This window comes from Arthrobacter sp. P1_D12, from assembly GCF_056406175.1.
Genome location: NZ_JBFUAR010000013.1, coordinates 57,672 through 114,769, shown reverse-complemented (window position 1 = coordinate 114,769; position 57,098 = coordinate 57,672). Strand labels below are relative to the sequence as shown.

Sequence of the window (57,098 nt, the reverse complement as noted above, 5' to 3'; positions counted from 1 at the left end):
CGTCTGCCCGGGGCGCGGGCTTGAAACATACCCCTGGGGGGTATATGTTGAGGGCATGAGCGAGTCAGAAGTCCCCGGCACGGCGCGTCTGGACACTGTTCCCCTTGACGCCCCGCCCCATGAACACGGCTACACGTCCAACAAGGACGCCTACCTTCGCCGTCTCAAGCGGATCGAAGGGCAGGTCCGCGGCATCGCCCGGATGGTTGACGAGGACAAATACTGCATCGACATCCTCACCCAGGTCGCCGCCGTCACCAAGGCCCTTCATGCCGTGAGCCTCGGGCTCGTCGAAGAGCACATCGGCCACTGCGTTGTCGGCGCCGCCGCCGAACCGGATCCGGAGCTTCGGGCGGAGGCCATCGATGTCAAAGTCAAGGAGGCCACCGATGCCATCGGACGCCTGCTCCGCTAGTACCCGTACCACCCACCACACCACCGGGCCGGGGAACCACACCCGGCCCAGCGACAAGGAGCACCCCATGGCCCCCGTTTCCACCACCGTCAACGTTTCCGGCATGACCTGCGGCCACTGCGTGTCCTCTGTCAGCGAAGAACTTGAGGCGCTCTCCGGCGTCGAAAAGATCGACGTCGACCTCAACGCCGGCGGCATCTCCACCGTCACGATCACCTCCAGCGAAGCACTGTCCTCCTCCGAAATCGGCGAGGCAATCGCCGAAGCCGGCTACCTCGTGGTCGCCAGCGAAGCCTGAGTGACAACAGCGCCGGGCGGGCGCAGACACCGGAACGGCAGAAAACCAATCGAGCGGGAAAAAGAAGGGCGCCGTGAGCAGCGAGCAGTTGTTGGACCAGGCCGGGAGCCGTGTCATTGACCTCGATATCGAGGGCATGACGTGCGCCTCCTGCGTCAACCGGGTCGAGCGCAGGCTCGGAAAGCTCGACGGCGTCGAGGCCAGCGTCAACCTGCCCCTCGAGTCCGCCCGAGTCAGCGTCCCGGCGGACATCACCGACGACCAGATCACCGCCACTGTCGCGGCCGCGGGCTACAAGGCCACGGTCCGGTCCGCCAGGTACCCGGGCGCGCCGGTGGAGGACGCAGGACTCCCGGCCGGCACCGAATTTCCGGCCGGCACAGCCGCACCCTCTCTTCGCCCGCGGCTGGTTGTGGCAGCCGTACTCACCGTCCCGGTCTTCGCGATCTCGATGATCCCGGCATTCCAGTTCCCGAACTGGGGCTGGGTGGCCGCGATCCTGGCCCTGCCGGTGGTTGCCTGGGCGGCGTGGCCGTTCCACCGCGCCGCGGCCATCAACGCGCGGCATCTGGCCTCGACCATGGACACCCTGGTATCCATCGGCGTGATTGCCGCCTACTCGTTTTCGGTTGGGCAACTCCTTGCCGACCCGGGCATGACCGAACATCCCGCAGCGGAGGGCATGGGCTCCGGCGGCCTGTACTTCGAGGTCGCATCCGTGGTCACCACGTTCCTGCTGCTCGGCCGCTACCTCGAGGCCAACGCCAAACGGAAGGCGGGCGACGCCCTCAAGGCCCTCCTGGACCTGGGGGCAAAAGACGCTACTGTCCTGCGCGGCGGCACCGAGCACAAGATCCCGGCCGACCAGCTGGCCCTCGGAGACGTGATCGTGGTCCGCCCCGGCGAGAAGATCGCCGCCGACGGCGTCGTCATCGACGGTACCTCTGCGGTGGACGCCTCCCTCGTGACCGGCGAATCCGTGCCCGTGGAAGTCGGCCCGGACAGCCAGGTCACCGGGGCCACCATCAACACCTCAGGCCGTCTCCTGGTCCGCGCCACCCGCGTCGGGTCCGAGACCACCCTGGCCCAGATGGGCAGGCTCGTCTCCGCGGCGCAGACCGGAAAAGCACCCATCGCCCGGCTCGCCGACCGCATCAGCGCCGTCTTCGTACCGGTCGTCCTGGTCATCGCCGCCCTCACCTTCGGGGCCTGGCTCATTGCGGCCGCACCGGCCGTCAGCGCCGACGACGTCCGGGCCGCCTTCACCGCCGCCGTCGCCGTGCTGGTCATTGCCTGCCCTTGCGCCCTCGGGCTGGCCACCCCCGTCGGACTGTTGACCGGGACCGGGCGGGGCGCCCAGCTGGGGATCCTGATCAAGGGTCCGCAAGTCCTCGAGGACACCCGGACGGTGGACACGATCCTGCTGGACAAGACCGGGACCGTCACCACCGGCCGCCTTGCCGTGGACGGCGTCCAAAGTTTCGGGCCGCACAGCGAAGCCGAGGTCCTGCGACTGGCGGGGGCAGTGGAAAACGCCTCCGAGCACCCGATCGCCCGGGCCATCGCCGCTGCGGCGTTGGGCGCGGCGGCGGGGCGTGTGAACCACGACGGCGCCGGCCTCCCCGCCGTCACCGGCTTCCGCTCCGCAGCCGGCGGCGGCGTCGATGGCACGGTCGACGGCCGGCGCGTGGTCGCGGGGCGCACCGGCTGGCTGTTGGAGTCCGGCGTCGCTCCGGCCCCGGCTCAGCGCGAGGCGCTGGGTACCGCCGAAGACTCCGGCGCCACGGCCGTCTGGGTTGCCGTGGACGGTGAAATCGCCGGAATCATCAGCCTGCGGGACACCGTCAAGCCCGGTTCCGCGGCCGCAGTTGTCCGGCTCCGGGAGCTCGGGCTCCGGCCGATCCTGCTGACCGGCGACAACGCCGCTGTGGCTGCCCAGGTGGCGGCCGCCGTCGGGATCAGCCCGCGCGACGTCTTAGCCGGTGTGCTCCCGGCGGGCAAGGTTGAGGCCGTGCGGAAGCTGCAGGCGGCCGGCGGCACTGTGGCCATGGCAGGGGACGGCGTCAACGACGCCGCGGCGCTGGCGCAGGCGGACCTGGGCATCGCCATGGGCTCCGGCACCGACGTCGCCATCGAGGCAGCCGATCTGACGGTGATGGGCAACGACCTCGGACAGGTGGCGCAGGCGATCGAGCTTTCCCGCCGGACGCTCGGCACCATCAAGACGAACCTCTTCTGGGCGTTCTTCTACAACGCCGTGGGCATCCCGGTGGCAGCCCTGGGCCTGCTCAACCCGATGATCGCCGGCGCCGCCATGGCCGTCAGCTCCGTGCTGGTGGTGGCCAACTCCCTGCGGCTGCGCAGCTTCGGGAAGTAGTCCGGCCTGAGGCCGGGCGCCCCGCCTCAGGCCGCGCCATAGCGGATGGCTGCCCTGGCTTTGGCTTTGGCCGCTTCCTCCCCGCGGTCCTTTGCCGGGGCGTGGGTTACCAGGGAGTCGAGGAGGTGCTGCGTCGCATGGGCAATCTCATGCACGGCCCGGTTGAAGGCCTCCTCGTTGGCCTTGGACGGCTTGGTGCTGCCGCTGATCTTGCGCACGTATTGCAACGCGGCGGCCTCCACCTCTGCGGTGGTGGCGTGGGGTTCAAAATTGTGGAGGGTCCGGATATTTCGGCACATATCTCCATGCTAAGGGCGGTCTGCCCTTCAGGTCATGGCTGATGCTCGAAAGAACTGACGATGTCATTCCACCGCTGCAGCTCGACAATGGGCGCCAGGTTGTCTTCCCGGACGCCGCACCGGTCTGCCCCGAAGAAGCCCGGCACTTGAAGGATCACGGCCTGGCGGGGCTTTTGATCAGCGAATGAAATATTCGCTGCACAAGGTCCTTGACAGTCCCGATTGAGATTCCTTCGGCCCTGGGAACGAGGTGCCCGGGCCCGAACGGACAACCGACTACGGCACGGGCTCGCAGTCGTTTGCGTGGTCCAGCACTGCCGCGCCGGTGCCGGACGGGGCCCGGAGTTCGTCCAGCCGGACCAGCACCACCCCGCCGACAATCAGCAGGCCGCCCAGGAGCTGGATGGGTCCGGGCAGTTCGCCGAGCAGCAGCCACGCCCAGATGACGGCGAACAGCACCTCGGTGAGCGAGACAAAGGACGCGACTTTCGACCCGAGCGCCCGCGCGGCGACAATTCCGGACACGTACGCCACCACCGTGGCCAGGACCACGAGGCCGCCCAGCGCCACCCACCACGGGGTGACCCAGGGCCCCAGGCGGGTGTCGGCCGTGCTGAAGGCCATCGGCAGCAGCCCGGTTGCCGCGGCGAGCCACATGACGATTGCGCCCACCATGAGCCCGCCGGAGGCCAGCAGGATGGGCGGCAGGGTGTCGTTTTCCTTGGCCGTGATGAAGAAATAGATGGCCAGGCACACCGCGGCCGCGATCCCCCACAGCACCCCGATGAGGTCGACCTTGACGGCTCCAGTGAGGTCCAGGACCAGGATCAGCCCGCCGAGGGATAGGAGCGTGCCAAAAATGGTCAGTGGCCGCGGCCGTTTCCGGCTGGCGGCCCACAGCCAGAGGACGATCAGCACCGGCGCCAGGTACTCCAGCAGCAGGGCGACGCCGACCGAGAGCCGGGATACGGCGTTGAAATAGAACAACTGGCAGGCGGCGACGCCGATGAATCCGAACAGCAGCACTGTCAGCCAGTTGTCCCGGAGCTGGTGCCAACGTCCGCGCAAGGAGGGCATGGCGAAGACGGCCAGAATCAGGGCCGCACCGGTAAGCCGGGCCGTGACGGCCGCCCCGGGAGTCCAGCCCGTTTCCAGGAGCGCCTTGGCGAATGATCCGGAGAGCCCAAACACCGCGGACGAAAACAGTGCGACACCCAGGCCCGATGCCATGAACCCGGATGGTGCGGCGGCCCGCGTGGTGCTCTGCCTGGCGGCCTGCTTGCCTCCCCGTTTGCCGTCGAGTTTGCTTCCCTGCGGGGTGCCGCCCGGTTCGGAGGCAGACCGCTGGGCGGCAAGGTCTCGGACCGGGGTGGCGACGGGGCGCTGGGGGGCAGACACGGGCATTCTCCTGTCAGGAGTAAAGTAGGGTTATGCTCATGACATTACGCCCGGGCAAGGTAAGGAGTCAAGATGGTTTTTGCCCCTGACACGGAAGTTGCCCTGCGTTCTGTGGTCAACCTCATCAACACCGCGGCCAACGGCGAGGAACATTTGGCCACGGTCAGGGATCTGGACGCCTTCCTGGAGGCCGAGGGCTTCACCGGTTCCCGCACCCGGGACGGGGCGGAGCTGGCCAGCGTGCGGCGGCTCCGCGGCGAGCTCGCCGAACTCTGGCAGGCCGAGGAGTCGGCGGCCGCGGAAACCGTGAACCGGCTGCTCCGGGAGGCCCGGGCGCTGCCCCAGCTGGTCAAGCACGAACCCTGGGACTGGCACCTGCACGCCACCACCCCGGAGGCGCCGCTGGCCGACCGGATAAGCACGGAGGCGGCCATGGCGATCGTGGACGTGATCCGCAGCAAGGAAATGGACCGCCTGCTGGTATGCGCCGCGGACGACTGCGACGCCGTCGTGCTGGACCTGAGCCGCAACCGTTCGAAGCGCTACTGCGACACGGGAAACTGCGCCAACCGCGCGCACGTGGCCGCGTACCGGGCCCGCAAAGCCGCGTCCTGACTCCGAAGGTGCCGGCGGGAGGGCCCGCGGTGTCGAGCCCCACTGTCAGGCCGGCCTGTCGGGCCTCACCGTGAGGCCACGCTGCTAGACTTGCGGGCCGCCGTCCCGGGAATCGCCGGGTCCGGACTCGGGACGGGGCTGCGCTGACGGGCCGCCATGGCCGGAGGGCGTGCGCTTGGAACTGAGGTTGACGCCGGAACCCTTCCCCAGGTCAGCGGGATTCTCCTTGTGGCTCATGGCCAGCATGGCGGCCACCACCAGGATCACAATAAACGCGATGCCGGCGCCGATGAGCGCCAGATCGAACCGGGGCGAGCGGGCGCTGCCGCCCGAGGCGAAGATCAGGACGCCGAAGAAAACCACCACGGCCCAGAACGCGGAGAACATGAGCGGTCCCTTGACCGAGGTCCGCAGGCTGCGGGGCGCTCCGGGTTTCTGCTGTGCCAAGGTGTTTTCCTCCTGCAGCCCGCGCAAATAGCGTGGCTGTCTTGTTACCGCCATTGTTCTACGCCGGGTAGAACCTGTCGGTACTAGTTTACGGCCTCCGCGGAATCACCCGGAGCATCATGGCGCAGGGTCAGTCCGGACAGCATCCACAGGACGCCACTGATGATAGCCCCGCCGCCGGCAACGCCGAGGAGGGCGTGCGGGCCGAGGCCGATGAAGAACGGCAGCGAGATCGCAGTGCCCAGTCCGATCACGCCGGAGGCGATCCAGTCACGGGCCAGCACGGACCGGCCGCGGCCACGAATGCCCGCGAACAGCTCCGCGGCGCCGGCCACGCCCAGGCCCAGGGCCGCGATGGTTCCGAAGACGAGCGGGGCAGGGATCAGGGCCACGGCCGCGCCGGCTCCGGCCAGGGCTGCCCCGCCGGCGGAGAGGACCCTGCCAGCGCCTTCCCGCGGGGGGAATCCGGTCTTGGGCACGGTCCAGATCATCACCACACCGGTGGCCAGCAGGTAGAGGCCGCCGGCCCAGCCCATGCCCGATTCGGGCGGCGCCGCCCAGAACACGGTGACCGCGCCAAACACGAGCGCGACGGCCGCCCTGACAAGCACGGGCTTGAAGAGGTCGGCCGCGGCGCGGATGGCAGGGGTCGCGTCAGGCGCTGCGGGAAGAGTCACCCGTCCAGTTTAGTGCGAAGCCGCCGCTTCGCACGTCTGCCGGCGGCGCCTGCCCGCACTCACCGCGCGCCGAGCACCATCCACCGGTCCGTCCGGGCCCGGAGGCCCAGCGTCAGCGCCCGCGCCGCCATGTACCCGAGTGAGAACGCGGCCCACAGCCAGAGCAATCCCGCGCCGGCACCGGCGCCGGAATACAGCACGGCAAGAAGCAGCGGCAGGTAGGCAGCGAGGTTAACGACGCCGGCGATCGCCAGGTAGTGGGCGTCGCCCGCGCCGATGAGGACGCCGTCAAGGACGAAGACGTACCCGGCCAGCGGCTGCCCGGCGGCGAGCACCCACAGGGCGAGGGTCAGTGCCGCCCGGACTTCGGCGTCGGGCGTGAAGACGGCGCCCGCCCACGGTGCCGCGGCTGCCAGAAGGATTCCGGTCAGGACGCCGAAGCCGACCCCCCACCGGGTCATGGTGCGCGTCAGCGCGCGGGCCGCCACCGGCCGGGCCGCGCCTAGTTCCTTGCCGATCAAGGCCTGGGCCGCGATCGCGAGGGCGTCGAGGGCGAAAGCGAAGAACGTGAAGAGGGTCATGGCCAGCTGATGCGCGGCGAGATTGACCGGCCCCTGGGCGGTGACCACCACCACCGTGGCGAGAATCGCGATCCGCAGGCTGAGCGTGCGCAGCATCAGCCAGGAACCCACCCCGGTCAGGGCCCGGATGCCACGCCAGTCCGGCCGCAGGGACACACCGTTGTTGCGGGCATTGCGCCGGACGATCAGCACATAGACGGCCGCCATGGCCCACTGCGCGATGCTCGTGCCAACAGCCGAGCCGGTCACGGACCAGCCCAACCCGTAGACGAGGACCAGGTTCAGCGCGATGTTCAGCGTGAAACCCGCGGCGGCGACGATCAGCGGGGTCCGGGTGTCCTGGAGTCCGCGCAGCACCCCCGTGCCCGCGAATATGAGCAGCATCGCCACGAGGCCGGGCATGGACCCGCGCAGGTAGTCCACGGCAAACGCATGCACCTCGCCGTCGGCGCCCATCAGGTTCAGGAGCGGCCCCGCGGCCAGGAACCCGGCGACCGCAAGGACGAGTCCGAGCAGCAGCGCCAACCAGATGCCGTCGCGCCCGGCGGCGAGGGCTTTGGCCAGCTGGCCGTTGCCGATGGCCCGCGCCACCGCCGGGGTGGTGGAGTACGCGAGGAACACCATCAGTCCGACTGCCGTGTGCAGGACCGCCGATGCCAGCCCGACGCCGGCCAGTTCGGCTACGCCGAGATGGCCCACAATGGCCGAATCCGCGAGCAGGAACAGCGGCTCGGCGATCAGGGCGCCGAAGGCCGGCACTGCCAGGCGCAGGATTTCCCGGCGCTGCCCGGTAGTCGGCGGCGGGGCGGTGGACAGCGGCGGGGAAGGTTGCACGCGTTAACCCTAGCCGGGCCACTGAATCGACCCCGCGCGTCATTTAGTTGACATTTCAACTAAATATCCGGAAGACTGGATCTTGAACGCAACCGAAGCCGCGGCGGCTGAGAGCCGCGACGCCCCCTACTTACGAAACGGTATCTCCCATGAACCAGCCCGCCCTGACCACCTCCGCCCGAACCATCCTGCGCGTCATCGCCGGCTTCCTTTTCGCCGCCCACGGCTGGCAGAAGTTCAACGAATTCACGATTGCAGGCACCCAGGCCGCCTTCACCCAGATGGGCGTTCCGGCAGCCCAGGCGGTGGCTCCCGTCGTCGCGACCCTCGAGCTCGTCGGCGGTGTCGCGCTGATTCTGGGCGTGCTCACCCGCGTGTTTGCGGTCCTCCTCGCACTGGACATGCTCGGCGCCCTGTTCATGGTCCACGCCTCCGCCGGCGTCTTCGTCGCAACCGGCGGCTATGAACTCGTCCTGATTCTGGCGGCCGCCGCCGCAGCCGTGGCCCTCGTCGGTGCGGGCAGTTGGGGGGGCCGCCCGCCGTCGTGTGTCTCCAGGGTCATGGCGTGGTTATGGCGCGGCGGACAGCGATTGTGTCGCCGGCCGGCGGCGCCTGCCGGGCCAATCAGTAAACTCACATTATGAGCGAGAATGCGCCCAATTCCGTGACCCTGCGCTTCCTGGCGGCCCCCACCGATGTCGGCCACAGCGGCTCGGTCGACGCCGGCACCGTGCTCGAGTGGGTGGACAAGGCGGCCTATGCCGCCGCCGTCGGCTGGGCAAAGTCCTACTGCGTGACGGCCTACGTGGGGAACATCCACTTCGCGGACCCGGTCAACAGCGGCGACATGGTGGAGGTCGAGGCCACGATCGTGTACACCGGGCGGTCCTCGATGCATATCCGCACCGTGGTGTCCTCGGGCGATCCGAAGGGCGGCCCCGCCACCATGCGCAGCCAGTGCATCGTGATCTTCGTGGCCGTGGGCGCGGACGGCAAGCCCATACCGGTGCCGCAGTTCGTCCCTGAGACGCCGGATGAAATCGAACAGCGGCACCACGCGCTGGCCCGGATCAAGGTCCGCGAGGACATCGTGGAGGCCATGAGCGGACAGGAATATACCGACGCCGGCACGGCCGAGAGCGTGGTGCTGCGGTTCATGGCCGCGCCCACGGACGTGAACTGGGGCGGCAAGGTGCACGGCGGCATCGTCATGAAGTGGATCGACGAGGCTGCGTACGTCTGCGCCTCCCGGTACTGCGGCAAGGACACCGTGGCCGTATTCTCCGGCGGTGTGCGGTTCTACCGGCCGCTGCTGATCGGCCACGTCGTAGAGGTGGAGGCCCGTCTGGTCTACACCGGCACCAAGGGCATGCACATCGCCGTCCACGTCCGCTCCGGAGACCCCAAGGGGCGCGAGCTGAACCTGACCACGTACTGCCTGACGGTCATGGTCGCCCGCGACGAGACCGGCACCTCGGTCCCCATTCCGCAATGGGTGCCGGTGTCAGCGGAAGATATCCGGCTCCACGCCCATGCCCGCGAACTGCTGGAAATCCGCGGCCGGGCCCCGGGGAACCGGCTGCCCAACCACCTGCTCGCGGCCGGCGACCGCTAGGGACGGGCGGGGCTAGAAGCCGCCGCCACCGCCGGCGTCGGCGGCCATGTTGGCAAACCGCGAGTAGTGTCCCTGGAAGGCCACCACAATGTCTTTTGTGGGGCCGTTACGGTGCTTGGCGATCAGGATGTCCGCCTCGCCGGCGCGCGGGGACTCCTTGTCATAGACGTCTTCGCGGTGCAGCAGGATCACCATGTCGGCATCCTGCTCGATGGAGCCGGATTCGCGCAGGTCCGAGACCATGGGGCGTTTGTCCTGGCGCTGCTCGGAGCCACGGTTCAGCTGCGACAGCGCGATCACCGGCACCTGGAGTTCCTTGGCCAGGAGCTTCAGGGCACGGGAGAACTCGGAGACTTCCTGCTGGCGGGATTCCACTTTCTTGCCCGAGCTCATGAGCTGCAGGTAGTCCAGGATCACCAGTTTGAGGTCATGCTGCTGCTTCAGGCGCCGGCACTTGGCCCGGATCTCCATCAGCGACATGTTGGGGCTGTCATCGATGAACAGCGGCGCATCGTTCATCCGGCCCATGGTGGTGGCAATCTTGGACCACTGCTCGTCCTTGATGGTGCCCTTGCGGAGGTCCTGGAGGCCGATCGTGGCCTCGGCGGACAGCAGGCGCATGGCGATCTCGTTGCGGCCCATTTCGAGGGAAAACATGACGGTCGCGAGGTTGTTCTTGATGGCGGCCGAGCGGGCGAAGTCCAGCGCGAACGTGGACTTGCCGACGGCCGGGCGGGCGGCGATGACGATCATCTGGCCGGGATGCAGGCCGTGGGTGAGTTCATCGAGCTCGTAGAAGCCGGTGGGGACACCCACCATGCCCTCGCCGCGGTGGCCGGAGGCCTCGATCTCGTCCACGGTTGATTCCATGACGTCCTTGAGGACCACATAGTCCTCGGCGGTCCGGCGTTCGGCGACGGCGTAGACCTCGGCCTGGGCCTGGTTGACCAGGTCTTCGACCTCGCCGTCCTGTCCGTAGCCGAGCTGGACGATCTTGGTGCCGGCGTTGACCAGGCGGCGCAGCACCGCGCGTTCGCCCACGATTTCAGCGTAGTAACCGGCGTTGGCGGCCGTGGGGACGGTCTGGATGAGTTCGTGCAGGTAGGCGGGTCCGCCGATCCTGTTGATTTCGCCGCGCTTGGTCAGCTCGTCCGAGACGGTGACGGCGTCCGCGGGCTCGCCGCGGCCATAGAGGTCGATGATGGCCTCGTAGATGGTTTCGTGCGCCGGACGGTAGAAGTCCTGGCCACGCAGGATCTCGACGACGTCGGCGATGGCGTCCTTGGACAGCATCATGCCGCCCAGGACTGACTGCTCCGCGGGGATGTCCTGCGGAGGCTTGCGACTGCCCTCGGCTCCCCGCGTACCCTCGACTGAGTCCAGATGCGTAACTGACAAAACTGCCGTCCTTCATTGTGTGCCGTGGCGGATGTCCGTTCGCCGCGGCGCGTAAGCACTGCGCCTTATGCCCAATGCCCTCGTACCCAGTGCCTTAAGGCCAAGCGCCCTATCCCGGCGGGTCAACGCCCAGCCGCTGCGGTGCTCACCGGCCGTGATGCCGAACTGCCGTAATTGCGGAGCTGTGATGCGTACCTGCTGTGATTCCGAACTGCTGTGATGCCGAACTGCTGTGATTCCGAACCGCCGCGATTCCGAACTGCTGTCATGCGGGCGGCAAAACCCGGCACATGCCGGCCGCTCTATTCTTACCAGTCAGCTCCGACAGTTCGCGCCGGCCCAGCGACCGCCGTTATCCACAGTGCCGGTGCGGCCGCAGGGCACCGGATCCCGGAGCCGGTGTCCTGGCGGGCACCATCCGGCGACCGCAGGTTTTTCCGCTTCCCACGCCCGATATCCTGCTACGTTATCCGCCGCCGGGGCAGGCACCAACCCGGCCGCCCGGCTGCCCTGTGGATAACCTGTGCACTAGTGCCTGATGCTTGTGCACAGTCTGTGGGTAGAGCTGTGGATAGAAAAAAAGTTAAGCCTGTAATCCGTGCTTGACCTGCGGAAATGTTGCATTCATCTTGTGGACACAAAACAATTTCCGCCAAGCTTCATCCACAGCCTGCACCTTGGGGCTGGGGATACGATGCGGCGCAGGAGGCCACATTTGCCGCCCGATACGCGCATTTTGTGACCGGATTCATTCCCGCCGAGCCGAATTGACGCCAGCAGCGGCGCACTGTACGCGAGGTGCGGAACATGCTGTGGATAACCGCAATCTGGCATAAGCTCTAATCATGGGCGATGTACTGATAGTCATGTTGCCTGCCCTCATCCTCGCGACGGTGCTCTGGGCGGCGGTCACGGCGTTGAAGCCGCGGAACCACGGGATCTCAGAGGCCGAGCGCTACCAGCAGGAACTGGCGCTCAAGTCCCAGGCCCACTACGCGGCGCAGGTCCGGGCTGCCGAGGCCTCCCGCGCCCGGATTGAAGCGACCACGCGCCCCAGCCAGAACTCCCAGCAGCAGTCGCAGCAGGCCGACCACGCCCGCTCCGCCCTGTTGGGCCGGGACAGCTCCGGCCACCAGGATGCGTTGTCCGCCATTGGACACCTGAACCCACAGCTCCTCTTGCAGCTCCAGTCACTGGCCCACGACGGACACAAGACGAAGGCCGTCCGGCTGCTGCGGCAATCGACCCGCTCGGACCTGAAGACCGCAAAGAATTACGTAGATCGGCTCTAGCACATGGACTCCCTGCTCATTCCCGTACTGATCCTGGTGCTCGTGGCCGCCGCCGTACTGCTGGCGGTACGGGCGTGGAGCCGCCGCGGCGAACGCACCAGGCCGGCACCAGCGCCGCAGCCGGACCCCAACTCCGCGGAGCTGGCCCGGACGGCGGCCGCCAGGCTCACCGAGGAGCAGCACCGGCAGCTCTACGCGCTGATCGCGCAGGGGCAGGCCATGGCCGCCATCAAGGTCTACCTCGAGGCCACAGGCGAGGGCCTCCGGGCGTCCCGCGACGCCGTCGCGGCGCTGGCAGCCCMCCCCCAGCCCTTCCGCGCCCCTGAGCCGGCGCCGGCGGCCGTTCCGGACGACGACGACGTGCCGCAGCGGTTCTCGTACCGCTACCGCGCGATCGCCAGCAAGGGCGATGTCACCCGCGAGGTGAGCAGCAACATGCTCAATGATGAGATTTACGGGAGGATCCGCACCCTGGCCAAGAGCGGCGACACCGAGGCCGCAGCGACCGCCCTGACCCGCCACTCGGATATCTCCATGAAACAGGCCCGGGAATTCATCGCACTGCTCGGCGACTGAACCCCGCGGGGCCCACGCCCGCTCCGGGGCCACCCGCACGGCCGGCGACCCGGCAGGGCTAGAAGTCGAACAAGTCCCCCAGCCAGCCTTCCTTCTTCTTCGGACGGCGGCGGTCATCGTAACGCGGCTGCTCATACCTCGACTGGTCGGGCCGCGGACGGTCGCGGCGGTCATCGTACCGGCGCTCGTCATAGCGGCGGTCATCCGGACGCCGGTCGTCCCGGCGCGGGTCGAGGTTGTACAGCGGCGGCGGAATATGGCCACCCGCCGCAGGTGAAAACTCAGCAGGTGAAAACTCAGCAGGTGGGATCGCTGCCGGCGGCACTGGTGCGGCGGGGACGCCGGCTTTCGGGCCCAACGACTCCGCCGCACGGTCGATGATCTTGTCCAGCTCTCCCCGGTCCAGCCACACCCCGCGGCATTGGGGGCAATAGTCGATCTCCACGCCGCTGCGTTCACTCATGATCAGGTCAATAGAATCCACGGGACACTTCATGTCCCGGACAACGAGCGGGCGGCCGAAAAGGTTCGGACGGCGCTGCGGGCCCGGAAGCCCGGCGCCGGGCAGACCTACCGCTGGGCAGCGATCCCGGCCAGCAGCTGCTCAAACGGCAGGGACTCCAGCGCGGCCGGCTTCTGCTGCGGCCCTGAGTCCTGCAGCAGGGCGACAAACTCCCCCGCCGCCCGGTCCACACGCACCGACAGCGGCGAGCCGCCGTCGTCGTTGTTTCCCCAGTCCTGCGGCCCCGCGAAAACCGCGGTGGCGGCGATCCGGGTGCGCAGGTAAGTGAACAGCGGCCGCATCGCGAAGTCCAGCACCATCTGGTGCCGGTCCGTGCCGGCGGTGGCCCCGATCAGCACGGCCTTGCCTTCGAGCGACTTGGGATCGAGCACGTCGATGAAGGACTTGAAAAGCCCGCTGTAGGACGCGCTGAAAACGGGGCTGACGGCGATCAGGCCATCAGCGGCCTCGACGCGGGCGATCACTTCGGCGAGCCGCGGAGCCGCGTACCCGGTGACAAAGTTGTTGGCGATGTCCACGGCGAGGTCCCGCAACTCCAAGACCTCGATGTCCACGGCGTAGCCGGCCGCGGCTAGCTGCCGCTCGGCCGAGGCCGCCAGCTGGTCCGCGAGCAGGCGGCTTGAGGAGGGGACGCCGAGTCCGGCGGAGATAACGGTGATACGGCGGGTTTCCACGGAGTGCTCCTAAGTTGAATCCTGGTCAGCAACGCGACTACATGCGTTTGCATCTATCTTTAGAAGCGGCGGGCAAGGGGATTTATTCCCGGGCGCCCTCCCCGCCTGACAGGAATCCCGCGCTCTGCAAGGCTGCCCTCATGGCTGAAAACAAAACGCAGGCAACGGGCGCGTCGGTTCAGGAGTTCCTGGCCGCCGTCGAGCATCCGGTCCGGCGCGCCGACGGGTTCCGCATGCTGGCGCTGATGTCCGAAATAACGGGCGAACCGGCGCAAATGTGGGGTCCGACGATTGTGGGCTTCGGCCGCTACCACTACAAGTACGCGAGCGGCAGGGAGGGCGATGCCGCGGCGGTCGGCTTCTCCCCCAGGAAATCCAGCCTGTCGCTCTACGGCCTGACATATGGGCCGGAGGCTGCCGAACTCCTCGGCAGGCTGGGCAGGCACAAGCTCGGCGCCGGCTGCCTGTACGTCAACAAGCTCGACGACGTCGACGAGGCCGTGCTCACCCAACTGGTCCGGCTCGGCTACCGGCATGTCACCACGGCGCTGCACCACGCCTAAGGGGATCCGCCCCGCCAAAGCAACGCGGGGTCGCTTCCGGCCCATGACGCCATCCAAAATGGACCGCAAGTGACCTCGTGTTGGGGTTAAAGCGGAAGGCCCCCSCCTTCGGTCCTCAGAGAGGTCCGGAGGCGGGGGCCTTCCAGCAGTTCAGGACTGCAGCCGGTGAGGGCTACTTGTCTGCGACTACGTCGAGTTCGATCACAGCGGAAACGTCGTCGTGCAGACGGACGTTTGCCTGGTAGGAACCGGTCGACTTGATGTGTGCCGGCAGTTCAACCTTGCGCTTGTCGATGCGGCCCAGGCCTGCGGCCTCAACAGCGTCGGCCACGTCGCCCTGCTTGACGGTGCCGAACAGACGTCCGGTTGCGCCAGCCTTGACGACCAGCTTGACCGGCTTGGCGGAGAGTGCAGCAGCCTGCTTCTGAGCGTCTTCCAGGGAAGCGTGCTCGCGGGCAACGCGGGCAGCCTTGATGGACTCAACCTGCTTCTCGCCACCCTTGGACCAGGTCAGGGCGAAGTTGCGGGGCAGCAGGTAGTTACGTGCGTAACCGTCCTTGACCTCGACAACGTCGCCAGCAGCACCGAGACCGGTTACTTCGTGGGTCAGAATGAGCTTTGCCATTTTAGTTAATCCCTTCCTTAGCCGCGGCCAGCGCCGGAGTAAGGCAGCAGAGCAACTTCGCGGGCGTTCTTGATTGCCTGGGCGATCTTGCGCTGTTCCTGCACCGTGACGCCAGTGACGCGACGGGCGCGGATCTTTCCGCGGTCGGAGATGAACTTGCGCAGCAATGCTACGTCCTTGTAGTCGATGACAGTGATGTCAGCGGCCTTCAAGGGGTTGGACTTTGGTTTGGGCTTACGGAGTTCAGCCTTAGCCATCGTGGAGCTCCTATTCGATGGAGCCCGTGGATATTGATCCACGGGATGGTGGTGATCCGGCGCAGTCTGCACCAGGCCGCCTTGCGGCGGCCAGTCGGCTTTCGTTGCCGGACCTTAGATGTTGTTTAGAAGGGAGGTTCGGAATCCGGGCCGTTGCCCCAGCCGCCGCCCGCATTGCTGACCCCGGGCGTGGCCCACGGGTCTTCCTGCGCGGCGGGCTGGTTGCCGCCCCATGTCCCACCGGTGTTGCCGCCCTGGTTTGCACCCTGGCCGCCACCGAATCCACCGCCGCTGTTGCCGCCGCCGAAGCCACCCTGACCACCCTGACCGCCGGAGCGCTGGGTGCGGTTGACCTTGGCGTTGGCGTAGCGCAGGCTCGGGCCGATTTCGTCGACCTCGAGCTCGATAACGGTGCGCTTCTCGCCTTCTTTTGTTTCGTAGGAACGGCTCTTCAAGCGGCCGGAGACGATAACGCGCATGCCCTTGGTCAGGGACTCGGCGACGTTTTCGGCTGCTTCGCGCCAGACCGACGCGCGGAGGAACAGGGTTTCCCCGTCCTTCCACTCATTGGACTGCCGGTCGAAGGTGCGGGGAGTAGAAGCGATGGTGAAATTCGCTACGGCCGAACCGGACGGTGTGAACCTGAGTTCGGGGTCATTGGTGAGGTTACCGATAACCGTGATAGTGGTTTCGCCTGCCATCTACTGCCTCCTTGTGCGTTCCTGCGGGGATAAAGATTGAAGGTTGGCTGCTGAATTACTCAGCAACAACTTTCTGCTCTTCGGGGCGGGTGATCTTGGTGCGCATGATGGTCTCGTTGAGACTCAGCTGGCGGTCAAGTTCCTTGGCGGTAGCCGGCTCGGCGGTGAAGTTCACCACGGCGTAGATACCTTCGGACTTCTTCTGGATTTCGTAAGCCAGGCGACGACGGCCCCAGATGTCAACCTTTTCGATGGTTCCACCATCGTTGGTGATGACGTTCAGGAACTTCTGAAGCGACGGCTCAACGGCACGCTCTTCGACCTCGGGGTCGATGATTACCATCAATTCGTAAGGACGCATATGTGAACCCACCTCCTTTGGGCTAAGCGGTTACGGCATTTCCGTAACAGGAGGTTCATTTGCGGTGTCATGCAATGCCCAGCCGCCGGAACGGAGGCAGGGCGCAGCACAGACTTCAATAGCTTAGTGCATGCGGGCCGGAATCCGCGATTCCGTGCCTCCACCGTACGGCCCCGCGACCTGGCCGGGAATAGCGTCTGCGGCCATGTGGATAACCGCCACACGACCAGCGGTCAGTCGGGGGGCGCAACGGCTGTGCCATGATCTGAAAATGCACACCAACCCCTCGTCAGCCGTGCCGCCACCGCTCCGCCGCAGCCGTCTCCGCTTCGCCGCCATGGTGCTGTTGGGGCTACTCGCCGCCGGGGCGGCCGGAATGTCAGGGCACTGGGTGCAGGCTCCCACGATTGGCTGGTGCGCCGCCGCCTTGACCTACGTCGTCTGGGTCTGGCTGGTTATCGGCCGCCTCGACCCTGCGGACACCCGGTTGCACGCCACAACGGAAGACCCGGCCCGGAGCACGACGGACCTGCTTATCCTGGCCGCCAACGCCGCCAGCCTGGCGGCTGCGGGAGCGGTCATCGTGGATTCGCACAACAACACTGACACCCTCTCCAGGATTGCCGGCGGGCTGCTCGCGGTAGTCTCGGTGGCGCTGTCCTGGACCCTGGTCCAGACGCTGTTCACACTGCGGTACGCGGAGCTGTACTACGGCACGGGCACGAGGGCAGGCTCCCGGGTGGGCGGCATCGACTTCAACCAGAGCCGGCCGCCGCAGTACACCGATTTCGCCTACTTAGCCACGAGTCTGGGCATGACGTACCAGGTATCGGACACCGCGCTGCAGAACCATGGCATCCGGGCCGAGGCCCTCAAGCACAGCCTGCTCTCCTACCTCTTTGGGACCATCATTCTGGCAACCACCATCAACCTCGTAGTCGGCGTCGCCGCGTAGTGCCCGGGAGGCGGCCGAACGGTCCGCAAAGTCGGGGCCATATGGACAATTCTGCGGTCTGACCCAAGTATTTCGGGGTTCGACTACTCGTGTTTAGCTCACCCTGTACTCGATTATCCGAACCCGCTAGTGCTCCCGAAGAAGCCAAGCTACATTGGCATCAGCACAGCCATTTGGTCAGGGCTTACGCTCCATTCCGGAGTTACCCCGGACCTTTGTTTTGCAGAAAGCGTTGGTGTGCGCAGGATGAATATATCGGTTTGGGTCCCTATTCTCTTTTCCAAAAGAAGCGGAAACCTCGACTGATTGGTCTCTTGGGGATGGAATCGGGGCACCAATGGTTTTGTTTGGCCGGGAAAAAGAAATCGCCCGTGTCCTGGCACTGATCCGGAGCCCCCGGGAATCCGCCCTGGCGGTCACGGGGGGCCACGGAAGCGGCAAGTCGTCGCTGCTGGCCGAGATTCCGAATGTGCACGAGTACAAGACGGTGCTCCTGCGCGCCAATCCGTCAGAGTCGACGTGGCTCTTTTCCGGTCTGACAGCCCTGCTCAACGGAATCGACGATCCCGCGCTGGCGGCCCTCACCGACTATGTGGCCACCTCACCGCGCGGAAACCTCGACGCCACAGACCTTTCAACGATGCTCCTCTCCGCTCTCCGGCAATGGTCCGCAGACCGGACTGTCGTGGTTATTGACGACGCCGAGCAACTGGATTCTGCCAGCCAGATCGTTCTCGGATTCCTGGCCCGGCGCCTCGCAGGCACAGGGGTGGTGCTCATTGCCAGCATGCGCGGCGAATCGCCGGAAAGTCCGTTTGCCCGGATGGCCACACTTCCCTTGGAGAATCTGAGCCTCAGCAACACTGTCAGAATGCTCGAAGCCACGACGCCGGGACAGGTCAGCGAGGCAATGATCCACGCTGTTGCCGCGGCCACCCACGGCAATCCGTTGGCCTCGATCGAGCTCTACGAAGAGCTGACCCGGCGCCAAGTGCAGGGCAAATACGCTCTCCCCATCCCCTTGCACTGGAATGGAAGCTTCGAGCCTGATCTTGCCGCATCGATTTCGGGGCTTTCACCATGTGCGCGACGGGCACTTGATCTCCTTTCTCTTTCTTACCGGAGCAGCGCCGATCTTCTGGAAAAAATACCCGGGGACCTGTGGGCGGGTGTGGATGAAATTGTCTCCGCCGGGATTGCTGTCCGCACCGGTTCGTACCTCAGAATTCAGAATCAAATGCTGCGCGATCATATATTCTCGGCTATGCAACCGGCGGAAAGAACAGCGCATCACCACGCCTTGGCATCGGCTGCCGAAACTGCGGATCGCCAGGCGTGGCCGTGGCATCTGAGCTACACGCCGGCCATGCGCCGCGACACGTCGTTCAGCCTGCTCCGCCATGCCGTGGAGCTGGTGCGGGCGGATGAGACGCAATCCGCGGTCGAATATATCGAGCGGGCCCTCGCCATCAATCCCTGGGAGGCAGAGACGGCTGCCAGGTTGGGCACGGTCGCGGAGGTGCTGTTCAGCAGGGGCGAATTCGTCCACGCGAAACGCTACGTGGACTGGGCGCAACGGATCACGAAGGACCGGGCCCTGACGCTGCGACTCACCGGGCTCGATTTCCAGATGGAGCTGATGAAGGGCAATTCCGTGAGGCCGAGCATGATGATCCGGCTAATCAAGGAATTCGGCCACCATGATCCGGGGCTCTCTGCCTGCCTCCTGTCTATCGGAGCCCTTCACATGGCCGAACGCTGGCAGGTCGAGGACGCCGAGCAACTGTTGGAGCATGCGGAGCAGTTCCTGGGTGAGGCATCCGGCGAAGCCGTGGCCGTGAACCAGCGCGCCCGGCTTCTGGCCGATGCCGTCAAAGGCAGTCTTGAACGGATCTCCCGGGCAGCCGACGGCGGCGCCAACAGTTCCACCGCGTCGCTGCTGCTCAAAGGACGCGCCCTGACGTATGCCGAGAACTACGAAGGAGCCCGCGATCTCTTTTCCCTCGTCCGGAACTTGAGCGCCGCCAGCGACGCGAACTGGAGTGAGACGGCGCGGTACTTCGCGGCCGACAACGAAATCCGCGCCGGAAACTTCCGTTCCGCCATCGCACTGATAGACGAAATTGCCAGTTCCTCAACAAGCCAGCAGTATCACCGGGGGCTGCGCAACAATTTCTTCCTCTGGCGGGCCCATTCTGTCGGCGACACCGTTGAGGCCCAAGCTTGCCTCGCTGAGGCCCAAAAGTGTGTCAGCGCCGACGCGCCTCCGCGGTCGGTCGCGCAATTGTTCGCGTGGCAGGGGCATTTTGCGCTGATGCGGGGCGATCTTGAGGAGGCCGGCGCCCTGCTGTCCAGGGCTGCGGAGATTGGCATGGACTTCAGCAACCCCGCCCTTCTGCGCTGCGAGTCGGACCTGGTGGAAGTGCTCGTCAGGTCGGGTCACCGGCGCGAGGCGGCCCGGGCCCTCACCAGGATGGAATACCGATCGGCCGGCCTGAAATCCCGATGGTTGCTGATGGCCGTTTCCCGCTCCCGCGCCTTGGTCGCGGAGGGCGACCACTCCCTGGAGCTGTTCGTTCAGGCCCTGGATTCGTGGCAGAAGAACGATTCCTTGTTCGAGCGGGCCAGGACACTTCTTTGTTACGCCGAACGGTTGGCGACTTCAGGCAGGCAAAAGGACGCCACGAACGCACTGCTGAGGTCGAAGGCGCTTTTCGAAGAGTCGGGCGCCGCGTCCTGGACACAGCATGTGGACGCGATGCTGCTCGGCGACGCCGTGCGGGATGTTCCGGAGTTCCAGAACCCGGCGTTGCCGTTGCTCTCGGACCAGGAGCGCGAACTTGTACAGCTCGTCGCCCGGGGCCGGCGCAACAAGGAGATTGCGGCATCGCTGTTCGTGTCCGTCAGAACGGTTGAAGTGCGCCTCACTGCGATATATCGGAAGCTGGGGGTTCAGTCACGTTCCCAACTGTCGTGCCTCGTGTCTACCAGAGGAACCGTTCCAGCACCGGAGCTGGGCCGCGAGAAGTCCCCGCTGGCTGTTTAGGGTTCTCAACGGCCCCCGCCCCCGACTGTTCCGCCCGGAGCTGGCTGGGGCGCGCCCGCAGAGGCGGGCCCGAACGCGCCACGTTCGTGGAGTCCACATCCACAATCCCGCAGATCCCGCATACTTCCTCTTCTCGGACCACATGAAGCCCCCGTTTCCGGTTTTTCGCCGCCCTTCGGGGCTAGTTTTTTCCTAGCGCATGAAGTGAACAGCTGAGGCGGGTCGATATGACCGGCATCCGCCGGCGAGATCCGGAACGATTCGGCTTCGGGCCCAAAGGTTGGTCGAGAGAGTAGGTGGGGGATGACGGTTTGGCCAGTGGTACGTCAGGACAGGCAACCTGGCGGGAGCGATCCGGCCCCAGGCGGGGAGCGCCCGCCTGCATCGGTCGCGGCCACAGCCGCCCCTCACAGGTTCAATCCGGCCGACACCGGCCGGACTGCCGGGTCTGTTGCTGCACAACGGACCTACGAACAAAGGCTGGCAGCTTCCGGACCTGACGGAACCCTCGTTCAGAAGCTGTCAGCCGTCGTCGTCCGCGTTGCTGCGGCGGGGGCTCCGCGTTCGTGCGCCGGCGTCCCGGGCAATGGGAGGGAGACCCGGTGAGTGAGCTTTTGCTGATCTCCGCCAGCGGCCTGGCACGTGAGGTTCTGGCCACGGTTCGCAGCAGCGGACGCTATGACGTCGTCGGCTTCCTTGATGACGACGAGGAGATGTCCGGGATCGAAGTGGACGGAGCGCCAGTCCTGGGAACCATCGACGACGCGGTCCGCTTCACGCATGCCTTCCTTCTGGTCTGCATGGATTCCGGCCGTCCCCGGCAGGCCGTGGTGGAACGACTGAGTTCGGTGGATATTGGCACCAACCGCTATGCCACCGTGATTGACCCGACGGTCCGAATGCCGGAAGGATGCCGGATCGGCAGGGGCAGCATCCTGCTGCAAAACGTAACGCTGACGGCCTCGGTCACCCTGGGATCGCACGTGGTGGCCATGCCGGGAGTCACCTTCACGCACGACGACGTCGTGGCGGACTACGCGACGTTTGCCGCCGGCACCTCACTTGGCGGCGGCGTGAGGATAGGCCGTGCGGCCTACCTCGGGATGAACTCCAGCGTGCGTGAAAGTACATCGATAGGTTCGTACTCGACGATCGGCATGGGCGCCGCGGTTCTCGGGGATGTCCCCGACGGCGAAACGTGGGTGGGTGTCCCGGCGCATCCGGTCGACCATGATGCCTTCAACGGAGCGGCGGCCGAGCTGTGAACCGCTCGGCACTTGCAGAAGGGGAGCAGCCATGAATTTTTCGACATCGATCCCGCTTGTTGATTTGGGCGCCCAGCAGGAAGAAATCGCCGATGAAGTCGAAATCGGCTTAAAGGAGGTCTTCGCTCAGACCTCTTTCATCGGCGGCCCTGCCGTGGCTGAATTTGAACGGGCTTATGCAGAATTTCTTGGTGCCGGACACTGCGTGGGGGTGGCCAACGGCACTGATGCGCTCGAACTCGCCTTGCGCTCCTGCGGCGTATGTCCGGGCGGCGAAGTCATCGTGCCGGCCAACACCTTTATCGCCACCGCAGAAGCCGTTTCGCGCATTGGAGCGAGGCCGGTCCCGGTGGACGTGGACCCAGTTCATCTGCTGATCGACCCGGTGTGCGCGGCCGAAGCGGTTGGGCCCCGGACCCAGGCAATCGTTCCGGTCCACCTTTTCGGCCAGACGGCGCCGGTTGAGCGGCTCGAGTCCCTGGCTGAATCCTGCGGGGCGGCCCTGGTGGAGGACGCCGCCCAATCGCAGGGCGCGACCCGATACGGCAGGTTCGCCGGGACACTGGGACAGGCGGCAGGTACAAGCTTCTACCCCGGCAAGAACCTGGGGGCAGCCGGGGATGCCGGGGCCGTCATCACCAACGATCCCGCCGTCGCCGCCCGCGTGCGCCTCCTCGGCGCCCACGGCAGCCTGGTCAGATACCAGCACGAGGCGATCGGCATGAATTCCCGGCTCGATACGCTCCAAGCCGTGGTGCTGAACGCCAAACTGCGCCGGCTTCATGGATGGAACCAACGACGGCGGGAGGCCGCCGAGCGTTACACATCGCTGTTGTCGGGTGTGCCCGGAGTCATCCTTCCGACCAGTGCCGCAGGCAACGTCGACGTGTGGCACCTGTACGTCATCCGGGTAGAGGACCGCGACCGCGTCCTGGCCGAGCTGCAGGCGGCGGGCATCGGTGCCGGTATCCATTACCCGGTGCCACTCCATCTCAGCCCGGCGTACCGCGAACTCAACCATGGCAGGGGCGACTTCCCGGTGGCGGAGCAAGCAGCCGACACCATGCTTTCCCTGCCGGTCTATCCCCACATCACTGCCGGGCAACAGGAGTATGTGGCAGAACGGCTGCATGCGGCCATCGGCGACCCGCGATGATGGTCCCGGAAACGGTCCTTTCTGCTGAATTCCAGGTGGCCGGACATGACTCCTGATTCCAGAACCCGGTCCGCGGCTCAAGGCTCTTTGCCGCGCGTCGGAACGCACGCACCCACGGAGGGCGCCGTCCTCACCGCAGCATTGAAGCGTGGTGCCCTGTGGTCAGCCGGCGGGACGATCTTTCTCCGCATGGGCAACATCGCCCTCATGGCTGTTGTCGCCAGGATCGTTTCGCCTCAGGACTTGGGCATCTTTACACTGGCCGTCACCGTGCACGCCGTGATCGTCAGCGTTGCTGAACTTGGTGTTGCCTCCGCGGTCGCACGCTCCGACCTCGACGTATCCCGCATTGCACCAACAGTGGCAACCGTATCGATCGTGAGCAGCCTCTTGTTGGCTGTCCCGATGGCGATATTCGCCGACGACATCGCGGGGGCATTGGGAAGTGCAGAAGCCGGTCCCGCCGTCAGGATCATGGCAATCGGCGTGGCGCTGATCGGCCCGTTCGCCGTCCCTGGAGCCCTGCTGCAACGCGAGTTCCGGCAGAACGTGATCTTCTGGGCATCAGCCATTGCGTTCCTCCCTGGCAGCGCCACGCTACTTCTGCTCGCATTGGCGGGCAGTGGACCGGAAGCCTTCGCCTGGTCGCGGATTGTCGGTCAGGTGATCATGGGGGGCATCATGATGGGCGCGGCCGGCGTTCCAGTGTGGCCGCGCCTGCAGCTGGAAGTGCTGCGCCCGCTCCTTGCGTTCGGCCTGCCGCTTGCCGGCGCCAACCTCTTGAGCCAGGTACTCCTGAACGCCGACTATCTATTCATTGGCCGGATGGCGGGCGTGGCCGAATTGGGCGTGTACTTCCTCGCTTTTAGCATCGCAATGTGGCCAACAGCAGTCATTGGTTCCATCTTGAACGGACTCGTGCTTCCTGCCATCTCGGTCGTGCGGCGCGACGGCGGGGACATCGGAGCAGCGGTCGCGCACGGCGCCCAGGCAGTCGCACTGGTAGCATTCCCGCTGGCAGCATTCCTTTGCACATTTTCAAGTCCCCTTGTGCTGACAATTTACGGGCCGAAATGGCCGGCGGCCGCGCCTGTTCTTTCCATCCTGGCCGTGTACGGGGCCCTGTTTGTCCTGGGCCTCCTGCTGGCGAACGTCATAATTGCCATGGGGCGGACCGGAATTCTCTTCTCAGTCCAGGTTTGCGCCCTCATTGCCCTGCTGCCCGCTCTCCCGGTCGGCATCCGGCTAGGTGGCATCGAGGGCGCAGCCGTCGCGCACATCCTTGTCATTGGGGTAATCACAACACCCGTTTACGTGATTGCGCTCCGGCGGTCGACCGGTCTTCCCCTGTCAGCACTGCTGCGCTCGGTCGGCCGTCCGGCTATCACCGCCATAGCAGCGGCCGTTGTGTCGTGGTTGGTCACCCTGCCCATCGAAAGCAACTTGCTCAAGCTCGCTACCGGAGCTCTGATGGGTGCCTTCATCTACGGCGCCTACAACCGTCGTGCAATCGCCGCCGTGACCCCAGACAGAGTCCGCTCGCTGCTGCTCAATATGAGGCGCCGTTTCAGCCGCCGATCCAAGGAATCGAGGAATCCAGTATGAGAGTCGGAATCATTTATCCAGTTCCTGAGCCGCTGGCGCCCGCAAACTGGTCCGTTTCGGCGTCTTCCCGGACCGGTGTTGGTGCCGGCCTCATCGCGGCCCTGGGCCTGGCCCGCAAACCCATTGCTCCGGGCCGGATCGGTGGGGACAACGATGTTTAGGCGCATCCGGCGGAACAGCGCCGCCCGGCCGGCGAATGTGGTCGTTGTCATCCCCTGTTACAACTACGGGCGGTATCTTGACGAGTGTGTCGCCAGCGTGCTAACACAGTCTGGCGTGACGACGCAAGTCCACATCATTGACGATGCGTCCACCGATGGAAGTGCCGCCGTCGCCGAAGCGATCGCAGCTAGCGATCCGCGCGTCCGCCTGACATGTCACTCTAAGAACAAAGGCCACATCGCAACCTATAACGAGGGCCTCTCTGCGGTTGATTCGGACTACGTGGTGCTGCTGTCCGCGGACGACATGCTTGCCCCCGGCGCTCTCGCCAGGGCCACAGCGCTCATGGACAACTTTCCGTCGGTCGGGCTTGTCTACGGGCACCCGCAAGCTTTCGACATTGAACCAGAGCGAAACAGTGACAAACTCCGCAATTGGTCCGTCTGGCGCGGGGATAAATGGACCGCGGCTCAGTTCCGCCGGGGCCTGAGTATCATCACTAGCCCCGAGGCAGTCGTCAGGACGTCGGTACAACACCAGGTCGGCTATTACCGCCCGGAACTTCCGCATTCCGGAGACCTTGAAATGTGGCTTCGCATCGCCGATGTCTCCGATGTCGGGAGGGTGAACGGCGTCGATCAAGCCTACAGACGTCTTCACGCCGCGAGCATGATGACAACCGGCTATGGCACCTTGTTGCGCGATCTTGAGGAGCGGGTAAAAGCCTACGAATCGTTTCTGGCAGGATCACGCCTGTCCGCTCCCCGCATCGAATCTCTGAGATCAACCGTCAACCGACGTATGGCAATGGAGGCGCTGGAGTGGTCCGCCTCAAAATGCGCCGCCGGCGATGCCTCCACAGAAGACATCGCCGCCGCGCTGGCCTTCGCACGGTCCGTTTTTCCGGCCGCAGAATCTTCTATCGCATATCACGACTACCTCCGGCAGAATGGCACTTCCACGTCGCTGAGCATTTCCGGACGACTTGCTGCCTGGCGTGGATCCCTCAACCGGGAGTTCGGTTCCCGTGTTCGCTGGCAACAGTGGAGGAGATATGGAATCTAGACGAGGCCTCGCCGTTTTGACACCTAGCTACAGTACGGACTCCGAGCTGTGCCGGGAACTCAATCGCTCGATTCTACGCTGGATGCCCGAGGACGTCACGCATCACATCGTGGTTCCACAACAAGACGTTCCTATATTTCGGATGCTCGTGAACAACAGGACTGAGATCCACGAAGCGGGGAAATTCCTCGACGCTTCAATGTGGAAACTGCCACACCTCAACATGTGGGTCAACCGATCGCGTCCTTGGCCGCCTATCAGAGGGTGGATTGCCCAGCAACTAATCAAGTTGTCTGCTGCGGCCTCCTTGGAAGTGGATGCAGTAATTCTCGTCGATTCCGACATGGTGTTAGTCGCTCCCACTGACCTTGAGTCATTCCAGCAAGACGGCAAATTGGAGATGTACAGCAATCCGGGAGCAGTACACTCCGGGCTGCCCCGGCACCGCATGTGGCTCGAATCAGCTCGGGACCTTTTAGGCCTTGGGCGTGCCGATAGCGGTAACTTGACGGACTATGTCTGCTGGCCTTGCGTCTGGGATCCCGCGATAGTCCGTTCGATGCTCCAACATATTGAGCGGGTGAAGGGCAAGTCCTGGCAGTCAGCCGTAGCTTCCCAGCTCCACTTCTCCGAGATGATGCTGTACGGGACCTACGTGGACGCGGTCCTCGGCGGTCCTCCGGCGGTCACATCCCTAATGAAAAGCATCAGCTATTCAGAAGAGGCACCTTTGACGGGGGCGGAGATCCGTACGATGCTTCGTTCGAGTCCAACTGACGTCCTGGCCGTCATGATTTCCGCCAAGTCTGGCACCAGCCAGGACGTGCGTACTCAGGCACTGGCCGACTACGCGGACTATCTTGAGGGAAGTCGCAGCAATGCTCGAGGGGGTGTCGCTTGACTTCGAGGAATCTCGCCTTCGCCGATCTATGGAGGCGCATGCGAAGCGCTGGTCCTGCCGGACTTGCGACGGCAGGAGGGCGCCGCACGGCGCAGAAGATCAATGAGCATTTCGATTTCATGGGGTCGGAACTTCCCGTGAGGGTCGAAGACCTTGTGGATTCAAGCACGCTGTGCCGCCTCCAACCTCACTTGAGCACGGGTGCCAGGCTGCAAATCGGGTGGGTCTGCGCGCCTCCCGGCCCAGGGTCCGGCGGTCATACAACACTCTTCCGAATGGTTGAGGCGGCAGAACGGCGGGGTCACCAATGCACGCTGTTTCTATATGACCGGAACTCTGACGACGTTGATCGCCATGAACGGGTCATACGGCAGCACTGGCCAAGGATCAGAGCCGGCATCCGCAGCGCAACGCGAGGATTCGGGGAAATGAACGCCGTCGTGGCCAGTTCGTGGGGAACCGCCCATGTAGTGGCCAAAAGGGCCTCTGGAACGATGAACCGCTTCTACTTCATCCAGGACTACGAACCGTACTTCTACCCAAGAGGTGCGCTTTACGCACTAGCCGAAGACACTTACAGGTTCGGATTCGTCAACGTCGCCCTGGGCGAGATGGTGGCATCCACCCTTACCCACGAGTTAGGCGTCGTTCCGGACGCAACAGTTCCGTTCGGTTGCGACACATCTGACTACAAGGTTCTTCCGCGCAGCGACTACTCGGTAGCGCGGAGCGGGATTGTTTATTACGCCAAACGCACTGTGGAAAGGCGCGGATATCTCCTAGCCAAACTGGGATTGGAGGACTTCCACCGGCGGCACCCTGAGCAGGAAATCCATGTCTTCGGGGACAAAGTATCCGACTGGAGGATTCCGGTGACAAATCACGGCTCATTGAGTCCTTCGGAACTCAACGAGCTCTATAACCGGACGATAGCCAGCGTCGCACTTTCCTTCACGAACATCACGCTGATAGCCGAGGAGCTGATGGCCGCCGGAAACGTGCCAATCATGAACGACCACCCGTTCTCACGGGCCGTCCTGTCCGCTCCCCACGCGATCTGGGTACCGCCAACCCCTGCCGCAGTCGCTCGGGGTCTTTCCGACGCCGTCACCTCGTGGGACATCGAGGGTAGGGCCCGGCTCCTCGCCGCATCCGAGCGGATGGACTGGCGCACACCGGCCAGTCTTGTTACCCAGGAGATCGAACGTGTTTGCCTTGCGCCAGCACCGCATCGGCTCCCGGCGACGGCGACGGAGGGTGCCTTGTGAGCCAGCATGCACGGACCGCCGAACAGCGTTTCTCGGCGATTGGACATCAACAAGCCTCCAGCGGCTCGCTGGGCGCCATCAGTACTCCTGCGGCCCATGAGCGTGCGGGGAAGGTGCCATTCCTTGTCCGGGCTGTGGCGTTTTGCATCTTTTTCTTTCCATCAGCCATGGTTTTCAAGCCCATCGGCGCAGCCGGCACCGTGCCGATGATCCTGGCAGTCCTCATTTTCGTACTCTGGATCTGCTCTGTTCTGTTTGGGCTGCACAACCCCATGAAGATCCGGCATCCCGGACGCATGACTTTGGCCACACTGTTCCTGGCTACTTGTGCTTCCTATGCTGCCCTCTACGCGGGAATCACTGGAGGCAGCACACAGATCGCGCGTGCTTCGGCCGACCGCTGGTTGATCCTGTTGATTGCCAGTGCCGGCATAGTCCTCGTTGTCGGCGAAGTCATCCGCACCCTCTCAGACGCCATGATCCTCATACGGGCGCTTCTGGCCGGGGCATTCTTCTGTTGTCTGATCGCGGTAATCCAGTTCGTTTTTCGGATTAATCCCATGGACTGGTTCCAGTACGCGATGCCCGGGTTCACCTACAACGGCGGGGATACGGCTTTCCAGTCACGCGGCGCGCTCCTACGCGTTGCAGGCAGCACATTCCACTCGATCGAACTGGCAGTAGTTTCCGCGATGCTTCTTCCCCTGTCTATCTGGCGCCTAATTTACGATCGCCGGGGATGGATCGGCTACAAACTTCTGGGCACCATGCTCTTGATCTTTGCGATTGCCTCAACGGTTTCTCGTTCCGGGGTCCTCGGGCTAGTGGTCGGGCTCGCGGTGTTCATACCGTTCCTTCCACCGACCCCACGCATCTGGGCTCTGATTGCGTCCCCGATTGCGCTGGCCGGGCTGTTCCTGGGAGTGCCCGGGCTCATCAGCACACTAACGGAAACCATAACGTCGTCGAACACGGATCCGTCTATTTCGACCCGGACGAACAACTATCCCAGAGTCGAGGCCATGGTAACCCACCGGCCGATTCTGGGAGCGGGACCCGGCAATTACGAGGCTGATACCGCCATTCACATTCTCGACAACGAGTATCTGAATGCCGCGGTGACGCTCGGGTTAGTGGGTCTTTCGGCGATGGCGATCTACCTGCTTGTACCTGGAGTCACTTCGATACTGGCCGCGCGGTCGTCCCGTACGCCCCAACTGAAGGCTTTCGCCGGGGCAGTGGGTGCTGGAGGCCTCGTGGCAGGAATTTGCTCCCTGACCTTCGATTCCATGTCCTTTCCCGTTTTTGCTCTCACATACCCGGTCCTCATCGGACTGGGTGGGGCGGCGTGGAACATGGCAAAGCTCGATACCGGGGCTGATGATGACGCCAGCGTAGAAGCTTCAAGACCCGTCGATTCCGGTAATCCGGGTCACAACCACAAGTCACCAGGAGGCCTTACATGAACCCGGCAGAAGTCCTAAGAACTCTCTGGAAGCACCGTCTCGTTTCGATTCCCATCTTGCTTTTAACCCTCGCTTCCGCCCTGTATGTATTCCAATTCGCACCCAGGTCTTACGAGACATCGTCTACCTACGCCATGATAAATCCGGACATACCAACGCAATTGGATATTGTGAAGAATCCTGGACTCGGAAAACTGAACAGTAAGAATCCGTACCTACGGTCTTCAGACCCATCACTAATTGTTCAAGTTCTCCTCACGCGGCTCAACGACAGTTCCATGGTTGACAAGATGAAAGAGCAGGGACTCAGTTCCGACTACACCGTCAGCCGCGGTGTTGGCGGCATCAACGGCTTCCTAGTCGATATCACGGGAATTGCCGACACGCCGGAGAAGTCATTTGCAACCACACGCGCCCTTGGGAGCATGCTGGAAAAAGATCTCCGCACCGCACAAAAGGTTAATGGTGCCGACGATTCCTATTTATTTACTTCGATTCTCGTAGCTCCCCCAGATAAGGCCACTGAACAATTTTCCAGCCGGCTAAGGTCGCTGATTGCTGTTTTCCTCACCGGCGTTGTACTTATGTTCGGTGCCGTCTCGATCGCCCGTTCAGTCTCGGTGTCCCGAAATCGACTCAGGACCCACAACGGAGTGCCTGACGCCGGAACAAAACGGAGAGCCAGGAAGCGGGCCGCGCGGATTTCGGTTTCCTCACCAGCACAGGAACCAGCCGGGGCTAATGCCGAGTCGGAGGCGGCCGATGAAGCGTTGGGGCCACCAGCTAAAGGCTTCGAAGATAGCCAGCGTCTCTCCGAGCTCGCCAGATGAGCGAGGGGAAGATTGACATGGACCTTGACCTGCGGCTCGGCTACGTTGTCCCAGAGTTTCCGGGCCAAACGCACGGATTCTTCTGGCGGGAACTGGGCGTGCTGAGGCGGCTCCACGTTTCACCGGATGTGGTGTCCACACGACGGCCCGCGGGTCAACCGGCAAAACAGGAGTGGGCGGCCGAAGCACAAGCCCTCACAACGTATCTGAGCCCCTTGTCCGTCGCGGAGATGGGAAAGATCGCGGGTGAGCTTTTGCGCATGTCACCCCGGGCTGTCGCCGGCTTACTCAGCGTGGCCCGTGAAGCAATGCGCGGAGATGCACAGCAAACGGTCCGCGGAGCCCGGCTCAGGGCATTAATCAGCCAGGTCGGGTGGCTTGCGATGGGGGTCCGCCTCGCAGCCCTCGCCCGAGAAAGAGACTGGCGTCATGTACACGTGCATTCGTGTGGAAATTCGGCATACGTGGCCATGTATGCAAATCTCGTTGGCGGTTTGCCCTACAGCCTTACGCTCCACGGCCCACTCAATGATTACGGACGAAACCAGAATCTGAAATGGGCGCACGCAGCCTTTGCAATTGTCATCACCGAGGGATTGCGGCGTGACGTCGAAGCCTCACTCGGACAGTGCCTGCCCAAGGCCGTTGAAGTTGTGCCAATGGGCGTGGACGTCGATGAATTCAGCCGGAATGGACCATATGAGCCATGGTCGGGTGATGGACCTTTCAGAGTATTCTCCTGCGGTCGCCTGAATCGGAGCAAAGGCCATGACGTTCTCTTGGCAGCGGTCCACAGAATGGTCCGGAGCGGTGCTGACGTGCAGTTGACGATAGCGGGTGAAGACGAGGACGGCGGAATTGGTTATCGTCAGGTACTAGTGCGGATTATCAACGAGCTCGGCATTAACGATCGGGTCCGCCTACTCGGCGCGGTGTCGGCTGCCTCAGTTCGGCGGGAACTGAATCGAGCGCATGTATTTACCTTGGCCAGCCACGCCGAGCCCCTCGGGGTTGCCATCATGGAAGCAATGGCAATGGGGGTCCCCGTCATTGCCACCGCTGCCGGCGGGGTCCCAGAGCTGATGGACAACCAGGTTAGCGGGCTGCTTGTCGAGCCCGGGAGTCCCGAGCTAATCAGCGAAGCAATGATCCAAATCATGGAACAGCCCAGCCTCAGTTTGAAGCTGGGCGGCGCGGGGCGACGCCGGGTTGAATCATCGTTCCGCCATCAGGAAAGCGCCGGCGTCCTCGCAGCCTTGCTTCGTGCAGAGGCCCCAGTCCCGGCCGCGAGCTTCGAATGAATCTTTGATTCAAATAGTGATTCCAAAGCCCCAAAACAATGTGGAGTTCTTATGTTCAGAATCGACCTCCGGGAACTGCCGACTGAGCGGTCCCGCGCACACAGGTTCACCTTTGGATCAATTGCAGTTGTCACGCTATTGACAGCAGGCGTTGCCGCCAGCACCCTTTTGGGTACTCAACCAGAATCCCCTCAATCCTCCGCAGCCGAGCAGAAGCCCGGCGGCACAAACGGATCGATCAGTTCGAATGCAGGTGGTGCCGCCGTGCCGAATCCCCGCTTGGGCCTGCCAACCATTCCTTGGGAGGGTGGTCCGGATTACTGGAAGAAGTTCCCGAAGGCCAATGCTGCCGGCTGGAGCAATCCTGATTTCTTCCCGATATCGGTATTCATGGGCAAACCCGAGCACGCGGCTGCCCTAAAGTCCATCGGAGTTAACAGTTACATGGGTGCCGAGCATGATGGGTCTTCAATTTCAAGCATTACGAGCCAGGGTTTGTTTGTCTTGGCCCAGGACGAGTGGACACAAGCGGAAGTCGGGAGCGATCCCAAGGCTGTCGGATGGTTCATCTCCGATGAATGCGACATCGGCTTGGGTTGCACCGGTTCAAACGCCGCGGAAAACCTCGCAGATCAGACACGGAAGGTAAATCGGGTCCATGCCTTTGGTGACGGTCGTTTCACAATGGCGAACTATTCAAACGGAATCCTGGATACCTATTGGGCCAAGGGATCCATGGCAGGGCTCTTGAAGGTAGTGGACGTCGCCAGCGTGGACAAGTACGCCTACACCAGCCCCTTTGTTGATGATCAGATGATCCATTCCCCCCACTGGCCAGATGGGGCAAATCCTGTGTCGGCCGGGTCATACGGATGGCTGGCAGACCGCATGCGTGCCTATCAGAACCCTGCCGGAATCCACCCCAACTGGGTCTTCGTGGAGACAGCGATGCCGCTGCTCAATGATGCCGGATCTTTGACGATTACCCCGGAGCAAATCGAGGGTGCCGCTTGGTCTGCAATCATCCACGAAGCCCGCGGATTGGCCTACTTTCAGCACAACAACGGTCAGACCTGTGGCTTCTACTCGCTTGTCGATTGCGATCAGGCAAGGCTGGACCGAATCAAGGCAATCAACGCTAAAATTCAGTCACTTGCGCCTGTGATAAACACGCAGTCTTATCAATTTGGGTTCAACACCACGACAAACACGATGCTCAAGGCCTATGGTGGATCCGCTTACATTTTTGCCGACGTTGGCCTCGGCCAGACTTCCGGCCTCAAGATATTCGCTATGCCGCCGGAGATCCGCGGCTCGACAGTGGAAGTCGTAGGTGAGAACCGACGCCTGACGGTCACCAATCACACTTTCAGTGACACGTTTGATAACGAATTTTCTCATCACGTTTACCGGGTGTCTTTCTAACGAAAAGTCAGAGGATAGCCGGAGCCTGGATCAGCTCGGACGGCAGACATCCGGCCTGGTTGCGCGCTCTGTGGTCCGGTCGGCCAGATGCGAGGCTGACTCTCGGATCTGCTGTGCCCTCATCGCCTGGGCGTAGCCCTCGACCTGCCCAAAAGTCTCCCTGGCGCCGGTCATGGCGGACCTGTCCGGCCTCGAAGACAATACCGAACGCTGGGTCCTAAGCCGCCAGATCGCCGAGATCGGCGCCCGCGGCTACGTTCCGGAGGGCTGTCCTGTGCCCAAGATGCCTTGGCCCTCGGGGTCTGGAGTTCGAGTGCATGTTCCTGAGGCGTCCGATGCCAGCTTCGTTGGTCCAGACCACTCGACGCGGGACCGCCCCTAGCCCATCTATGGGCAACGAGTCGCCAATGTCAGCCGGGCAATGTTAAATGCGGAAGTCCACGAATCGCTTGCACAGAATCCAGCGGGTAACGCCCTGTCCTGGAGGATCTCCGCAAGCACCCACACGCGCGAGTAGCCTTGGAGCCGTTCGGCTTGCATTCCGGCAGGTACCTGTACGTCCATGAAAGTTCCCTCCCGCTCCGCCGGGCTGGCCACCAGCGGCTCGGGAGGCCGCTGGTTTCGCAGGTGGTATCGAAGTGTCAGCGCCAGAAAGTCGGGATCCACGAGCGCGTCCCCTGGCTGTCCATTGGCCGAGATGACGGCAGCAAACTGCTGGGGTGCCCACAGATGCCCGTCCGCAGCACGAGCACTGATCTGGCCGGGGAGGGTCGCAACCACCAGACAAGCCACTCCCGCCGACACCGCAACGCGAGATCGTGCCGGTACAGCAAGCTTTGCGATCAAGGCGGCAGCAGGAATAACCATCGCCGGGAGAGTCCAAAACACGTACCGAGGGGTGTAGACAGGTGTGACCAGGACCGAGGCGCACCATAACAGGACGGGCGGAAGGAACCACCAACTGGCGAAAAGCACAACGTCAGCCTGTGTCCTGCCCTCACCGGCGGCAACTCGGCGGTAGAAAACCAGTCCGACTAACGCCGCCACCGACACGGGCAAATACCACACTGCTTTGCTTTGCCCCACAAGATCCTGGACCGCTGTCACCACCGACACATTCGTTAGCCAGGAGACCTGCTTCACCTGTCCAAGGACGACCAACGCGGCCACTGCGGTTGGTAGCGCCCCCAAAACCGCTATGAATGCCATTTTCCAATCCTTGCGAGCTGCTGCGTAGATGAAATGGATTCCGCAGACCAATCCGGCGAACAGGTGAGTTGCTGGCAGGAAGAGCATGAGCGCCAGGTAAATCGCAATAGTTCTCCTGCCATACTTGTCGCAAAGGGCGACGAAGGCCCAAGTGGCCAGCGTCGCGACGGCGAGGGACCATGAATACGGCCGTACCTCTTGGGAGAATCGCACCCATGAATAAGCTGAGACCATCAGCAGGGCCGCAATCCAGGCTGTTTTCTCACCAAACAAGTGACGGCTGAGACCTGCCGTTGCGACGACGGCGCCTGCGCCGCCCACAGCCGACGGGGCCCTTAGCCACCATAGCGAATCCGAGAGTTCCATCCAGAGGTGCATGAAGGTGTAGTAGGGGGCAAAATTCATATCCTGGTGGCTCAGAAGAAGTGACAAACCGGACCATGGCAGGTTGGCCGCCCACCATGACGCGGCTTCATCAAAACCAATGCCGGGGGTGCCGATTCCGACCGTAGCGGCGGCCAGTGCACAAACTGCAATAACTGTCAGCTGGTGCTCCGCCATTGTGGACCGTAGTTTGGGGACAACCGCCGGACGCTGGCTTGCAAGGGAAAGCATGCGCTGTGACCTCTTCCTAAGTGGTTCGGTTGACCGGCTGGCTCGGACTACGCGGCGGCTCCCGCCACGTAGCTTCAGGCTAAAGCCGGCGAGCTGCTCTGTCCTTTCTTCCTGAACATGGGTTCGATCAATTACCAGGCGTGAATAGGACGTCGACCCAGTAGTTGGTGTTGTTGAAGCTGTCCGTGGGGAAGGCCGTGGGGCCGTACCGGTAGACGCCATTGGACCCGTCGGTACCGCTGGCCAGGCCATGCAGGGGTCCCTTGTCCGCCGCGGAACTGAAGTACCCGCCGTTGGCCGAATACGACCCGTTGGGCGCAAAGTACGAAACGACATATGTGGTGTTCGCCGTGATCGCGACCGGGCTGGAGAAACTGGCCTGCTGCCAACCGGAGGCAGTCTCACCCGTGAACGTCACCGACGCCAGCAGCGTCCCGGTGCCCGACCAGAGATGGCCGCTATGCGTTCCCGTATTGGAGCTGCCCTTATAGAAGCGGACACCCGTGACCGTGCCGGCCGTATCTGACCGGAACTTCATGCCCACTTCCACCGCGCCGCCATCGTTGGCCGAAAGGACAGCCGGCATCGACGTGGGATTGAACACGGTGCACGGGCATACAGCGGGCGCCGCGGAGGTGGTGAACGTCCACGAATAGGGCGCCATGGTCTGCCCCGTCGCATTCTTCGCACCGCTGACCGTGACCCCATAAGTGGTGCTGAACGCCAGGGCACTCCCGGGAGTAAACGTCGCCGTCTTGCTCGCCGAGTCATACGAAACCGACCCCGCCACCGAAGCATTGGCGGCGTCCTTGACGGTGAACACCACCGACGACCCCGTCACCGCCTGATCAAACGTCACGGACGGCTTCACCGCCACATCGACGGCTGAAGCACTGTTCGCCGGCRACACCGAAGCCACCGCCGGCGGCGGGGTTGCCACGGTGGCAAATGTCCACGAATAGGGCGCAGCCATCACCTGGCCCGAGCCGTTGGTAGCCCCGCTGACCGTGGCCGTATAGGTCGTACTGAAGGCCAGGGCACTCCCGGGAGTAAACGTCGCCGTCTGGCTCGCCGAATCATACGAAACCGTCCCCGCCACCGCAGCATTGGCCCCGTCCTTGACGGAGAACGCCACCGAAGTCCCAGTTACTGCCTGATCGAACGTCGCGGACGGGTTCACCGCCACGGCAACACCGGACGTGTTGTTGGACGGCACCACGGCTGCCACTGTCGGCGGCGCAGTTGCCGCGGACGTCGTGAAAGTCCATGAATACGGGGCAGTCATCGCCTGGCCTGCGGCGTTGGTGGCGCCGCTGACCGTGGCCGTGTACGTCGTGCTGAACGCCAGCGCCGCTCCCGGCGTAAACGTCGCCGTCTGGCTCGCCGAATCATACGAAACCGTCCCCGCCACCGCGGCATTGGCCCCGTCCTTGACGGAAAACGCCACCGAAGACCCCGTCACCGCTTGATTGAACGTCGCGGACGGCTTGACCGTCACGGCAACAGCATTAGCACCTTTCGCAGGCGAAACAGAAGACACAGTCGGTGAGGAGGAAACCGAAGGGCTGAAAACTGCGTCAACCCAGTAATACTCCGCCGCGTACACCTGATCGGGAAACCCCGATGAAGATGCGTAGCGGTAGAAGCCGTTGGGGCTCGCAGGCACGCTTCGCGTGAAGTGGAGGGGCGCACTGTCCAAACTACTGGAGCTGCCGTTCGGAGCCGGATTGTTGTAGAAATACCCTATGTCTTGAGCGTAGTGTCCCGCCGGGGCAAAGTACGAGACCACATATTTGGTATTCGCCGTCACGGCGAGGGGCGGAGCCAGCGAGGCTGTTTGCCACCCGGTGGCCGTCTCACCCGTGAACGTGACTGTGGATAGGCGCGTCCCCGTTTCGCTCCAGATGTTGCCAACGTGTGTACCGGTATTCTTGGCGGATTTGAAGAATCGAATGGCGCTGATAGTCCCATCCACGTCTGAGTAGAACTTGCTGCCCACCTCGCTGGGGCTTGGATCGTTCTCGTCTGGGACGGCAGGTGCGACGTTTACGCCCATCAGCGAGCACGGGCAGGTGATATTGGTGGAGATCCCTGGGCGGGCCGATTCGAGGTTGCCAGTGTCGTCAACGGCCCGGGAACGCAGAGTGGACGTCGGGCTTCCGTGAGCGTTCCAGCTATAGGTCCAGCTGGTTGTTCCATTGGCTCGGCGCCAAGTCCTACCGCCGTCTGTAGATATCTCGACTCCAGCGACAACTCCGCCGCCGGCATCCGTGGCGGTGCCAGTCACGGTGACTGCAGTGCCATCAGCAATGTTCGCACCAGCGGCGGGTGACGTGATGGTCGACGTCGGAGCCGTAATATCCGTCGAGGCGACTGCGGGTGTCAGGCCGGTAATCAACGTGGCGGGCTGCGTCCGCATGTCAGCAAGGAGGTTTACAGTAGCCTGCTGCATATTCTTGTCCACAGATTGTCCCGTGGTGTAGTCGTCCAGTCCCCAGGACCACTGCACGGTTCCCGAACCGAACACTAGGGACCCGCTGGGGGCCTTGTAGATCGTGAGATTGTGAGTCGCAGCAGAGCCGTTTTTCACGGTGGACCCGTAGTCGGTGAAGACCTCCGCCGATGTACTGCTTGTTTGCGACAGCCTGAACGATCCGGCGGGCCGGAATCCGTTATCCGCGTCGATGTCCCATTCGTAGCCAAGAGTGCCCAGACCTGCTCCGAGGGTTGCAGAAGCACCGTTCGCTAGGCCTGCAATGGTAGTCCCGCGCCACAATCTCAGCTGCTTATAGGTTGATGGCACGACGATGTCGGTGGAGCCGGAGTTGACCACGAAGTACTGTCCCGTCAGTGAATTTTCAGGGTTACCGCCGCCCCCACTGTTCCCGTATCGGGGGTCACGCCATGTCCCCGTCCACGAGACCGGATCTGTCGGCTCGTTGAAATGAGTGTCCTTGTAGGACACCAGAGTCCGGCCTGGCGTATTCGTGCCGTCGGAGCTCGGTTCCCAGCGGGTCTTCCAAAAGGCCTCATTGCCGCTGAAGAAAGCCAGATGCACCCCCGCGTCCCGGGCGACTTCCACATTGCTCCGTTGATCCCCTGACCAGTATTCGTCGTGCCCGACGGACATGTACGACTTGTGGTTCAAGAGCAGTGGTCCCCTGGTGGCGACGTCAAGGCCGCTCATGTAGCTCACGTCGTAGCCGTTTGCCTCCATGAACCGGATCATGGGGTATTCGGCGTACATCAGCCAGCTTCTGCCCTGGTCGTCTGCTGCTGAATGGAACGGCCGGTTGTACGAGACTTTGAACGCTGACTTGTACGCCTGCGGGCTACCCGGAGGGCAGGACACCGTGCATGAGTAGAGGCTGTTGCCGCCGTACGTGTTGTAGGCCTGCCAGGTGGTGTCCGAGGTCTGGAAAAGGACGTCCGAACGGGCTGAATCGTCGCGGACAACAAAGGGGATGACGCTGGCGCCCGTGGCGTCATTGCGCACCAAACGGGCCAGATAGACTCCGGATACGGCCGAAGCCGGGACCTGCCAGGAAGCCGACAATCCCCAGTTTCCACAGTCTACGAGGCCCGTCGCGGAGAATGTGGCGCACGCCGGCTGGGTCTGCGGCAGGGCGGCGGTCGGCAGCAAACTGGCCGCAATCTTGCGCGCGCCAAGTCCTTGGTAGTAGCCAAGGCGGTATATGTCGATTCTGTATGAGACAGACGGCGTCTTGATCTTGAAATTGACTGCCTCCCCCACATTGACGCTCATGGACGTCGCAAAACCCTGGATGGCAGCATCGCCCGCACCGGAAACCTGCCACTCCGAGGCCGGGTTGCCCGGCTGGGTGTTTTCGCAGGCTACTTTGCTCACAATCGGGACGGTGCATGGCCCTGCCGCGGTCGCCGCCGGGACGCCCAGAACGGACAATGCCGCGGCGAGTAGCGCCGTGATCACGGCGGTGACTGTCGGCCGGATAATCCGGCGGGGCAAAATAGCGTGTGCAGACTTCACGGTGGACTCCCTGCTGGGGCGCGATAACTCTAGGGCGCGGCCACGGCGTCTGCACTACCTTGGCCAGACGAGGACACCGATAGCTCGGAGCCCACGTGTTTGGTGCTATCCAGTTGTGTTGAAGCCGGTCGCAGGTGGAGGCGTCGAGGTGACTCTCCGCGGCAGTCCGGAACCTGGACCACCAACCTGCGGGGGCTTCCATACGCCTTGAACTCTAGGACCGCCCCGGAACCACTGCCAGAGGATCGGAGTCAACTTTGTGGGTATCCGCAGGATCCATGTGGGTCTGCTTTATGCCGTTCAACCCCCCACTGACCTGCGGTTACGCCGCCGTCCGGAAAAACGTCCGGGTCACCGTGGCCAGCCGGTGTGGGTCCTGAACTCCGCAGAGCTCGCGCGCCGAGTGCATCGAGAGCAGGGGCACACCGACGTCGACCGTCCGGATCCCCAACCGGGTGGCTGTCAGCGGGCCGATCGTCGAGCCGCACGGCATCACGTTGTTGGAGACGAATTCCTGGTACGGAATACCGGCGTCGGTGCACAGCCGGGCCCAGAGGGCGGCTCCGGCGGCGTCGGTCGCGTAGCGCTGGTTCGCGTTGATCTTCAGCAGGGGCCCGCCGTTGAGGACCGGCCGGTTGGCGGGGTCGTGCCGCTCCGGGTAGTTCGGGTGCACGGCATGGCCCGCGTCCGCCGAGACGCAGAACGACGCCGCGAACGCCTGCCGCCGCTGGCTGGCCGAAGCGCCGAGCCCGTCGGAAATCCGCACGAGGACGTCTTCGAGGATGGGCCCGCACGCGCCGGATCGGGACGCTGAGCCGATTTCCTCATGGTCGAAGGCGGCCAGCACGGCGATCGGCGAACCGTTCGGCAGCGTCGTGGCGGCGTGGGCGATCAGCGCCGTGAGCCCTGCATGGGTCGCGGAGAGGTTGTCGAGCCGGCCGGAGGCAAAGAATTCGCCCCGCGCGCCGAACACCGCCGGGGCCTGGGTGTCCGCGATGACGACGTCGTACCCGCCGATCTGCGCCGGATCCACCTCGGCATCGGTAACCCTGTCCGCGAGGAGCCCGAGCAGGTCCTCGCCGGCGGGATCGCCCAGGCCAAAGACCGGATTCATGTGCTGTTGCTTGTCCAGGGCCAGGCCTTCGTTCACGGCCCGGTCCAGGTGGATGGCGAGCTGCGGGAAGCGCAGCAGCGGGCCAGTGGACGTGAGGTGCTGTGTGCCGTCGCGCATGACGAGCCGGCCGGCGAGCTGCAGTTCGCGGTCCAGCCAGGAGTTCAGGAGGGGTCCGCCGTAGACCTCGACGCCGGCCTGCAGCCAGCCGAACTTGCCCGTGGTGGGCTTCGGCTTGAGTTTGAAGGACGGCGAGTCCGTGTGGGCGCCAAGGATGTTGAAACCGGTGGTCGGTCCGGCGCCTGACGGCACCACCCAGGCGATGAGGGCGCCGTCGCGGATCACATAGAACTTGCCGGCAGTGGCGGCCTTGGGCTCCGGCCAGGGCTGCAGTTCGTCCAGGCCCGTGAAGCCAGCCGCGTCCAGCCGGCGCGCGGCTTCGTGGACGGCGTGAAAGCTCGACGGCGACGCGCTGACATACGCGCCGAGGTCCTGGATGTGCTCTTCGGCAGTGCTCGGTGTTGGCATGGCTCCGAGTCTAGCCCGGTCCCCACACTGCGCCTGGGCTCGTGGGGCCGGTCGGCGGTACGCCGTACATGCCGGGACGCCGCCGTCATTGCCGACGACGTTGCCGGAATTCGGCGTCGTTCGAGGGAAATTGGGCGCACTGCACTCGTACTTGGTCGCCACGTCACAGAGGTGTCCACCGCTTCAAGGTAGGTATTGACTACTCGGTTCATCCCAATTCCGCCCCGTTACGCTGGTCCCCACACTGAAAGCGGCGTTGCGAGGCGATGTCAGAGTTGGGATGTCAGACAGGTGGGGTGAGAAGGATCGTGCAAGTAGAAGGTGCGGGGCACGCCCTGTTAGCGAAGACGGTCGGGCTTCGTGGCACCCCGTATCCACCCCCAATCAGTGAATCCGGTCTGGTTCACGGAATGTTTAATGCCGTCATGGTCCATCCGGGCAAGTGGCTCCCGAAGCTAGTCGCGCGCGCCAGGGATCCTCATGTCAACTAAGTTTTTGGGTGCCAGCTGGCATGCCTTCGTGGCCCGGTTATTCTTGCTCGCGCAACGGAATTCCGCCCTGGTTCCGACGCGGGTCAAACGACGCATGCGTGGAATGCTGAATCACGCCGTCGCTGCGGACGTCGCCACCGTTGCGGACTGGTCGCAACCTCTCGTACATAAGTCCGACGCGCCTGCGGTGCGCTGGCCCGAACCAACCTACGACGAAGCCAAGGAAGCGGGGATTGGCTGGCGCCTGCGGGACAACGGCGGCAACGAGATTAGATGCTTGCTCGCGACCGAGACGTTGGATGCTGGCGGGATGGACGAGGTTGTCGCATTCCTGTCCAGGGGTCTGCCACAATTCGGCCTCCGCATTGCGGTTCTGCATGCACCGATCGACCGTTCGAGGACGCTGGGGCGGCTCGGGCGAGTCCTCCGCGAGGAGGGAGTCGAGGTCGTCGAACTCGATAGGGAAGACGGCGCAACTTGGATCCGCAACTGGCGTCCCGATGTGCTTAGCGTTCATGGAGCACCCGAGTGGGTGCTTGAGGCGGCGGCGTCCTGTTCGGTCCCGACCATAGAAACGCTCCATGGCATGCATAACCAGTTCAACGCTGCCCCTTCCGAGGTGGCGAGTCGGCGCGAGTTGCTAGCAGGTCTAGTGAGCGTCAGTGAAATGGTTCGACAGCAGTATCTGGCAATCGACGACCAATGCGATCCGGAATCGGTTGTCACCATTCCCAACGGTGTGCTGGCCCAACGCCGACGAAAGATGCCCAGGGAACAAGCACGCGAGATGATGGGGCTCAGCGACGAGTATCTTTTCGTATCGCTCTCACGGCATTGCGTTCAAAAGAACACCTACGGTCTGGCAAGCGCGTTTTCCCGGGTCGCCGATGCTGTCCCGGAAGCGCACCTGCTCATCTGCGGTCGGCCGGACGATACCGCATATGCCGGACAAGTGGCGAGGCTCAAGAGCAAAATGCGCCATGGCGGTCGCCTGCACTTGCGCGACCATTCGCCCCACCCTGGCGCACTTCTCTCCGCCGCCGACGGCTTCGTCCTCGATTCGTTTTTCGAGGGATGGGCTCTGTCCTCGATGGAGGCCCTGATCGCCGGAATACCAGTCATTGTGAGCGAGGTCGGCGGTGCCCGCGAACAGCTCGCCGGCCGCCCCGAGTGGGGCCGTCTCGTGTCGAACCCGCTAGGCAATGCATTGGATGTGGATTGGGACAGCATGACAGCGGCCAGATTCCAGCGCCAGAGCAATCAGGACGAACTGGTGGCGGCAATGGTCTCCTTCTCGCGGGATCGCGCCTTGGACTTGTCTCGACGAAGTTTCGCGTCGGATGCAGCCGAGAGATTCGACGGCGATCTGTGCCTCCGGCTGCACGCAGATGTTTTGAAGGCGGCGGCGGCTGGAAAGCCCATCGCCTTGACGCCAAGTTTGTGGGGGGGCGGACCGGTGAAAAGCACGGAGCCGGGCCCCAGTGCACAATCCGTGCAAGAATCGGCACCGCCGATCTATTTCGGCCGACACGGGCGCCGCCTTGCCTAGACCGTGAGGTTGAGCCCGGCGGCGTAGCCCGCGGCTGCCGAGCCGCTCACGGTGGCCAACTGGTAGATACCGCCGTCGTTGCCGAAGACGTTGTCGGATTTCAGCGTGGTGCGGGGGAAATTCTGCGCACTGGATTCGTAGCCGGCCGACGCATAGACCTCTTTGCACGCCGCCTCGGTCAGCGCGATCTGGGACACCGCCAAAACCTGGCCGGCCGCCGTCGCATTGCTCATGGACTCGAACACTTCGAAGTGGATGTGCGGCCAGCGGCCGCTGTAGGCGCCGGGGTAGATGGTCTTGAACGTGACCTGCCCGTTGGCGTCGGCCTCTTGGACGCCGCGGAGGTAGTTCTCGTTCTGAAGCCCGGAATCGTACATGGAGTATTTGCCCTCGCGGTCACGGTGCCAGGCGTACACCGCCGCACCGGCCAGCGGGGTGCAGCCGTTGGCGTAGTCGAGAAGGGTCAGCGTGACGGTCAGCGGTACGCCCTCGGCTGTGCTGGTGGAGGTCCCGAAGCTGGATGTGATGTCCTGACGGACCACGCCGGATGCCTCGAGGACGTTGGGTCCGTTGGAACCGTCACCGGGGTAGGGGCCGGCGGTTTCCTGCGGGATTTCGACCCCGCACTCGGCGATCGCCCGGGTCAGCGTCGGAGTGGCCGGGGCCGACGACGACGTCGCCGCGGCCGAGGGCGCCGGGGCTGTTGCCGCCGATGTCCCCGCGGCCGACGTCGAACTGCCGCTGGTGCCGCTGGTGCCGCCCGGGCTGCAGGCCGCAAGGGCAGCGGCCGTTCCCGCGCCGAGGAACATGCCCAGCGTTCGGCGGCTGACGAGGGTGGAGAGATCGAATTCCAGGCCGCGGTCGTGGTTGGGGTGCGGCTCGTGCGGGGGCTGCGGCATTTTTGTCATGACCCCATCGAACCCGGCAGCGCTATGGGCTGGCTAGTCCCTTCCTGTGACGCGGCTGTGCTCCGGCACGCATGGACATTCCCTCCCCTCGGCCCGGAGACTGGGCATGTCCCCCCGGCACGCATGGACATGCCCTCCCCTCGCGCCGGGCAGTGGACATAATGGCGCTATGTCCAGTGGAGGGCGCGGGGGGAGGGCATGTCCGGTGGTGCGGGACCGCCGCGGGGGCGTCCTGGAGGCTACGACACCGGACGGGCGCCCACCGTGGCGTCCTCGGCGTCAACCACTGTGGCGTTCCCGGCGCGAGCCACGGAAGCGTCCTCGGCAGCGTCGGCAGGAGCCTCCGCGGCACCAGTTGCGGGAACGGTGGCCTTGGAGCCGTTCCTGCGGTAGCGGAAGACTCCGATCCCCACTACGACGGCGGCGAGAGCCAGCGAGAGCAGCAGCGATTCCCGGGTGGATTCCAGGATCACCATGCCGATCAGCAGGGCCACGATGCTGACGATCGATACCCAGGTCAGGTACGGGAAGAGCCACATTTTCAGCTGGAGGTCCTTGGCGGCGGCGCCCATGCGGCGGCGCAGTATCAGCTGTGAGCCGGCAATGACGAGCCAGACGAACAGCGCGATGGCGCCGGAGGTGTTGACCAGGAACAGGAAGACCGTGTCCGGGGCGATGTAGTTCAGCCCGACGGTGACGAAGCCGACCACCGTCGAGGCCAGTACCGCGGCGGCAGGCACGCCGCGCTTGGAAATCCGCATCCATGACTTGGGGGCGTCGCCGCGGCGGGACAGCGAGAACAGCATGCGGCTGGCGGTGTAAAGGCCCGAGTTCAGGCAGGAGAGCACCGAGGTCAGCACCACGATGTCCATGATGGTTCCGGCGCCGGGGATGCCGAACAGTTCGATGACCGCAACGTAGGGGCTCTTGGCGACGGAGGCCGAGTTCCAGGGCAGCAGGGTGACCACAATGGCGATGGAGCCGATGTAGAAGACGAGGATGCGCCAGACGGTGGACTTCACGGCCTTCTTGACGGCGTCGACCGGGTTCTCGGATTCGCCGGCGGCGATGGTGGCAATTTCCGCGCCGAAGAAGGAGAACACCACCACGAGGATGCCGGCCAGGACGGCGCCGGGGCCGTTGGGCATGAACCCGCCGTTACCGATCAGGTTGTCCAGGCCGGGCGCCGGAACGCCGGGGATGAGGCCCAGGATTGCGGCAGCGCCGAAGAGCAGGAAGAGCACGATTGCCGCCACCTTGATGGAGGCGAACCAGAACTCGAACTCGCCGTACGACTTCACGGACCCGAGGTTGGTGAGCGTCAGCAGCACCATGAGGACAAGCGCCCACACCCACTGGTCAATGCCGGGGACCCAGCGGTGCATGATCGCTGCCCCGGCCGTGGCCTCGATGCCGAGGACGATGATCCAGAACCATGCGTAGAGCCAGCCGATGCTGAACCCGGCCCAGCGGCCCAGGGCCTTGTCCGCGTAGGTGGAGAATGACCCGGTTTCCGGGTTGGCCGCGGCCATCTCGCCCAGCATCCGCATGACGAGGATGACGACGAGTCCCGCCGCGGCGTAGGCAACCAGGATGCCGGGGCCGGCCTGCTGGATCGCCGCACCCGAACCGACAAACAGTCCGGCGCCGATCACGCCGGCGATGGCGATCATGGACAGATGCCTGGGTTTCAGGGATTTTGAGAGCTGCTGGTCAGCGGGCATGGAAGCGCCGTCCTTCGTGGGGGGGTTCAGGCCCGCTCGTTGCCGGCACGGAATCGCATCCGTGCTGTGCGGCGGACCACAATGTCGTTTCACACTAGACCGCGCGGCACACCGTCCGTCTTGTGCAGTCCCACATATGACGGCGGCTCAGACCGGGCCATCACCCAACGCGAGGGCCAGGGAGTCAACCAAAGTTGCCTCATGGGCAATTCGGCAATGTGCCTGAAACCACTGCTTCAGGTACTACCTGCCAGTAACCTGCCCTACGACGGCCGGGCGACGGCCGTCAATAGTCCGCGTTGCTGGGCACCACGAGGCCGGTCTCATATGCGTACACCACGGCCTGGACGCGGTCGCGGAGGTGGAGCTTGGTCAGGATCCGGCGCACATGCGTCTTGACGGTGGCCTCGGACAGGAAGTACCGGTGCGCGATTTCGGCGTTGGAGAGTCCCTCCGCCATCGCCCCGAGCATCTCGTTTTCGCGGGGTGTCAGGTCTTCCAGCAACGGATCCCGCGCCGGGCGTGCGGGGCTGCCGGCCTGCTGACCGCCCTCGTCCCCGGCGTGCCGGCCGCCGGCGCCGCCTGTCCCCGCAGGATCCAGGCCGCCGGCACCGCGGACATAGGTCTCCAGCAGCCGCTGCGTAACACGGGGTGCCACCACGGCGTCGCCGCTGGCCACCACCCGCACCGCGCTGACCAGTTCCGCCGGCGCCACGTCCTTGAGCAGGAACGCAGAGGCCCCTGCCCGCAGTGCTGCAAAGGCGTATTCATCGAGGTCAAAGGTGGTCAGGATGATGATTTTTGCGTCGGAGCCCGAGGCGGCGATCGCCCGGGTGGCCTCGATCCCGTCCAGCACCGGCATCCGCACATCCATCAGGACGACGTCGGGCGCAAGCTCCCGGACGTGGCGGACCGCTTCGGCGCCGTTGGATGCCTCGCCCACGATGCGCAAATCGTCTTCACCCTCCAGGATGAGGCGGAAACCCATCCGAAGCAGCGGCTGGTCATCCACCAGCAGGACGCGTACCGGCATGTTGTCGGACATTGTTCCCCCTTAATTCCGTGGCATTCTCGCCGTTGCAGTTCAGTTCCGCGTGCACGCGCCAGCCGCGGTCACCGGCGCGCCCGGCGTACACGGTGCCAGCGTAGATCCTGGCCCGCTCCCGCATCCCGGCGATTCCATGCCCGGTGCCGAAGGAGTCCAGTGCGTCAGGCTTCGCCTGCGCGCCGGTCCCGGGAGCCCCCGGGTCAACGGTGCCCCTGCCGTCGTCGAGCACTTCAATGGTGACGCGGGAGCCGTTCCGGACAATGCTGACCTCCACCCGGCTGAGGGCGCGGCCGTAGCGCAGCACGTTGGTCAGCGACTCCTGCACAATTCTGTAGACGGTCAGCTGGAACGCCGCATCGTCGGGCAGGGACGGGCCGGTGTGCGTGTAGTGCAGCGGCAGTCCCGCGGTGCGGAAGCCCTCGAGCAGTTTGGCCAGGCTGCCCCCGGCCACCAGCGGCTCGCGCGGGGCATGTCCCGTGGCGGCGTCCTCGCGCAGCACGCCAAGGACGCGCCGCATGTCGGCCAGCGCGGTGCGTCCGGTCCGGGAGAGTTCGGCCAGGACGCCGGCGGCGCGCTCCGGATCCTTCTTGACCACGACGGCGGCGCCGTCCGACAGGCTGATCATGACCGTCAGCGAGTGCGCCACGACGTCGTGCATTTCGCGCGCGATCCGGTTCCGTTCCGTGACCGAGCCCAGCTGCTGGGCCCGGGCGGCCCAGGCCGCGATCTCGTGCTCGTGCTCGCGCCGCTGCCGCACCGAGATCCCGATCCCCGTGGCGATCACATTCGAGAGCGCGATGCCGATGCCCGCCGCGATGCCCGTCAGCAGCTGGAAATTCTCCGGTGTGCGGACGGCCATGTCCGGGAGCCGGCCGTCCAACGGGCCGACGGCCAGCAGGAAGTACAGGAGCAGCAGCGGGGCGGTGGTCAGGGCCAGGGCGGCGAGGGCGAACCGCCGGGTGCGGACGACGGCGACGGCGTACAGCGAAAACCAGAGCCCGGCGGAGACATTGGACCCCCAGGGATGCAGGAAGGTGACCGCCAGTTCCAGGGCCCCCACAACCGCCGCCACCCGCACCGGATACGCCCGGCGGAAGAGCAGGACCGGCGCGGCCGCGGCGAGCAACACGGCCACCGGCCAGTCGCCGTGGATGACCGATTCGACCGCCGTGGGCGTGACCAGGACCAGGTAGCAGAGCACCACCAGGACGTCCATGACCCGCGGATTGGCCAGCAGGTAGCGCCGGAGCCGGCCGCGGCGGCGGGCCGTGAGTTCAGCAAGGGACGCGGCGGCCGGTCCGGCCGACGCGTCCCTGACAGGTACCGCATCGATCATGCTCTGAGCCTAGACTCTGGGGCCCGTGGCGCCGGCCTAGACGTCCCGCCTCTTGAGCAGGACGGCGGCCAGGAGCACCGGGATGACTACCCAGGCGCCCAGCACCAGGGCGGCCTGCCAGGCCTCGAGGGTGTCCGGGAGGTGCTCCACCGCGGTCAGCGGATCCACGGTGTTGCCGGGCAGGTACTTGCGGGCCTCCACGAAGAAGTCGCCCGGAATGAGCTGGAAGGCGATGGGTGCCACGAAGAACAGACCCACGAGGCTCATGATGCCGCCCGCCGAGTTGCGGATCAGCGTGCCCAGCGCCATGCCGATGGCCGCGACCGCCGCCACGTAAATGCTGTTGACAAGGAGCAGTTTGACCGACTGCGAGCTGCCCAGGTCCAGGCCCAGGCCGTAGTTGTCCAGGATCGGCACGGATACGAATCCGGCGGCCAGGGTGGATGCGGCGGTGACGACGAAGGAGGTCACCACCACCACCACGAGCTTGGCCGCGAAGGCGGGGATGCGTTTGGGCACCGCCGCGAACGTGGACCGGGCCATGCCCGTGGTGAACTCGGAGCTCATCAGCAGCACGCCGAGGGAGCCCAGGATCAGCTGGGCGAACGCGATGCCGGAGGTGGGCACGCTGACGGCGATGTCGCCGCCCTGGGCCGCGAGCCTGGCGCCGACCTCCGGGTCCCGGGCCGCGGCCTCGGAGAACTGGCCCGTCCCCCAGGCCGAAAGCGCCCCGAACCCCACCATGACCACCACTGTGGAGCCAAGCAGGATCAGAGTGGAGAGCAGGGTGCGGAACTTGATGAATTCGGAGTTGAGGACCCGCAGGAAGCTGGGGCCGGGGCCGGAACTGCTGCCGTTTCCGGACCGCGGTGCGTCGGCGCCGCGGCGCGAGGGCGTGGATTCAACGGTTGTGGAGCTCATGGCTTAGTTGCCTCCGGCTTCGACGGGAACGGCGCCCGTGGTGATCAGCGAGTGGTATTCGACCTCATCCTTGGTCAGTTCCATGTAGGCCTCCTCGAGGCTGGCCTGCAGCGGGGTGAGTTCGTAGATCATGACGTGGTTCTCCAGCGCCGCAGTGGCGATCTGGCGCGGGTCCAGGCCTGTGACTTCGAGGAGTTCGCGCTCCTGGACCTCCACCGAGACCCCGGTCCCGGCCAGCAGCTGCATGAGCCGGTCCGGCTGGTCGGTGCGGACCCGCGTCCGGCCCTGGCCCTTGCCGGTGATGATCTCCTGGATCGGGGCGTCCGCAATGATCCTCCCGCGGCCGATCACGATCAGGTGGTCCGCCGTGACGGCCATCTCGCTCATGAGGTGGCTGGAGAGGAAGACCGTGCGGCCCTCGGAGGCCAGGTACTTCACCAGGTTGCGGACCCACACCACGCCCTCCGGGTCAAGGCCGTTGACGGGCTCGTCCAGGATGACGGTCTGCGGGTCGCCGAGGAGGGCGGCGGCGATGCCCAGCCGCTGGCCCATGCCGAGCGAGAAGCCGCCGACCTTCTTCCTGGCCACCTCGGCCAGTCCGGTCATCTCAATGACTTCGAGGACCCGTTTCTTCGGGATGCTGTGGGTCGCCGCCATGGCCAGCAGGTGGTTGTAGGCGGAGCGGCTCGTGTGGACTGCCTTGGCATCGAGCAGGGCGCCGACGTCGCGCAGCGGTGCGGCGTGCCCGGTCAGCGGGGACCCGTTGACCGTCACCGAGCCCGACGTCGGCCGGTCCAGCCCCATGATCATGCGCATGGTGGTGGATTTTCCGGCCCCGTTCGGACCCAGGAAGCCGGTGACCCGGCCGGCTTCGACGGTGAAGTTGACGCCGGCGACGGCGGTCTTGTCGCCGTAAACCTTGGTCAGGCCTCGTGCTTCGATCATGGAAGCGTTCCTTTGCGTTGCGGGAGATGATCCGGGGCACCGCAGTCACGGGCCCGTCTGCACACCACGCTACCGAGGCAACCTGCGTATTTCGCCGGTCTCAGGGATGATTCAGGGACTAATCAGGGTAGTCCGGGAGGATGACAGGGGTTTGGACGACGGGGTCGGGCGACAGGGTTCAGCCGAGGGGCGAATAGTAGGTCAGCGCGCCGGGGCGGACCGAGAATTCCACCCGCCGCACCCCGGGCATGACCTCTCCGTCGACGGCGAGGACCATGGGCCCGTTCCCGGGTTCCACCGTGATCGTGTCCGTTTCGCTCAGATGGGTGATCCCGGACGTGGCCACGGTGCCCGTGAGCACGGCCCAGAGCAGCCGCAAGCGGGCGAACGGCTCATCGGCGGTGATCATCCGCAGATCCAGGACGCCGTCCGCCAGTACCGGGCGCACCAGCGGCGCATGGTCGCGGGGGTAATAGCGGCCGCGGCCGATGTACAGGATCCAGAGCCGGTGCCGCACCCCGTTGACGATCAGCGTGGTGGGGGTGCCGGCCGCGAAGGTCCGGAGCATGGCCACCACTCCGGCCAGGGGTTTGCCCAGTGCCGGCTGGAGCTGCTCCCGCCGGCGGACCAGGTTCGGGTAAAGGCCGATGCTGGCGGTGTTGAGCATCATCAGCTCGAGCTGCTCCGGGCTGTCGGGGAGCCCGCGCTCGACACTCACGTGGCCGACGTCGGCCACGGCGGCCTCGCCGCGAGACGCCGCCTGCACGGCGTCCGCCAGGGTGGGGGTTCCGGCGTCGCGGGCGAAATGGTTCAACGTGCCGCCGGGGAGCACCAGCAGCGGGAGGGAACGTTCGACGGCGGCGGCCGCAGCGGAGCCCACGGTCCCGTCGCCGCCCCAGACGCCCAGGGCCGCAATGCCCGGCCGGGTCGCGACCTGGGCGATGCCCGCGTCGACGGACTCACCGGGCCCGATTTCCTTTATATACGCTTTAGGGAATACTTTTTGCAGGGCGTCGGCAGTCTCGTCAGCATAGGACCCGCCGAGGGTGTTGACCGCGATGCCGAGCCCCTGGCCGTCAGGGAGTTCCGCGGCCGGGGCGGCGCCGCGGCGGGTTTCCGGGAATGGCGGCCGGACGGGCCACCACTTCCGCGTCACCATGGCCGCGCCGGCGCCGATCGCGGATCCGAACAGCACATCCGAGGGCCAGTGGGCCCCGGTGTGGACCCGGGAGTAAGCCACTCCGGCCGCGAGGGGGGCCAGCGCCGCACCGAGGGCCGGGCGGACCATGCCGACCCCGAGTGCGAAAGCCACCGCGGAGGCGGAGTGTCCCGACGGCATCGACGAACTCGTCGGCTGCGGGTTCACGAAGCGGAAGACCGGAAGGTGTTCGGGCAGGGGGCGGGCCCGGGGCAGGAGGGTCTTGAACACGACGTTGGTGACCGCCGAGGCGGCGCCTTGCGCGATGAGTCCGTGCACCGCTGCCCGCCGCGTCTTGCCGGGCACCAGAGCCATGGCTCCGGCAACGCCGAACCAAAGTTTGCCCTTGTTGGCGGCGGCGGACAGACGGCGGAAGAAGTCGTCATGGCCTCCTCCCGGCAGATTGGAGATGGCGCCCACCAGTTTGCGGTCGAATTTCGACAGGCGGCCGGGGGCCTTCCTCAGCATGGTTCGCATTGGACCACCATACTGCTACCTCGCGGGCAGCGGCTTCGCGGCTCCGGCCAGGACCAGCGCCACCACAATCGGAATCCCGATCGCCAGCAGGGCGGTCCTGACACCGGTGACATCACCCAGGTAGCCCAGCAGGGGCGGCCCGGCGAGGAAGGCAATGTAACCCAGCGTGGACACCACGGACACCCGGGCGGCCGCCTTCTTGGGGTCGTCCGCGGCGGCGGACATCCCGATCGGGAACGCGAGGGCTGCCCCCACGCCCCAGAGCACGGCACCGGCGGTGGCCAGCCAGATGGTGCCGGCGAACACGAAGAGGCAGAGGCCCGCGGTCGCCGCCGCCATGCTGGCCCGCAGCACGGCAACGCGGCCGTAGACGTCGATCGCACGGCCACCGAAGAAGCGCATGGCGGTCATGGCCAGCACGAACGCGGCGAACAGCAGCGCCCCCGTGGACTGTTCGGCGCCAAGGCCGTCAACCGCGGCCTTGGCAATCCAGTCGTTGCCGGCGCCTTCGGTCAGGGTGGCGCCGAGGACGACGACGCCGATCAGCAGCGTGCGCCCGTCCCGCCAGGCCGAACCTGCGTTGCCGCGGTCCGCGTCCCCCGCGGCGGGTGCCTCCGCAGGCAGGTGGGGCAGGAAATACCGGGGGGCCACCGTGGTCAGGACGGCGACGACGGCGGCTATGACCAGCAGGTGCTCCGGGAGCCCGACCCCCAGGGTGGATAGTCCGGCGCCGATCAGGGCGCCGACGAACGCGCCGCCGCTGAAGGCCGCGTGGAACTGCGGCATGATGGTGCGCCCGAGCCGGTGTTCGACGTCGGCACCTTCAATGTTCTGCGAAACATCCCACAACCCGACGCCGATCCCGAAGAAGAACAGGGCAATGGCAGTCCCCGGGATGGAGGCCGCCATCAGTGAGAGCGCGACGCCGACGCCGGCCGCCGCGGCCACGAGTCCGGCGCTGCGGACGGTGTTGGCGGTGCCGATCCGGCCGACGACGAACCCGGCAGTCGGCAAGGCGATCAGCGAGCCGACCGCGACGCACAGCAGGAGGGTTCCCATCTGGCCCGCGGTGATGTGCAGGATCTCCGTCACGGCCGGGATGCGGGCTGCCCAGCTGGCGAAGACTAACCCGTTGATGCCAAAGACAAGGAAAGTCGCCCCGGTGGCAGCCTTGAGTTGCGGGACGGTTGCGGTACTGGTCATACGATCACTGCTTCCACCGAGTGCTGGGCGAGTTGGTCAAGTTCTTCCGGGCTGAGCTGCCGGTCCGTCACGATGGCATCCACGGCGTCCAGGGAGGCGACGAGGGCGACGGCGCTGGCGTTCCATTTGGTGCCGGCACAGGCGACGATCACCCGGGCGGCGGATTCGAGGCCGGCGCGTTTGACTGCGGCGTCGTCGAGGTCGTGGGCCAACAGTCCGTCCTTGAGGTTCAGGGCGCAGGGCGTGACGACGGCGGTGTCGAAGCGCAGCGAGCGGATGTTGGATTCCGTCATCGGCCCGCGGAAGGAAAGTTCGCCGGGGACGAGGCTGCCGCCGGGCAACAGGAGCTCGGGGCGGCGCCCGGCCGGAGCGTCGTCTGCGGACAGCGCGGTGACGGCCCGCAGCGACATCGGCATGATCGTCATCTCACGCTGGCGCAACCGGCGGGCGATCTCCGTGGCGGTGGTGCCGCTGTCCAGCCAGACGTGTCCACGGTCCGCGAGCATGGCCGCCACCCCGGCGGCGATCCGCAGCTTGGCGGTGTGGTCCTCGAGTTCGCGTTGCCCGTAGTGCGGGTTTTCGCCGCCGAAAACCAGGCTCCTGGCTCCGCCGTGGACCCTTCGCAGCACGCCGTGCAAGGCCAGGATGTCGAGGTCACGGCGGATGGTGGCGCCGGAGGCGCCGCAGGCGGCCGTCAGTTCGTCCACCGTCACGTGCTCCCGGTCGCGCAGCAGTCCGCCGATCAGGCGGTGCCGCTCATCAGTGTTCATGCTCAAATGCTAGCGGCTGGTGATCATTTAATCATTTGTTGCGCAGATGATGGCCCATGTGGGGTCAGCGGGCGCGCTCTACGCGCTTTTCGTCCCAGACCGGTTCGGCGGACTCGTAGACCCTGCCGTCGGAGCCGAAAACCAGGAAGCGGTCGAAGGTTCGGGCGAACCAGCGGTCGTGGGTGACGGCCAGGACGGTGCCCTCGAAGTGGTCGATCGCCCGTTCCAGGGCCTCGGCCGAGTGCAGGTCCAGGTTGTCCGTGGGCTCGTCGAGCAGCAGCAGCGTGGCGCCGGAGAGCTGCAGCAGCAGGATCTGGAACCGCGCCTGCTGGCCGCCGGAAAGGGATTCGTACTTCTGCTCGGACTGCGCCGCCAGCCCGTAGCCGTCCAGCGCCCCGGCGGCGGCTTCACGGCCCATGCCCGAGCGGTGCTCGTCGCCCCGGTGCAGGATTTCGAGCAGGGTCTTACCCAGCAGGTCGGGCCGGACGTGGGTCTGGGCGAAGAATCCGGGCCGGATCCGGGCGCCGAGTTTCACGGTGCCCTCGTGCGGCACTTCAGCGATCTCGACGTCGGACACCGGCAGGTGCTCGCGCTCGGGATCCGTGCCGCCGGTGGCGAGCAGGCGCAGGAAGTGGCTCTTGCCCGAACCGTTGGAACCAAGGACGCCCACCCGGTCGCCGAACCAGATTTCGGTGGAGAACGGCTTCATCAGGCCGGTCAGTTCCAGCTTCTCGGCCACGACGGCGCGCTTGGCGGTGCGGCCGCCCTTGAGCCGCATCTGCACGTTCTGCTCGATGGGAAGGGCCTCGGGCGGGCCGGCCTCGAGGAACTTCGCGAGCCGGGTCTGCGCCGCGTGATAGCGGTTGGCCATGTCGGAACGGAACGCGGCCTTGTTCTTGTACATGTTGACGAGTTCCTTGAGCTTGACGTGCTCCTCGTCCCAGCGCTTGCGCAGTTCCTCGAAGCGCGCGTTCCGGTCGGCCCGGGCATCCACGTAGGACCCGAAGCCACCGCCGTGGATCCAGGCGCCGGCGCCGTTGATGCCCGGTTCCAGGGTGACGATGCGGCCGGCGGCGTTGTTGAGCAGTTCACGGTCGTGGCTGATGAAGAACACGGTCTTCTTCGAATCGTTCAGTTTGGCCTCGAGCCAGCGCTTGCCCGGAACATCGAGGTAGTTGTCCGGCTCGTCCAGGAGCAGCAGTTCGTCGGGGCCGGCGAAGAGGGCCTCGAGGACCAGACGCTTCTGCTCGCCGCCGGAGAGGCTCGACGCCGGGCGGTGCTGTGCCCGGTCGAAGGGCAGGCCGAGGGCGGCCATGCAGACCTCGTCCCAGACCGTTTCGACGTCGTAGCCGCCGGCATCCCCCCAGTCCACGATCGCTTGGGCATAGGCCATCTGGGTGGGCTCGTCGTCGTGCTCCAGCATGGCGAGCTCTGCCTCGTCGACGGCCCGCGCGGCGCCGGCCAGGGCAGGCGGGGCGGCGGAGACCAGCAGGTCGCGGACCGTGGACTCGTCCCGGACCTGGCCCACGAACTGGCGCATGATGCCCATGTTGCCGGAACGGCCGATCACGCCTTCGTCCGGGACGAGGTCGCCGGAAATGATCCGGAACAGCGTGGTCTTGCCGGTCCCGTTGGGCCCGATCAGCGCTGTCTTGGTGCCGTCCGGGACCTTGAAGGTCACCCCGTTGAGCAGCTGGGTGCCGTCGGAGAGGAAGTAGTCGATGCCGGATACGTCAATATGAGCCACGCGTTCAATCTTCCCACGGCCGGGAAAGCGTCCGCTCAGCCGGCCCGGGTCAGGAACTCCTTGAGCAGCGGCCCGGACGTGGTGGCCCCGAGTCCGCCGTCCTCGACGAACACGGCGACGGCGAGGTCACCGTGCACGGCCACGATCCAGGCGTGGGTCTTGGGCGGGGTGTCGTTGCCGAACTCGGCCGTTCCGGTCTTCGCCCCGACGGGCTCGCCGGGGACGGAGGCCAGGAACCCGGCATGGCCGCTGGTGACGACGGCCCGCATCATGTCAGCCAGCGCCGCGGCTTCCGCTGCAGTCACCGGCTTTTCGACGGCCGTGGCCGGTGCGGGGGCCGACGGTGTCGCGTCACCGGTGGCCGGGGCAGCCGGCGACGTGCCGGCTGCAGCCGTGCCTGTGGGGGCGGCGCCCTGGGCATCTGGAGGGCTGGCGCCCTCGTCCGGATTCAACACCAGCTGGGCGGCCACCGGGGCTCCCTTGGCCACCGAGCCGGCCATGACGGCGGCGGCCAGGGGGGACAGAAGCACTTTGCCCTGGCCGATCATGGAGGCGGCATGTTCGGTTCCTTCGGCATCCCCGGGGACGGAGCCGAGGAATGCGGCCGCGCCCAGCGCGGGTGCTTCAACTGCCACGCCCAGCGAGGTCGCGGCGGATTCGAGCTGTGCCTGGGTGACGGTGTCGCGGGCGTTGATGAACGCGGTGTTGCAGGAGTGCGCAAAGGCGTCGCGCAGCGTCACGGACCCCAGGGAGGACTCAGGGTATCCCTCGGCGTTTTTGAAGGTGCGGCCGTCCACCGTGAGGGTGGGCGGGCAGTCCACCTTGGAGTCGGGCGTCATTCCGTTGCGGAACATGGCCAGGGAATCGACCATCTTGAAGATCGATCCAGGGGCATACTGTCCCAGCATCGCCGTGTCGTAGCCGTTGCTGCCCGGCCCGGAGGCGGCCGCCAGGACGGCGCCGCTGGAGGGCCGGAGCGCCACAATGGCCGACGCCGGGCCGACCTTGCCGAGGACGTCTTCCGCGAGCTGCTGCAGCTTCGGGTCCAGGGTGGTTTTCAGCGGGGTGCCGTCTTTTATCTCAGTCTGAAAAAGTACGCGGCGTCCCGCGTTGGGCAGAGCCTGCTTCTCTGCGGCCGTGAGGCCTGCCTTCTCGGCGAAGACCTGGATGCCGTCGCTGCCGCGAAGCTGCGCGTCGTATTGCTGTTGCAGGCCACCGGTGCCCGTGGTGTCCCCGGCTTTGAGTGCCCCGTTCGATTTTTCGATCTGTTCTGCATTCGCCTCCGCTGCGGTGCCCAGCAGGGCGCGGGCGAAGGTGCGGTTTGGTGCCAGCGGAAGGGAGCCCCGGATGGCGCGGGCGCCGGGAATCTCGCCGATCTGAGCGTCGGTGATGGTCCGTCCTTCTTCACGCAAAGTGATGGCGGCAACGAACGCCTCGGGGCCGGCCGCCGCGACCTGCTGCCCGTACGCCGCCGGGTCGACCCCCACCAGATGGGCAAGCTTGGTGGCGGAATCGGCGGCGTCTGCACCGCCGAGCGCCGGCTTGTCGATGCCAACATTGACCACGGGCCGGTACGTGACCAGCGGGACCCCACCGGCGCCCAGGATGTCGGCGCGCGAGGGCGAATGGGTTGCCGAGCCGACGAGCTCGCCTTCGGCCAGTTCGGGGACCAGGGTGGCCGGGTTCCAGACCGTCAGCCACTTGTCGCCGGACTTCTTGAACTCGGCGAAGGTGGTGTACTTCCACTCTTCGGAGCCGATCTTCCAGCGGTAGTTGAGCGGGACCGTGGCCTTATCGGACTCCAGCGTCAGTTGGCCGCTTTCCACTGAAGGGCGGGCCGGGTCAAGCCCCTTGAATATTTCCTTGAGCTGGTCGTTGGCGGCACCGGAGTCCTTGCCCTCAAAGGCGACGGATCCGACGTCGAGCGCGGACACCGCGGACGCGAGCTGTTTGGCAGCGCTTTCGGCGCCCTCACGGCCGTCGCCGCAGGCGACCAGCGAGCCGCCAAGAACAAGGCCCACAAGGGCCAGTGCAAGTTTTGATGAGTTCCCCATGGCGCCCATTATGCCCCGGGCCACCGACAAGTCCGTTGTCACATAACACCGTCACTTAGCACCGTCACCCGCCCCCCGGCTTCACTTCGGGTGCCGGGAACGCCTAGGGCCGCCGGATGATCCTGCGCTGCGCTGCCACGGCGATCGCGGCGGTGCGGTTGTCCACGCCGAGTTTGCCGTAGATGTGCACCAGGTGCGTCTTGACCGTGGCCTCGGAAATGAACAGCTGCTTCGCGATCGCCCGGTTTCCCATCCCGGTGGCCAGCAATCCGAGCAACTGGACC

At 65.1% G+C, this 57,098-nt stretch carries 51 protein-coding genes (1 of these 51 only partly in view); 24 read left to right on the top strand and 27 right to left on the bottom strand.

Annotated features, from left to right (window positions below; all coding sequences use genetic code 11):
• Nucleotides 1-55 precede the first annotated feature (55 nt).
• From AC1DZV_RS11450 to AC1DZV_RS11440, 3 genes are all read left to right on the top strand, one after another.
• The gene (locus AC1DZV_RS11450) at nt 56-415 is read left to right on the top strand and encodes a metal-sensitive transcriptional regulator (RefSeq protein WP_230012592.1); all 360 of its coding nucleotides are present in this window, start codon (nt 56-58) and stop codon (nt 413-415) included.
• A gap of 67 nt (nt 416-482) precedes the next feature.
• Entirely contained in the window at nt 483-713 is a 231-nt protein-coding gene (locus tag AC1DZV_RS11445; RefSeq protein WP_243178110.1) for a heavy-metal-associated domain-containing protein, read from the top strand.
• 73 nt (nt 714-786) lie between these two features.
• A complete protein-coding gene (locus AC1DZV_RS11440) occupies nt 787-3,090 on the top strand; it encodes a heavy metal translocating P-type ATPase (RefSeq protein WP_476951666.1) in 2,304 nt (767 codons plus the stop codon).
• A 26-nt stretch (nt 3,091-3,116) separates the two neighbouring features.
• Here the strand turns inward: AC1DZV_RS11440 and AC1DZV_RS11435 are convergent, their stop codons facing one another.
• A complete protein-coding gene (locus tag AC1DZV_RS11435; RefSeq protein WP_028277626.1) occupies nt 3,117-3,389 on the bottom strand; it encodes a DUF2277 domain-containing protein in 273 nt (90 codons plus the stop codon).
• Between the two features lie 41 nt (nt 3,390-3,430).
• Between AC1DZV_RS11435 and AC1DZV_RS11430 the strand changes: the two genes are divergently transcribed.
• Nucleotides 3,431-3,577: a hypothetical protein gene (locus AC1DZV_RS11430; protein ID WP_476951667.1), complete on the top strand. Its 147-nt coding sequence runs from the start codon at nt 3,431-3,433 to the stop codon at nt 3,575-3,577.
• A gap of 88 nt (nt 3,578-3,665) precedes the next feature.
• On the opposite strand, the gene AC1DZV_RS11425 is transcribed toward AC1DZV_RS11430, so the two are convergent.
• Nucleotides 3,666-4,619, bottom strand: a complete 954-nt coding sequence (locus AC1DZV_RS11425; RefSeq protein WP_476953756.1) for an EamA family transporter — start codon at nt 4,617-4,619, stop codon at nt 3,666-3,668.
• 240 nt (nt 4,620-4,859) lie between these two features.
• Here AC1DZV_RS11425 and AC1DZV_RS11420 point away from each other — a divergent pair, with 240 nt between their 5' ends.
• Nucleotides 4,860-5,402, top strand: coding sequence for a CGNR zinc finger domain-containing protein (locus AC1DZV_RS11420; RefSeq protein ID WP_476951668.1), 543 nt, complete (start codon nt 4,860-4,862; stop codon nt 5,400-5,402).
• Nucleotides 5,403-5,486: 84 nt separating this feature from the next.
• Here the strand turns inward: AC1DZV_RS11420 and AC1DZV_RS11415 are convergent, their stop codons facing one another.
• The 3 genes from AC1DZV_RS11415 to AC1DZV_RS11405 form a co-directional block, all read right to left on the bottom strand.
• Nucleotides 5,487-5,849, bottom strand: coding sequence for a hypothetical protein (locus AC1DZV_RS11415; protein WP_476951669.1), 363 nt, complete (start codon nt 5,847-5,849; stop codon nt 5,487-5,489).
• Nucleotides 5,850-5,932: 83 nt separating this feature from the next.
• Complete coding sequence (locus AC1DZV_RS11410; RefSeq protein WP_476951670.1) at nt 5,933-6,526, bottom strand: hypothetical protein; 594 nt, start codon at nt 6,524-6,526, stop codon at nt 5,933-5,935.
• Between the two features lie 59 nt (nt 6,527-6,585).
• Entirely contained in the window at nt 6,586-7,941 is a 1,356-nt protein-coding gene (locus tag AC1DZV_RS11405; RefSeq protein WP_476951671.1) for an MATE family efflux transporter, read from the bottom strand.
• A 149-nt stretch (nt 7,942-8,090) separates the two neighbouring features.
• On the opposite strand from AC1DZV_RS11405, the gene AC1DZV_RS11400 reads away from it, so the two are divergent.
• Both AC1DZV_RS11400 and AC1DZV_RS11395 read left to right on the top strand, forming a co-directional pair.
• On the top strand, nt 8,091-8,585 hold the full coding sequence (locus AC1DZV_RS11400; protein ID WP_476953751.1) for a DoxX family protein: 495 nt from the start codon (nt 8,091-8,093) through the stop codon (nt 8,583-8,585).
• Entirely contained in the window at nt 8,582-9,556 is a 975-nt protein-coding gene (locus AC1DZV_RS11395) for an acyl-CoA thioesterase (RefSeq protein WP_476951673.1), read from the top strand. The genes AC1DZV_RS11400 and AC1DZV_RS11395 overlap by 4 nt, the downstream gene beginning before the upstream one ends.
• Nucleotides 9,557-9,568: 12 nt before the next feature.
• On the opposite strand, the gene dnaB is transcribed toward AC1DZV_RS11395, so the two are convergent.
• Nucleotides 9,569-10,954, bottom strand: a complete 1,386-nt coding sequence (dnaB, locus tag AC1DZV_RS11390; protein WP_018775337.1) for a replicative DNA helicase — start codon at nt 10,952-10,954, stop codon at nt 9,569-9,571.
• 845 nt (nt 10,955-11,799) lie between these two features.
• On the opposite strand from dnaB, the gene AC1DZV_RS11385 reads away from it, so the two are divergent.
• Together AC1DZV_RS11385 and AC1DZV_RS11380 are read left to right on the top strand one after the other, a co-directional pair.
• Nucleotides 11,800-12,246, top strand: coding sequence for a hypothetical protein (locus tag AC1DZV_RS11385; RefSeq protein WP_028277634.1), 447 nt, complete (start codon nt 11,800-11,802; stop codon nt 12,244-12,246).
• Nucleotides 12,247-12,249: 3 nt separating this feature from the next.
• Nucleotides 12,250-12,822, top strand: a complete 573-nt coding sequence (locus AC1DZV_RS11380) for a hypothetical protein (RefSeq protein WP_476953750.1) — start codon at nt 12,250-12,252, stop codon at nt 12,820-12,822.
• Nucleotides 12,823-12,880: 58 nt separating this feature from the next.
• Here AC1DZV_RS11380 and AC1DZV_RS11375 read toward each other — a convergent pair whose 3' ends face one another.
• A complete protein-coding gene (locus AC1DZV_RS11375) occupies nt 12,881-13,318 on the bottom strand; it encodes a TFIIB-type zinc ribbon-containing protein (RefSeq protein ID WP_476953749.1) in 438 nt (145 codons plus the stop codon).
• A 74-nt stretch (nt 13,319-13,392) separates the two neighbouring features.
• Complete coding sequence (locus AC1DZV_RS11370) at nt 13,393-14,019, bottom strand: FMN reductase (RefSeq protein ID WP_476951676.1); 627 nt, start codon at nt 14,017-14,019, stop codon at nt 13,393-13,395.
• A gap of 140 nt (nt 14,020-14,159) precedes the next feature.
• Here AC1DZV_RS11370 and AC1DZV_RS11365 point away from each other — a divergent pair, with 140 nt between their 5' ends.
• A complete protein-coding gene (locus tag AC1DZV_RS11365; protein WP_476951677.1) occupies nt 14,160-14,582 on the top strand; it encodes a DUF1801 domain-containing protein in 423 nt (140 codons plus the stop codon).
• Between the two features lie 172 nt (nt 14,583-14,754).
• Here AC1DZV_RS11365 and rplI read toward each other — a convergent pair whose 3' ends face one another.
• The 4 genes from rplI to rpsF form a co-directional block, all read right to left on the bottom strand.
• Nucleotides 14,755-15,207: a 50S ribosomal protein L9 gene (gene rplI / locus AC1DZV_RS11360; RefSeq protein WP_476953748.1), complete on the bottom strand. Its 453-nt coding sequence runs from the start codon at nt 15,205-15,207 to the stop codon at nt 14,755-14,757.
• A gap of 17 nt (nt 15,208-15,224) precedes the next feature.
• Nucleotides 15,225-15,464, bottom strand: coding sequence for a 30S ribosomal protein S18 (gene rpsR / locus AC1DZV_RS11355; RefSeq protein ID WP_003800144.1), 240 nt, complete (start codon nt 15,462-15,464; stop codon nt 15,225-15,227).
• A 125-nt stretch (nt 15,465-15,589) separates the two neighbouring features.
• The gene (locus tag AC1DZV_RS11350) at nt 15,590-16,165 is read right to left on the bottom strand and encodes a single-stranded DNA-binding protein (protein WP_018775330.1); all 576 of its coding nucleotides are present in this window, start codon (nt 16,163-16,165) and stop codon (nt 15,590-15,592) included.
• A gap of 55 nt (nt 16,166-16,220) precedes the next feature.
• Complete coding sequence (gene rpsF / locus AC1DZV_RS11345) at nt 16,221-16,526, bottom strand: 30S ribosomal protein S6 (RefSeq protein ID WP_026266755.1); 306 nt, start codon at nt 16,524-16,526, stop codon at nt 16,221-16,223.
• A gap of 271 nt (nt 16,527-16,797) precedes the next feature.
• Between rpsF and AC1DZV_RS11340 the strand changes: the two genes are divergently transcribed.
• The 13 genes from AC1DZV_RS11340 (at nt 16,798) to AC1DZV_RS11280 (ending at nt 32,971) form a co-directional block, all read left to right on the top strand.
• The gene (locus AC1DZV_RS11340; protein WP_476870321.1) at nt 16,798-17,481 is read left to right on the top strand and encodes a DUF1345 domain-containing protein; all 684 of its coding nucleotides are present in this window, start codon (nt 16,798-16,800) and stop codon (nt 17,479-17,481) included.
• Nucleotides 17,482-17,818: 337 nt separating this feature from the next.
• Entirely contained in the window at nt 17,819-20,527 is a 2,709-nt protein-coding gene (locus AC1DZV_RS11335) for a helix-turn-helix transcriptional regulator (RefSeq protein WP_476953747.1), read from the top strand.
• Between the two features lie 602 nt (nt 20,528-21,129).
• Entirely contained in the window at nt 21,130-21,792 is a 663-nt protein-coding gene (locus AC1DZV_RS11330; protein WP_476953746.1) for an acetyltransferase, read from the top strand.
• Nucleotides 21,793-21,823: 31 nt separating this feature from the next.
• A complete protein-coding gene (locus tag AC1DZV_RS11325; protein WP_476953745.1) occupies nt 21,824-22,948 on the top strand; it encodes a DegT/DnrJ/EryC1/StrS family aminotransferase in 1,125 nt (374 codons plus the stop codon).
• Nucleotides 22,949-22,993: 45 nt separating this feature from the next.
• On the top strand, nt 22,994-24,553 hold the full coding sequence (locus AC1DZV_RS11320) for an oligosaccharide flippase family protein (protein WP_476953744.1): 1,560 nt from the start codon (nt 22,994-22,996) through the stop codon (nt 24,551-24,553).
• Nucleotides 24,550-24,714: a hypothetical protein gene (locus tag AC1DZV_RS11315; protein WP_476953743.1), complete on the top strand. Its 165-nt coding sequence runs from the start codon at nt 24,550-24,552 to the stop codon at nt 24,712-24,714. The genes AC1DZV_RS11320 and AC1DZV_RS11315 overlap by 4 nt, the downstream gene beginning before the upstream one ends.
• On the top strand, nt 24,707-25,780 hold the full coding sequence (locus tag AC1DZV_RS11310; RefSeq protein ID WP_476953742.1) for a glycosyltransferase family 2 protein: 1,074 nt from the start codon (nt 24,707-24,709) through the stop codon (nt 25,778-25,780). Before AC1DZV_RS11315 ends, AC1DZV_RS11310 begins: the two co-directional genes overlap by 8 nt.
• Nucleotides 25,770-26,681: a DUF6492 family protein gene (locus AC1DZV_RS11305; protein ID WP_476953741.1), complete on the top strand. Its 912-nt coding sequence runs from the start codon at nt 25,770-25,772 to the stop codon at nt 26,679-26,681. The genes AC1DZV_RS11310 and AC1DZV_RS11305 overlap by 11 nt, the downstream gene beginning before the upstream one ends.
• A gap of 428 nt (nt 26,682-27,109) precedes the next feature.
• Nucleotides 27,110-27,949 (top strand): hypothetical protein, encoded by an 840-nt coding sequence (locus AC1DZV_RS11300; RefSeq protein WP_476953740.1) that lies wholly within the window; start codon nt 27,110-27,112, stop codon nt 27,947-27,949.
• Nucleotides 27,946-29,415, top strand: a complete 1,470-nt coding sequence (locus tag AC1DZV_RS11295) for an O-antigen ligase family protein (protein ID WP_476953739.1) — start codon at nt 27,946-27,948, stop codon at nt 29,413-29,415. Before AC1DZV_RS11300 ends, AC1DZV_RS11295 begins: the two co-directional genes overlap by 4 nt.
• Nucleotides 29,412-30,245 (top strand): chain-length determining protein, encoded by an 834-nt coding sequence (locus AC1DZV_RS11290; protein WP_476953738.1) that lies wholly within the window; start codon nt 29,412-29,414, stop codon nt 30,243-30,245. Before AC1DZV_RS11295 ends, AC1DZV_RS11290 begins: the two co-directional genes overlap by 4 nt.
• Before the next feature lie 17 nt (nt 30,246-30,262).
• On the top strand, nt 30,263-31,546 hold the full coding sequence (epsE, locus tag AC1DZV_RS11285; RefSeq protein ID WP_476953737.1) for an exopolysaccharide biosynthesis GT4 family glycosyltransferase EpsE: 1,284 nt from the start codon (nt 30,263-30,265) through the stop codon (nt 31,544-31,546).
• A gap of 51 nt (nt 31,547-31,597) precedes the next feature.
• On the top strand, nt 31,598-32,971 hold the full coding sequence (locus AC1DZV_RS11280; protein WP_476953736.1) for a hypothetical protein: 1,374 nt from the start codon (nt 31,598-31,600) through the stop codon (nt 32,969-32,971).
• A 387-nt stretch (nt 32,972-33,358) separates the two neighbouring features.
• Here AC1DZV_RS11280 and AC1DZV_RS11275 read toward each other — a convergent pair whose 3' ends face one another.
• The 3 genes from AC1DZV_RS11275 to AC1DZV_RS11265 form a co-directional block, all read right to left on the bottom strand.
• Nucleotides 33,359-34,741, bottom strand: coding sequence for a glycosyltransferase family 39 protein (locus AC1DZV_RS11275; protein WP_476953735.1), 1,383 nt, complete (start codon nt 34,739-34,741; stop codon nt 33,359-33,361).
• Between the two features lie 181 nt (nt 34,742-34,922).
• Nucleotides 34,923-38,663, bottom strand: coding sequence for a N,N-dimethylformamidase beta subunit family domain-containing protein (locus AC1DZV_RS11270; protein WP_476953734.1), 3,741 nt, complete (start codon nt 38,661-38,663; stop codon nt 34,923-34,925).
• Nucleotides 38,664-39,126: 463 nt separating this feature from the next.
• Entirely contained in the window at nt 39,127-40,443 is a 1,317-nt protein-coding gene (locus AC1DZV_RS11265; RefSeq protein ID WP_476953733.1) for a M18 family aminopeptidase, read from the bottom strand.
• Between the two features lie 480 nt (nt 40,444-40,923).
• On the opposite strand from AC1DZV_RS11265, the gene AC1DZV_RS11260 reads away from it, so the two are divergent.
• Nucleotides 40,924-42,483: a glycosyltransferase family 4 protein gene (locus AC1DZV_RS11260; RefSeq protein WP_476953732.1), complete on the top strand. Its 1,560-nt coding sequence runs from the start codon at nt 40,924-40,926 to the stop codon at nt 42,481-42,483.
• Here the strand turns inward: AC1DZV_RS11260 and AC1DZV_RS11255 are convergent.
• The 12 genes from AC1DZV_RS11255 to AC1DZV_RS11200 form a co-directional block, all read right to left on the bottom strand.
• Nucleotides 42,480-43,382 carry an intradiol ring-cleavage dioxygenase gene (locus AC1DZV_RS11255; RefSeq protein ID WP_476953755.1) on the bottom strand — a complete coding sequence of 301 codons (903 nt, stop codon included), beginning with the start codon at nt 43,380-43,382 and terminating at the stop codon, nt 42,480-42,482. The genes AC1DZV_RS11260 and AC1DZV_RS11255 overlap by 4 nt on opposite strands.
• Before the next feature lie 248 nt (nt 43,383-43,630).
• The gene (locus AC1DZV_RS11250; protein ID WP_476950910.1) at nt 43,631-45,115 is read right to left on the bottom strand and encodes an amino acid permease; all 1,485 of its coding nucleotides are present in this window, start codon (nt 45,113-45,115) and stop codon (nt 43,631-43,633) included.
• Nucleotides 45,116-45,401: 286 nt separating this feature from the next.
• The gene (locus tag AC1DZV_RS11245) at nt 45,402-46,160 is read right to left on the bottom strand and encodes a response regulator (protein WP_476953731.1); all 759 of its coding nucleotides are present in this window, start codon (nt 46,158-46,160) and stop codon (nt 45,402-45,404) included.
• Nucleotides 46,120-47,499, bottom strand: a complete 1,380-nt coding sequence (locus AC1DZV_RS11240; RefSeq protein WP_476953730.1) for a sensor histidine kinase — start codon at nt 47,497-47,499, stop codon at nt 46,120-46,122. The genes AC1DZV_RS11245 and AC1DZV_RS11240 overlap by 41 nt, the downstream gene beginning before the upstream one ends.
• A 36-nt stretch (nt 47,500-47,535) precedes the next feature.
• Complete coding sequence (locus tag AC1DZV_RS11235; RefSeq protein WP_476953729.1) at nt 47,536-48,420, bottom strand: ABC transporter permease; 885 nt, start codon at nt 48,418-48,420, stop codon at nt 47,536-47,538.
• A 3-nt stretch (nt 48,421-48,423) separates the two neighbouring features.
• A complete protein-coding gene (locus AC1DZV_RS11230; RefSeq protein WP_476953728.1) occupies nt 48,424-49,365 on the bottom strand; it encodes an ABC transporter ATP-binding protein in 942 nt (313 codons plus the stop codon).
• Nucleotides 49,366-49,543: 178 nt separating this feature from the next.
• The gene (locus AC1DZV_RS11225) at nt 49,544-51,040 is read right to left on the bottom strand and encodes a phosphatase PAP2 family protein (protein ID WP_476953727.1); all 1,497 of its coding nucleotides are present in this window, start codon (nt 51,038-51,040) and stop codon (nt 49,544-49,546) included.
• A 15-nt stretch (nt 51,041-51,055) separates the two neighbouring features.
• Nucleotides 51,056-52,243: an MFS transporter gene (locus AC1DZV_RS11220; RefSeq protein ID WP_476950915.1), complete on the bottom strand. Its 1,188-nt coding sequence runs from the start codon at nt 52,241-52,243 to the stop codon at nt 51,056-51,058.
• A complete protein-coding gene (locus AC1DZV_RS11215; protein WP_476953726.1) occupies nt 52,240-53,013 on the bottom strand; it encodes a DeoR/GlpR family DNA-binding transcription regulator in 774 nt (257 codons plus the stop codon). Before AC1DZV_RS11215 ends, AC1DZV_RS11220 begins: the two co-directional genes overlap by 4 nt.
• Nucleotides 53,014-53,077: 64 nt before the next feature.
• Nucleotides 53,078-54,760, bottom strand: a complete 1,683-nt coding sequence (locus AC1DZV_RS11210) for an ABC-F family ATP-binding cassette domain-containing protein (RefSeq protein ID WP_476953725.1) — start codon at nt 54,758-54,760, stop codon at nt 53,078-53,080.
• 35 nt (nt 54,761-54,795) lie between these two features.
• Entirely contained in the window at nt 54,796-56,814 is a 2,019-nt protein-coding gene (locus tag AC1DZV_RS11205; protein ID WP_476950918.1) for a penicillin-binding transpeptidase domain-containing protein, read from the bottom strand.
• Between the two features lie 103 nt (nt 56,815-56,917).
• Nucleotides 56,918-57,098 carry the 3' portion of a response regulator gene (locus AC1DZV_RS11200; protein WP_243178139.1) on the bottom strand. The gene runs 476 nt beyond the window's last position, so 181 of the gene's 657 nt are visible here — the last part of the coding sequence; its start codon lies off the right edge, out of view; its stop codon occupies nt 56,918-56,920.

Excerpts from the sequence above, each read along its gene's own strand:
- rpsR (WP_003800144.1), bottom strand. The coding sequence starts at position 15,464 with ATGGCTAAGGCTGAACTCCGTAAGCCCAAACCAAAGTCCAACCCCTTG.
- AC1DZV_RS11240 (WP_476953730.1), bottom strand. The coding sequence starts at position 47,499 with ATGATCGATGCGGTACCTGTCAGGGACGCGTCGGCCGGACCGGCCGCC.
- AC1DZV_RS11215 (WP_476953726.1), bottom strand. The coding sequence starts at position 53,013 with ATGAACACTGATGAGCGGCACCGCCTGATCGGCGGACTGCTGCGCGAC.
- AC1DZV_RS11265 (WP_476953733.1), bottom strand. The coding sequence starts at position 40,443 with ATGCCAACACCGAGCACTGCCGAAGAGCACATCCAGGACCTCGGCGCG.
- AC1DZV_RS11250 (WP_476950910.1), bottom strand. The coding sequence starts at position 45,115 with ATGCCCGCTGACCAGCAGCTCTCAAAATCCCTGAAACCCAGGCATCTG.
- AC1DZV_RS11300 (WP_476953740.1), top strand. The coding sequence starts at position 27,110 with ATGAACGCCGTCGTGGCCAGTTCGTGGGGAACCGCCCATGTAGTGGCC.
- AC1DZV_RS11430 (WP_476951667.1), top strand. The coding sequence starts at position 3,431 with ATGCTCGAAAGAACTGACGATGTCATTCCACCGCTGCAGCTCGACAAT.
- AC1DZV_RS11375 (WP_476953749.1), bottom strand. The coding sequence starts at position 13,318 with ATGAAGTGTCCCGTGGATTCTATTGACCTGATCATGAGTGAACGCAGC.
- AC1DZV_RS11435 (WP_028277626.1), bottom strand. The coding sequence starts at position 3,389 with ATGTGCCGAAATATCCGGACCCTCCACAATTTTGAACCCCACGCCACC.
- AC1DZV_RS11395 (WP_476951673.1), top strand. The coding sequence starts at position 8,582 with ATGAGCGAGAATGCGCCCAATTCCGTGACCCTGCGCTTCCTGGCGGCC.
- AC1DZV_RS11260 (WP_476953732.1), top strand. The coding sequence starts at position 40,924 with ATGTCAACTAAGTTTTTGGGTGCCAGCTGGCATGCCTTCGTGGCCCGG.
- AC1DZV_RS11225 (WP_476953727.1), bottom strand. The coding sequence starts at position 51,040 with ATGCGAACCATGCTGAGGAAGGCCCCCGGCCGCCTGTCGAAATTCGAC.
- AC1DZV_RS11445 (WP_243178110.1), top strand. The coding sequence starts at position 483 with ATGGCCCCCGTTTCCACCACCGTCAACGTTTCCGGCATGACCTGCGGC.
- AC1DZV_RS11205 (WP_476950918.1), bottom strand. The coding sequence starts at position 56,814 with ATGGGGAACTCATCAAAACTTGCACTGGCCCTTGTGGGCCTTGTTCTT.
- AC1DZV_RS11235 (WP_476953729.1), bottom strand. The coding sequence starts at position 48,420 with ATGAGCTCCACAACCGTTGAATCCACGCCCTCGCGCCGCGGCGCCGAC.
- AC1DZV_RS11315 (WP_476953743.1), top strand. The coding sequence starts at position 24,550 with ATGAGAGTCGGAATCATTTATCCAGTTCCTGAGCCGCTGGCGCCCGCA.
- AC1DZV_RS11305 (WP_476953741.1), top strand. The coding sequence starts at position 25,770 with ATGGAATCTAGACGAGGCCTCGCCGTTTTGACACCTAGCTACAGTACG.
- AC1DZV_RS11230 (WP_476953728.1), bottom strand. The coding sequence starts at position 49,365 with ATGATCGAAGCACGAGGCCTGACCAAGGTTTACGGCGACAAGACCGCC.
- AC1DZV_RS11335 (WP_476953747.1), top strand. The coding sequence starts at position 17,819 with ATGGTTTTGTTTGGCCGGGAAAAAGAAATCGCCCGTGTCCTGGCACTG.
- AC1DZV_RS11340 (WP_476870321.1), top strand. The coding sequence starts at position 16,798 with ATGCACACCAACCCCTCGTCAGCCGTGCCGCCACCGCTCCGCCGCAGC.
- AC1DZV_RS11325 (WP_476953745.1), top strand. The coding sequence starts at position 21,824 with ATGAATTTTTCGACATCGATCCCGCTTGTTGATTTGGGCGCCCAGCAG.
- AC1DZV_RS11385 (WP_028277634.1), top strand. The coding sequence starts at position 11,800 with ATGGGCGATGTACTGATAGTCATGTTGCCTGCCCTCATCCTCGCGACG.
- AC1DZV_RS11310 (WP_476953742.1), top strand. The coding sequence starts at position 24,707 with ATGTTTAGGCGCATCCGGCGGAACAGCGCCGCCCGGCCGGCGAATGTG.
- rplI (WP_476953748.1), bottom strand. The coding sequence starts at position 15,207 with ATGGCAAAGCTCATTCTGACCCACGAAGTAACCGGTCTCGGTGCTGCT.
- rpsF (WP_026266755.1), bottom strand. The coding sequence starts at position 16,526 with ATGCGTCCTTACGAATTGATGGTAATCATCGACCCCGAGGTCGAAGAG.
- AC1DZV_RS11400 (WP_476953751.1), top strand. The coding sequence starts at position 8,091 with ATGAACCAGCCCGCCCTGACCACCTCCGCCCGAACCATCCTGCGCGTC.
- AC1DZV_RS11450 (WP_230012592.1), top strand. The coding sequence starts at position 56 with ATGAGCGAGTCAGAAGTCCCCGGCACGGCGCGTCTGGACACTGTTCCC.
- AC1DZV_RS11280 (WP_476953736.1), top strand. The coding sequence starts at position 31,598 with ATGTTCAGAATCGACCTCCGGGAACTGCCGACTGAGCGGTCCCGCGCA.
- AC1DZV_RS11220 (WP_476950915.1), bottom strand. The coding sequence starts at position 52,243 with ATGACCAGTACCGCAACCGTCCCGCAACTCAAGGCTGCCACCGGGGCG.
- AC1DZV_RS11275 (WP_476953735.1), bottom strand. The coding sequence starts at position 34,741 with ATGGCGGAGCACCAGCTGACAGTTATTGCAGTTTGTGCACTGGCCGCC.
- AC1DZV_RS11255 (WP_476953755.1), bottom strand. The coding sequence starts at position 43,382 with ATGCCGCAGCCCCCGCACGAGCCGCACCCCAACCACGACCGCGGCCTG.
- AC1DZV_RS11290 (WP_476953738.1), top strand. The coding sequence starts at position 29,412 with ATGAACCCGGCAGAAGTCCTAAGAACTCTCTGGAAGCACCGTCTCGTT.
- AC1DZV_RS11320 (WP_476953744.1), top strand. The coding sequence starts at position 22,994 with ATGACTCCTGATTCCAGAACCCGGTCCGCGGCTCAAGGCTCTTTGCCG.
- AC1DZV_RS11245 (WP_476953731.1), bottom strand. The coding sequence starts at position 46,160 with ATGTCCGACAACATGCCGGTACGCGTCCTGCTGGTGGATGACCAGCCG.
- epsE (WP_476953737.1), top strand. The coding sequence starts at position 30,263 with ATGGACCTTGACCTGCGGCTCGGCTACGTTGTCCCAGAGTTTCCGGGC.
- AC1DZV_RS11420 (WP_476951668.1), top strand. The coding sequence starts at position 4,860 with ATGGTTTTTGCCCCTGACACGGAAGTTGCCCTGCGTTCTGTGGTCAAC.
- AC1DZV_RS11365 (WP_476951677.1), top strand. The coding sequence starts at position 14,160 with ATGGCTGAAAACAAAACGCAGGCAACGGGCGCGTCGGTTCAGGAGTTC.
- AC1DZV_RS11425 (WP_476953756.1), bottom strand. The coding sequence starts at position 4,619 with ATGGCATCGGGCCTGGGTGTCGCACTGTTTTCGTCCGCGGTGTTTGGG.
- AC1DZV_RS11350 (WP_018775330.1), bottom strand. The coding sequence starts at position 16,165 with ATGGCAGGCGAAACCACTATCACGGTTATCGGTAACCTCACCAATGAC.